This window comes from Tenacibaculum aiptasiae (assembly GCF_965221665.1).
Lineage (GTDB): Bacteria > Bacteroidota > Bacteroidia > Flavobacteriales > Flavobacteriaceae > Polaribacter > Polaribacter aiptasiae.
In genome coordinates, this window is sequence record NZ_CBDCSN010000003.1 from 115,344 (window position 1) to 173,014 (window position 57,671).

The 57,671-nt window shown below is 31.4% G+C and carries 56 protein-coding genes (2 of these 56 cut by a window edge); 21 read left to right on the forward strand and 35 right to left on the reverse strand.

The genetic code is table 11. The annotated features are described in order from the left end of the window. From ACOQN8_RS12245 to ACOQN8_RS12260, 4 genes are all read right to left on the reverse strand, one after another. Positions 1-470 carry the beginning of a serine hydrolase gene (locus ACOQN8_RS12245; RefSeq protein ID WP_420552894.1) on the reverse strand. 1,000 nt of this gene lie to the left of the window's left edge, so only the first 470 of its 1,470 coding nucleotides appear in the window; the start codon lies at positions 468-470; its stop codon lies beyond the left edge, outside the window. A 62-nt stretch (positions 471-532) separates the two neighbouring features. Then, positions 533-1,126: a hypothetical protein gene (locus tag ACOQN8_RS12250; protein WP_420552895.1), complete on the reverse strand. Its 594-nt coding sequence runs from the start codon at positions 1,124-1,126 to the stop codon at positions 533-535. A gap of 21 nt (positions 1,127-1,147) precedes the next feature. Continuing rightward, on the reverse strand, positions 1,148-2,368 hold the full coding sequence (locus ACOQN8_RS12255; RefSeq protein WP_420552896.1) for a POT-type proton-dependent oligopeptide transporter: 1,221 nt from the start codon (positions 2,366-2,368) through the stop codon (positions 1,148-1,150). Positions 2,369-2,555: 187 nt separating this feature from the next. Further along, positions 2,556-2,981: an Lrp/AsnC family transcriptional regulator gene (locus tag ACOQN8_RS12260; protein ID WP_420552897.1), complete on the reverse strand. Its 426-nt coding sequence runs from the start codon at positions 2,979-2,981 to the stop codon at positions 2,556-2,558. Positions 2,982-3,085: 104 nt separating this feature from the next. Here ACOQN8_RS12260 and ACOQN8_RS12265 point away from each other — a divergent pair, with 104 nt between their 5' ends. Continuing rightward, positions 3,086-4,015, forward strand: a complete 930-nt coding sequence (locus ACOQN8_RS12265) for a 2-hydroxyacid dehydrogenase (protein ID WP_420552898.1) — start codon at positions 3,086-3,088, stop codon at positions 4,013-4,015. Positions 4,016-4,018: 3 nt separating this feature from the next. Next, positions 4,019-4,426 (forward strand): VOC family protein, encoded by a 408-nt coding sequence (locus ACOQN8_RS12270; protein WP_420552899.1) that lies wholly within the window; start codon positions 4,019-4,021, stop codon positions 4,424-4,426. A 152-nt stretch (positions 4,427-4,578) separates the two neighbouring features. Here the strand turns inward: ACOQN8_RS12270 and ACOQN8_RS12275 are convergent, their stop codons facing one another. The 14 genes from ACOQN8_RS12275 to ACOQN8_RS12340 form a co-directional block, all read right to left on the reverse strand. Next, on the reverse strand, positions 4,579-5,550 hold the full coding sequence (locus tag ACOQN8_RS12275; protein WP_420552900.1) for a DUF4240 domain-containing protein: 972 nt from the start codon (positions 5,548-5,550) through the stop codon (positions 4,579-4,581). Between the two features lie 12 nt (positions 5,551-5,562). Continuing rightward, the gene (locus ACOQN8_RS12280) at positions 5,563-6,120 is read right to left on the reverse strand and encodes a hypothetical protein (RefSeq protein ID WP_420552901.1); all 558 of its coding nucleotides are present in this window, start codon (positions 6,118-6,120) and stop codon (positions 5,563-5,565) included. Between the two features lie 106 nt (positions 6,121-6,226). Continuing rightward, positions 6,227-6,487: a hypothetical protein gene (locus ACOQN8_RS12285; protein ID WP_420552902.1), complete on the reverse strand. Its 261-nt coding sequence runs from the start codon at positions 6,485-6,487 to the stop codon at positions 6,227-6,229. A gap of 3 nt (positions 6,488-6,490) precedes the next feature. Then, positions 6,491-7,045: a hypothetical protein gene (locus ACOQN8_RS12290; protein ID WP_420552903.1), complete on the reverse strand. Its 555-nt coding sequence runs from the start codon at positions 7,043-7,045 to the stop codon at positions 6,491-6,493. A 119-nt stretch (positions 7,046-7,164) separates the two neighbouring features. Beyond that, positions 7,165-9,066, reverse strand: coding sequence for a hypothetical protein (locus ACOQN8_RS12295; RefSeq protein WP_420552904.1), 1,902 nt, complete (start codon positions 9,064-9,066; stop codon positions 7,165-7,167). 402 nt (positions 9,067-9,468) lie between these two features. Then, positions 9,469-10,170, reverse strand: a complete 702-nt coding sequence (locus ACOQN8_RS12300; RefSeq protein WP_420552905.1) for a DNA-binding domain-containing protein — start codon at positions 10,168-10,170, stop codon at positions 9,469-9,471. A gap of 263 nt (positions 10,171-10,433) precedes the next feature. Beyond that, complete coding sequence (locus ACOQN8_RS12305; RefSeq protein ID WP_420552906.1) at positions 10,434-10,781, reverse strand: hypothetical protein; 348 nt, start codon at positions 10,779-10,781, stop codon at positions 10,434-10,436. A gap of 134 nt (positions 10,782-10,915) precedes the next feature. Next, a complete protein-coding gene (locus ACOQN8_RS12310; protein WP_420552907.1) occupies positions 10,916-11,854 on the reverse strand; it encodes a hypothetical protein in 939 nt (312 codons plus the stop codon). After that, positions 11,847-13,139, reverse strand: a complete 1,293-nt coding sequence (gene dcm / locus ACOQN8_RS12315) for a DNA (cytosine-5-)-methyltransferase (protein WP_420552908.1) — start codon at positions 13,137-13,139, stop codon at positions 11,847-11,849. The genes ACOQN8_RS12310 and dcm overlap by 8 nt, the downstream gene beginning before the upstream one ends. Beyond that, positions 13,132-13,437 carry a helix-turn-helix domain-containing protein gene (locus ACOQN8_RS12320; RefSeq protein ID WP_420552909.1) on the reverse strand — a complete coding sequence of 102 codons (306 nt, stop codon included), beginning with the start codon at positions 13,435-13,437 and terminating at the stop codon, positions 13,132-13,134. The genes dcm and ACOQN8_RS12320 overlap by 8 nt, the downstream gene beginning before the upstream one ends. Before the next feature lie 117 nt (positions 13,438-13,554). Next, positions 13,555-14,271 (reverse strand): hypothetical protein, encoded by a 717-nt coding sequence (locus tag ACOQN8_RS12325; protein ID WP_420552910.1) that lies wholly within the window; start codon positions 14,269-14,271, stop codon positions 13,555-13,557. Between the two features lie 55 nt (positions 14,272-14,326). Beyond that, positions 14,327-17,035, reverse strand: a complete 2,709-nt coding sequence (locus ACOQN8_RS12330; protein ID WP_420552911.1) for an ATP-dependent DNA helicase — start codon at positions 17,033-17,035, stop codon at positions 14,327-14,329. A gap of 189 nt (positions 17,036-17,224) precedes the next feature. After that, entirely contained in the window at positions 17,225-17,941 is a 717-nt protein-coding gene (locus ACOQN8_RS12335; protein ID WP_420552912.1) for a DUF3307 domain-containing protein, read from the reverse strand. Beyond that, positions 17,938-18,537 carry a SatD family protein gene (locus ACOQN8_RS12340; protein ID WP_420552913.1) on the reverse strand — a complete coding sequence of 200 codons (600 nt, stop codon included), beginning with the start codon at positions 18,535-18,537 and terminating at the stop codon, positions 17,938-17,940. The genes ACOQN8_RS12335 and ACOQN8_RS12340 overlap by 4 nt, the downstream gene beginning before the upstream one ends. 224 nt (positions 18,538-18,761) lie before the next feature. On the opposite strand from ACOQN8_RS12340, the gene ACOQN8_RS12345 reads away from it, so the two are divergent. The 4 genes from ACOQN8_RS12345 to ACOQN8_RS12360 are packed head-to-tail and all read left to right on the forward strand — an operon-like array spanning position 18,762 to position 22,068. After that, positions 18,762-19,529, forward strand: a complete 768-nt coding sequence (locus ACOQN8_RS12345) for a YwqG family protein (RefSeq protein WP_420552914.1) — start codon at positions 18,762-18,764, stop codon at positions 19,527-19,529. A 49-nt stretch (positions 19,530-19,578) separates the two neighbouring features. Continuing rightward, the gene (locus ACOQN8_RS12350) at positions 19,579-20,529 is read left to right on the forward strand and encodes a DUF2157 domain-containing protein (protein WP_420552915.1); all 951 of its coding nucleotides are present in this window, start codon (positions 19,579-19,581) and stop codon (positions 20,527-20,529) included. Further along, positions 20,517-21,593, forward strand: coding sequence for a DUF4401 domain-containing protein (locus tag ACOQN8_RS12355; protein WP_420552916.1), 1,077 nt, complete (start codon positions 20,517-20,519; stop codon positions 21,591-21,593). The genes ACOQN8_RS12350 and ACOQN8_RS12355 overlap by 13 nt, the downstream gene beginning before the upstream one ends. Then, entirely contained in the window at positions 21,580-22,068 is a 489-nt protein-coding gene (locus tag ACOQN8_RS12360; RefSeq protein ID WP_420552917.1) for a GDYXXLXY domain-containing protein, read from the forward strand. The genes ACOQN8_RS12355 and ACOQN8_RS12360 overlap by 14 nt, the downstream gene beginning before the upstream one ends. 75 nt (positions 22,069-22,143) lie before the next feature. On the opposite strand, the gene argH is transcribed toward ACOQN8_RS12360, so the two are convergent. The 9 genes from argH to ACOQN8_RS12405 all read right to left on the reverse strand — a co-directional run bounded on the left by argH (position 22,144) and on the right by ACOQN8_RS12405 (position 31,446). Then, positions 22,144-23,421 (reverse strand): argininosuccinate lyase, encoded by a 1,278-nt coding sequence (argH, locus tag ACOQN8_RS12365; protein WP_420552918.1) that lies wholly within the window; start codon positions 23,419-23,421, stop codon positions 22,144-22,146. A gap of 518 nt (positions 23,422-23,939) precedes the next feature. Beyond that, entirely contained in the window at positions 23,940-25,013 is a 1,074-nt protein-coding gene (locus ACOQN8_RS12370; RefSeq protein ID WP_420552919.1) for a M20 family metallo-hydrolase, read from the reverse strand. Further along, the gene (gene argB, locus ACOQN8_RS12375) at positions 25,010-25,789 is read right to left on the reverse strand and encodes an acetylglutamate kinase (RefSeq protein ID WP_420552920.1); all 780 of its coding nucleotides are present in this window, start codon (positions 25,787-25,789) and stop codon (positions 25,010-25,012) included. The genes ACOQN8_RS12370 and argB overlap by 4 nt, the downstream gene beginning before the upstream one ends. Then, entirely contained in the window at positions 25,786-26,727 is a 942-nt protein-coding gene (locus tag ACOQN8_RS12380; protein WP_420552921.1) for a Rossmann-fold NAD(P)-binding domain-containing protein, read from the reverse strand. Before ACOQN8_RS12380 ends, argB begins: the two co-directional genes overlap by 4 nt. Next, entirely contained in the window at positions 26,724-27,860 is a 1,137-nt protein-coding gene (locus tag ACOQN8_RS12385) for an aspartate aminotransferase family protein (RefSeq protein WP_420552922.1), read from the reverse strand. The genes ACOQN8_RS12380 and ACOQN8_RS12385 overlap by 4 nt, the downstream gene beginning before the upstream one ends. Next, the gene (proC, locus tag ACOQN8_RS12390; RefSeq protein WP_420552923.1) at positions 27,857-28,657 is read right to left on the reverse strand and encodes a pyrroline-5-carboxylate reductase; all 801 of its coding nucleotides are present in this window, start codon (positions 28,655-28,657) and stop codon (positions 27,857-27,859) included. The genes ACOQN8_RS12385 and proC overlap by 4 nt, the downstream gene beginning before the upstream one ends. A gap of 17 nt (positions 28,658-28,674) precedes the next feature. Next, a complete protein-coding gene (gene argC / locus ACOQN8_RS12395; RefSeq protein WP_420552924.1) occupies positions 28,675-29,652 on the reverse strand; it encodes an N-acetyl-gamma-glutamyl-phosphate reductase in 978 nt (325 codons plus the stop codon). A 4-nt stretch (positions 29,653-29,656) separates the two neighbouring features. Then, entirely contained in the window at positions 29,657-30,835 is a 1,179-nt protein-coding gene (locus ACOQN8_RS12400) for an argininosuccinate synthase (RefSeq protein ID WP_420552925.1), read from the reverse strand. After that, a complete protein-coding gene (locus ACOQN8_RS12405) occupies positions 30,832-31,446 on the reverse strand; it encodes a GNAT family N-acetyltransferase (RefSeq protein ID WP_235274054.1) in 615 nt (204 codons plus the stop codon). Before ACOQN8_RS12405 ends, ACOQN8_RS12400 begins: the two co-directional genes overlap by 4 nt. Before the next feature lie 812 nt (positions 31,447-32,258). Here ACOQN8_RS12405 and ACOQN8_RS12410 point away from each other — a divergent pair. The 7 genes from ACOQN8_RS12410 to ilvA are packed head-to-tail and all read left to right on the forward strand — an operon-like array spanning position 32,259 to position 40,719. Continuing rightward, entirely contained in the window at positions 32,259-33,146 is an 888-nt protein-coding gene (locus ACOQN8_RS12410) for a branched-chain amino acid transaminase (protein WP_420552926.1), read from the forward strand. A gap of 1 nt (position 33,147) precedes the next feature. Then, a complete protein-coding gene (ilvD, locus tag ACOQN8_RS12415) occupies positions 33,148-34,824 on the forward strand; it encodes a dihydroxy-acid dehydratase (protein ID WP_420552927.1) in 1,677 nt (558 codons plus the stop codon). Positions 34,825-34,835: 11 nt separating this feature from the next. Next, positions 34,836-36,569 (forward strand): biosynthetic-type acetolactate synthase large subunit, encoded by a 1,734-nt coding sequence (gene ilvB / locus ACOQN8_RS12420; protein WP_420552928.1) that lies wholly within the window; start codon positions 34,836-34,838, stop codon positions 36,567-36,569. 2 nt (positions 36,570-36,571) lie between these two features. Next, entirely contained in the window at positions 36,572-37,108 is a 537-nt protein-coding gene (gene ilvN / locus ACOQN8_RS12425; RefSeq protein WP_175578670.1) for an acetolactate synthase small subunit, read from the forward strand. Next, on the forward strand, positions 37,092-37,919 hold the full coding sequence (locus ACOQN8_RS12430) for a class I SAM-dependent methyltransferase (protein ID WP_420552929.1): 828 nt from the start codon (positions 37,092-37,094) through the stop codon (positions 37,917-37,919). Before ilvN ends, ACOQN8_RS12430 begins: the two co-directional genes overlap by 17 nt. A gap of 27 nt (positions 37,920-37,946) precedes the next feature. Continuing rightward, positions 37,947-39,452 carry a ketol-acid reductoisomerase gene (gene ilvC, locus ACOQN8_RS12435; protein WP_420552930.1) on the forward strand — a complete coding sequence of 502 codons (1,506 nt, stop codon included), beginning with the start codon at positions 37,947-37,949 and terminating at the stop codon, positions 39,450-39,452. 4 nt (positions 39,453-39,456) lie between these two features. Continuing rightward, entirely contained in the window at positions 39,457-40,719 is a 1,263-nt protein-coding gene (gene ilvA / locus ACOQN8_RS12440; protein ID WP_420552931.1) for a threonine ammonia-lyase, read from the forward strand. Here the strand turns inward: ilvA and ACOQN8_RS12445 are convergent. Both ACOQN8_RS12445 and ACOQN8_RS12450 read right to left on the reverse strand, forming a co-directional pair. Further along, positions 40,716-41,894: an aspartate aminotransferase family protein gene (locus tag ACOQN8_RS12445; RefSeq protein ID WP_420552932.1), complete on the reverse strand. Its 1,179-nt coding sequence runs from the start codon at positions 41,892-41,894 to the stop codon at positions 40,716-40,718. The two genes, ilvA and ACOQN8_RS12445, sit on opposite strands and share 4 nt — an antisense overlap. Positions 41,895-41,902: 8 nt before the next feature. Next, complete coding sequence (locus tag ACOQN8_RS12450) at positions 41,903-43,543, reverse strand: OstA-like protein (protein WP_420552933.1); 1,641 nt, start codon at positions 43,541-43,543, stop codon at positions 41,903-41,905. 138 nt (positions 43,544-43,681) lie between these two features. Here ACOQN8_RS12450 and ACOQN8_RS12455 point away from each other — a divergent pair, with 138 nt between their 5' ends. Beyond that, a complete protein-coding gene (locus tag ACOQN8_RS12455) occupies positions 43,682-45,118 on the forward strand; it encodes a pyridoxal phosphate-dependent decarboxylase family protein (RefSeq protein WP_420552934.1) in 1,437 nt (478 codons plus the stop codon). 24 nt (positions 45,119-45,142) lie between these two features. Here the strand turns inward: ACOQN8_RS12455 and ACOQN8_RS12460 are convergent, their stop codons facing one another. The 5 genes from ACOQN8_RS12460 to ACOQN8_RS12480 form a co-directional block, all read right to left on the reverse strand. Beyond that, positions 45,143-45,670 (reverse strand): DUF1572 family protein, encoded by a 528-nt coding sequence (locus tag ACOQN8_RS12460; RefSeq protein WP_420552935.1) that lies wholly within the window; start codon positions 45,668-45,670, stop codon positions 45,143-45,145. A 44-nt stretch (positions 45,671-45,714) separates the two neighbouring features. Next, a complete protein-coding gene (locus ACOQN8_RS12465) occupies positions 45,715-46,986 on the reverse strand; it encodes an adenylosuccinate synthase (protein ID WP_420552936.1) in 1,272 nt (423 codons plus the stop codon). A gap of 30 nt (positions 46,987-47,016) precedes the next feature. Continuing rightward, entirely contained in the window at positions 47,017-47,466 is a 450-nt protein-coding gene (locus ACOQN8_RS12470) for a Fur family transcriptional regulator (protein WP_235274041.1), read from the reverse strand. Positions 47,467-47,539: 73 nt separating this feature from the next. Then, positions 47,540-49,756, reverse strand: coding sequence for a RelA/SpoT family protein (locus ACOQN8_RS12475; RefSeq protein WP_150899201.1), 2,217 nt, complete (start codon positions 49,754-49,756; stop codon positions 47,540-47,542). Positions 49,757-50,139: 383 nt separating this feature from the next. Continuing rightward, entirely contained in the window at positions 50,140-51,138 is a 999-nt protein-coding gene (locus tag ACOQN8_RS12480; RefSeq protein ID WP_420552937.1) for a hypothetical protein, read from the reverse strand. A gap of 114 nt (positions 51,139-51,252) precedes the next feature. Between ACOQN8_RS12480 and ACOQN8_RS12485 the strand changes: the two genes are divergently transcribed. The 3 genes from ACOQN8_RS12485 to ACOQN8_RS12495 all read left to right on the forward strand — a co-directional run bounded on the left by ACOQN8_RS12485 (position 51,253) and on the right by ACOQN8_RS12495 (position 53,725). Further along, positions 51,253-51,813: an RNA polymerase sigma factor gene (locus ACOQN8_RS12485; protein ID WP_150899200.1), complete on the forward strand. Its 561-nt coding sequence runs from the start codon at positions 51,253-51,255 to the stop codon at positions 51,811-51,813. Then, entirely contained in the window at positions 51,788-52,603 is an 816-nt protein-coding gene (locus ACOQN8_RS12490; protein WP_420552938.1) for a hypothetical protein, read from the forward strand. Before ACOQN8_RS12485 ends, ACOQN8_RS12490 begins: the two co-directional genes overlap by 26 nt. Positions 52,604-52,669: 66 nt before the next feature. Next, positions 52,670-53,725, forward strand: coding sequence for a hypothetical protein (locus tag ACOQN8_RS12495; protein WP_420552939.1), 1,056 nt, complete (start codon positions 52,670-52,672; stop codon positions 53,723-53,725). 16 nt (positions 53,726-53,741) lie between these two features. Here the strand turns inward: ACOQN8_RS12495 and ACOQN8_RS12500 are convergent, their stop codons facing one another. Continuing rightward, positions 53,742-54,638, reverse strand: a complete 897-nt coding sequence (locus ACOQN8_RS12500) for a sterol desaturase family protein (protein WP_420552940.1) — start codon at positions 54,636-54,638, stop codon at positions 53,742-53,744. A 134-nt stretch (positions 54,639-54,772) separates the two neighbouring features. On the opposite strand from ACOQN8_RS12500, the gene rpsF reads away from it, so the two are divergent. From rpsF to ACOQN8_RS12520, 4 genes are all read left to right on the forward strand, one after another. After that, entirely contained in the window at positions 54,773-55,114 is a 342-nt protein-coding gene (gene rpsF / locus ACOQN8_RS12505) for a 30S ribosomal protein S6 (RefSeq protein WP_150899196.1), read from the forward strand. Positions 55,115-55,117: 3 nt separating this feature from the next. After that, complete coding sequence (rpsR, locus tag ACOQN8_RS12510; RefSeq protein ID WP_150899195.1) at positions 55,118-55,414, forward strand: 30S ribosomal protein S18; 297 nt, start codon at positions 55,118-55,120, stop codon at positions 55,412-55,414. A gap of 15 nt (positions 55,415-55,429) precedes the next feature. Further along, positions 55,430-55,879, forward strand: a complete 450-nt coding sequence (rplI, locus tag ACOQN8_RS12515) for a 50S ribosomal protein L9 (RefSeq protein ID WP_150899194.1) — start codon at positions 55,430-55,432, stop codon at positions 55,877-55,879. A gap of 102 nt (positions 55,880-55,981) precedes the next feature. Next, positions 55,982-57,671 carry the 5' portion of a TonB-dependent receptor gene (locus ACOQN8_RS12520; RefSeq protein WP_420552941.1) on the forward strand. It continues 1,538 nt past the right edge of the window, so 1,690 of the gene's 3,228 nt are visible here — the first part of the coding sequence; its start codon is at positions 55,982-55,984; the stop codon falls past the right edge of the window.

Sequence of the window (57,671 nt, forward strand, 5' to 3'; positions counted from 1 at the left end):
TTTTCGAAGAAGTCTTTTTGCGATATTTCAGTAAAATCGCGACCAATAGAATCTGTAAAACCAGCGGAATGAGCAAGTAATTGATGAATCGTAATGTTTTGTTTGTCGGCAGGAAGCTCTTTAAAATACTTGCTTAAAGGATCGTTAAGTTTTAATTTGCCTAACTCAGCAAGTTTTAAAATAGCAGTAGCAGTAAACTGTTTGGTGTTAGAACCAATATCAAAAATAGTATTCGGATTGTTAAGACTGTTGGTTTCTTTATTGGCAATACCATAACCCTTATTAATAATTGTTTTACCGTTTTTAACTACAGCAATAGCGCCAGAAAAACCATTTTTGGTTCCAGCAGTAAAATAGTTATCTATTCTCGAAAATAGGGTAGCAGTAGGAGTTGTTTCTTGCGCCTGTAACTGATGGAGGTTGCTTTGTAAAACACCAGCTAAAGCAAGGAAAAGGAATGTTTTTTTCATGATTAATTTCTAAGTTTTCTGTTTAGACGACTTGAAATTAAATCAGGTTACATGAGTTGTATTTATTTAAACTTCAAAGAATAAAAGCCTTCCATCATTAAGTCAGAATGTTTTTCCTTGTGGTTACTCATAAAGGTGATAATAACATCGGCGGTATTGTCTTTATGTAAATAGATGAATTGACCATATTTATATCCTTTTCCAAATTCTGAATTGAAATTTAAAAAACACGATCCTCCATCGTCTGCATTAAATTCTTTCTTTACAGCTTGTGGAGGAAAGCTACCTATGTTATACATCTGTCCACCTGTCATATTTAAAACATTCGCTTGAATTCTCCCTTTATAAATATTGTTAGGAGAAATCATCATTGAATTTTCATCCTTTAAAGATGCTTCATAGGCCTTCAATGCAGCTTTTAGTGGCCAAATAGTATATCTAATTTCCATAGAAGCATCCTTGTTAATTACGGCAAAAGAATATCCTAAATTAGGATTTTCTTTAACCTTAGTAACTTTATAACCAACGGGCATTTTAAAAACAAGTCCAGAAGAATCGCAAAACTCTTTGAATTGATCTAGCGTCAACTGTTCTTGAGCAATCGAACTTATAGTTATTACAATTAAAAGGTTAAAAAGGAAAAATGTTTTTTTCATAATTTGTGATGTTTTAAACTTTTATTGCTCAAGTTCATAAGTGTTTGATTTTTTATTCCATAATAAATATCCCATCAGCGCTAAGGCAATAATACTCATAGCAACGATGCTAAATTGTAACCCCAACATAGAGTTCTCTTCAAAATGATTCTCAAATAATCCAAATAATAGTGCTATAAGTCTTGTAGGAATAAACATAAGACTGATTAAAATAGCCAAATATTTAGGATTTGAATATTGTAAAAGTACTCCAAAAATTGTGAGAGCAATAAGTACTTCAGAAAGCGCTATAAAAAACATAGAAGCGATGTAAATGAATAAATGTTGTTCGGTTGGAATTTCTGGAATGAGTAATAAAATCCCGTATGATAAGACTCCAAAAATAAATCCAAGTAGTATTTTAAAGAATTGACTATTGTAAAAATAAGTCCAAATTATAGCAATAATTAAACAGCCTACGATAGTAAAATAACTATTTATAGCTGATAGAAAGGATACAGGAACAGTTAAAGAAGGTAACTTTCTAAACTGTACATGTAAATCAAAAATACGAGTACCAGCTATTTTATAGATTCCCCAAAACAAACCAACAAGAAGAAAAGCAATTGAAATAGTTAAAACTTTTTTACTTACAGAGAATAAGGTTTTTTTTAACCTTATGTGAACTTCTTCTTTAGAAAGAAGTACAGGTAAAATGGATAGCAACATTAAAATACCAGCAGTAATAAAACCAACATTAAAACCTATAGTCTCTCCTAAATATCCTATTAAGATAATACCGAAGAAAGCACCTAAGTTTATAATTAAATAATATAATGTAAAACCAGCATCTATAAGCTTAGGTTTGTTTAAATATAATTTTCCAAAATTGGAGGTAATATTAGGAGCAAAGAAACCACTTCCTAAAACGATAAGAAATAGGCCTAGATAAAGTCCAGTGAGAGAAGGAATACATAAAGAAAATGCTCCAACAGCATGGAGAATAGCTCCAATTATGATTGCTTTTTTATTTCCTAATAATAAGTCGCCTAATAGCGCTCCTATAATTTGACCAAACACCAATGAACCAGCAATCAAGCCATAGATATTTAAAGTTTCATAATTGCTCATTTTTAGAATGTCACCTGTCATGTATAAAACAATCAGGGCACGAAGTCCATAATAAGAGGCTCTTTCAAGCATTATTGATATAGCATAGTATAAGCTATCCTTAGTGTGTTTTTGGGTATAAAGTTTTTCCATGTAGTTCTTTTTCTTAGCGAAGTGCTAATATACCAAAAAGAAAAATATTTTTAAAAACTATAGATATTCAAAGGAGTTTAAATGACACTCTTATTTACCAAACTTCAATTTTCTATACTGATTTTGAATGGAATTGTTTTTTAAATAACTTAATAAAGTTAGAAGTATCGTCAAAGCTCAAATGTGTTTATATTTTTGAAAGTATTAAAAAGGTACTTGTATCTCCATATTGCATCAATTCATCTATAAGATTTTGCAAATGCAATTGATTTTTTAAAATAACTTTTAGATGAACATTTTGATTTCCTGTGATGCGAAAGGCTTCTTTTATTTCTTGTTTTGATTCTATGAAATTGAAAAGAAGTTTTAGGTTTCCATGAAATACTTTTACTAGAATAAACGCTTCGATATCATATCCTAATAGTTTATAATCGAGATCTAAACTATATTTTTTGATGATACCTTGCTCTTCCAATTTTATTATTCTCTCTCTTGTTGCAGATGGAGAAAGGTTTACTATTCTTCCTATTTCAGCAAAAGATTCTCTTGAGTTTTTTTGTAAACAAGAGATAATTTCCATGTCAATAGTTTCTAGATTAAAATCGTTTGCCATTTTGGTGAAAATAAATTTATTTTAATTCAAATATATAGCTTTATGATTGAATCAATTTCTTAGATGTTTAAAAGAAAGTTAATTTTGATGAAATAATTCAAAGTATGAGTATCGCTATAATTTTTAACAATAAAGGTCCTGGTATTTGGAAGCAGAAACTAAAGGAAACATTTATGAATACTACTGTTGAGGTTTATCCTGAAATTAAGGATAAAGAGAAAGTAGAATTTATTTTATGCTGGAAACCAGAAGTTGGAGTACTATCAGAATTTCCAAATTTAAAGGTAGTACAATCCGTTGGAGCATCTGTAGAACATATTTTAAAAACCCAAAAACTTGATGATTCTATTATTATATCACGAATAGTTGACAAGAATTTATCTATAGATATGTTTGAGTTTATATTATCTTCAATCTTAATGAAGATGAAGAACTTCAATAAATACTTTTATGATAAACAGCATGAGGTTTGGTCTCAAAAAAAATATCAATCTATTAATAACACTAGGGTAACTATTTTGGGCTTAGGGAAAATAGGTAGCTATGTTTCTGAAAGACTTGCAGATATAGGTTTTACTGTAAAGGGATGGTCTAATTCTCAAAAAAACATTAGAGGAGTTAGGAGTTATCATGGTAAAGAAGATTTCAAGAAGTCAGTTGAAGATTCTGATTTTCTTATTAATCTATTACCATTAACTTCTGAAACAGAAAATATTTTGAATACTGCATCATTAAGATTGCTAAATAAGGGAGCGTTTCTTATAAATGTAGGTAGAGGAGAGCACTTAGTAGAAAATGATTTAATCAATTTGTTAAACAACAAACATTTATCTGGGGCAATTTTAGATGTTTTTAGAGAAGAACCTTTACCAAAGCAGCATGTTTTTTGGAAGCATCCCAATATTACTATAACACCTCATGTAGCTTCTTTAACAAATGTAGATACCGCTATTGATTTAGTAGCGGAAAACTATAACAGGTTTCTTAGCAAAAAAGAATTATTACACATTGTTTCACTAAAAAAAGGATATTAAAATATGAACAGTTTCCATTATGCCTTTAAGGTTAAAGATATTTCGAGTACAATTAAGTTTTATAGCGGTGTATTAGGTTGTAGTTTAGGAAGACAAACTGACAAATGGGTAGATTTTGATTTTTTCGGACATCAATTATCGGCACATGTATCGAAAGAATTAATAGATTTAGATTATTGTGGTTTAGTAGATGGAGTAAGTGTTCCTATTCCTCATTTCGGATGTATTTTAGAATACGAAGAGTTTATGTTGGTAAAAAATAGATTAGAAATAAATGATATTGAATTTATAGTTAAACCGCAAACAAGGTATAAAGGTTTGAAAGGAGAACAACAAACTATGTTTGTTTTAGACTTTAGCAATAATCCTATAGAGTTCAAATGCTTTAAAGATAAAGATGAAGTTTTTTGATTCCTTACAGTTGAATTATATCAGTTTATTAGAAATACCAAATAAAAAAAGATACCTTTCTAATTCATAGAAAAGTATCTTTATGTGTTCTAAAGCATTGCTAGTAAATACTTACAGAAATATCGATTTTGCTTTTAAAATAATATCGGTTCCTAGATTCCAAACTTAGCCCATAGTTTAGAGTATCTATTTTTCAAATCATCAGAATCTTCATCCCATTCTTCTCCTGTTATATTAAAGTTTTCACTAATACCAATAGGCATTTCTTTTCCTGTTTTTTCTTCATAAACACTAGTAGCTATATAGCTTAATCCTTCCCAATCTCCATCATTTGTATCCTTGAGTTCTGTAAGAGATTCTATATTAATTATAGCATTTTCAAAAACCGATTTTCCTTGCCCAATTAACCAACCTCTAAAATCTGAAAAACAATCATCAGAGCAACCTCCATTTATAATATAAGCAGCAGCCCAAAAGTCCCAGTTATAAATGCTACCTCTTAAGGTTCTAAATTTATTATCAAACTCTAAAACTTCATTAGCTGTTAGTTTATGTAACTCTTTTTCAAGTTCAATTTGTTGTTGTTCGTAATCTCCTAGACTCTTGTTTTTAGTAGTTTCAATAATGTTCCAAAATTTATTCGTTTCCATAATGCTATCATAAGAAGAAATAACTGTTTCTACATTTGTGTTTTCAATCTTTTCAGAGATTATAGTTTGTTCAGTTGAAAAGCTTCTTGTACTACTATTCTGAAAATCAAAAAAAGCCTTATAACTACTAGAAAAACCAAAATGATGAATAGCCATTGAGTAGATAAAAATCATTACGATTAATGGAGTTTTATTAAGAATAGGAGCATTGATAGTAAAAAAGCTTACAGAGGCTATTAAAACGGCTATAGAAAATAATACTAATGAAATATTTTTAGCCCAGCTTTTCCCTTTATATACCATTATTAAAAGCCCAAGAGTTAAAGAGAACCGCACTAGTTGACTAATAAGTTTTTTGACTTCTATTTCTGGTCTTACTGAATGATAGAAATAGATAGTGTGGATTGAAATCAATAAAATACTTATTGAAATTAATATAGTTCTTTTTTTTCCTGTGTTGATTAAATGATTCATTTTGTATGTAGTTTATTCTTCGATAGCTACAATTCCGTATATTCCATTTTTATTTTCTGGATGTAATATTTTCATTGTTTGAAAATAATCTGACCTAAACCTATTTAAATCGGATAAACGATCGGTTATATAATGAACTCTAGTTCCATTAAAAGTAATTTGTAGAATTCCCAACTTTTTAAGGTTTTTTCTTTTTTGGTTTCGCTTTAAGAATTCTTCAAACTTCCATATAGTATCAGTTATGGGAATTGTTTTTTCATAATAAAGTTCCCATTTAGGGTTCTCTTCAAAAGTTTCTTCTCTGTATTCAGTTTTTATTTTTAAGGAGTCTGATTGTTTTGTGATTTCAATTCGTTCAAACCCTCTATATGTACAAATAGAATGATTAAACCAAATTTTGAGAGTATCTAATTCAGTCATTTTAGCCTTGAAATCAGTAATGTCTGTTGCTAGATTAATTTTAGGAGAGGCGGTTTCAACTTTCTTATCTGTTTCTATTTTACAAGAAATGATAATAAAAAAGAGAAGTGATAATTTAAGTAAATTATTAAAAACTGTATTAGTTAGCATTTTGTTCTTTTTCTTAGCGAAGTGCTAATATACCAAATAAAAAAAGATACCTTTCTAATTCATAGAAAAGTATCTTTATATGTTCTAAAGCATTGCTAGTAAATACTTACAGGAATATCGATTTAGCTTTTAAAATAATATCGGTTCCTAGATTCCAAATTTTAGCAAACTTTTGGTTGTCTTCACTAGCTTCGCCAATAATAGTATTTAGTTCCGCTAGTTGTTCGTTGGTAATAAAAGTTTCGTCAGAAAGTCCAAGGTGAGTAGGGAGTCCTAAATTAAAAGGATTGCTTTCCGCTGCTTGTACTTCTTTTTGAGCTTGTAATAAATCTTTTAAAGCTTTGACATATTTTTCTTGAGGTGTCATAATCTATTTTTTTACGCGGTTGAGAAGCTCTTGTGTTTGTTGGTTTATAAAATCGCTAGGAAAGGGAACGTTTTGTCCAACCAATTCTAAATAAAAAGCTCTTTGCGAAGCATTTAAATCAGTTAGCGATCGGGTCATTTCTAAATTAATAGCATTCAGCTTTACCAGTTTGTTCCAGTTGTCGCTGTCGGCATAGCCTTTGATTAATTCTTGCTTTATTTTACCAGCCATTTCCATTGCCTCGTTAAATTGCTGATTGATTTTAGCAAAGGCGTCTTTTTTTAGGACAGTAATATTGCCCTTACCAGAAGGATCATTCACCTGTAAAGTGATTTTTTTAATTTCCAATTCTTTTAAAAAAAGCAATCTATTACGACGTTCGTTGTACCAGTTTTCGGTCAATTCAACAACGGTTTGTTGGTGTCGCCTTTTTAAGAGCTGAATCCCTTCTTTTTCTTTTTGCATTGCCATGGCAAACTCTGGGGGGATAGAAGAACAACTACCCAATAGTGCAAAGAGTATGCTAAATGCTACTAGTTTGATACTTCTTGTTTTCATGATGTGTGTTAGTTTAGATAATAAATAGTATTCTTAACTAAGGGGAAACAAACCTACCATTTTATAAAAAAGGTTTTTTGAGAAAAACCGTACTTAAAGTACGGTTTTACCTTACTTTTTTAATTGTATGAAAAACGAATACTCTTAGCACTCCAAACTGGAATCGCTTTTCTGGTTTCGCCTCCATTTATTGTAAATAAAATAGGGTCAATCGTTTTTGAAAAAGAAGGAACTTCATAACTTCCTTTTGCCCACCCTTGTAAAAATAATTCTGTTTTAGTGTCGTATTTAACTAGGTCGGTAAAGCTAGTTGCAGCAGCGATACCAATAACTCCAGCTAAAAAAGTACATTTAGTTTTAAATTCTATATCGTTTAATAATTCTAATGAAGGAATAGGGTTAATTTTAGCCCTATAGTCTAAAGAACTAGGTGTAGCTGTTAAAACTAATTTATCTGCTTTGTGCAATGCGTTAAAGTCTATGGTAACGGTTTGCACTGGAAATTGAGCAGTTGCGGATCCATTAATTGTTTTACTATAATCGGTAAAACACAAAAATACATAACCTAAATCTTGTGGATGCAGTTGAATCTTAGAATTAAAGTTTAATCCTAAGTTACCAGACTGTGTTAGTGTTAGGCTATTTAAGTCATCTTTAAAAGAAATATTAGATATACTTAGGTTCATAAGACCATTTCCAGAGAATTTTGTTTTAGCCTTTCCTAAATTCATAAAGTTATTGGCTTCTCTAGCTACATTACAGGCTAAAACGCTGGCTTCATTTTCGGTTTGTCGTAAAATTCGAGCAGCTTCTTTACCAGCTTGCCAAGCAACTCTTTCTGTTTCTCTTTGTACTTTACAGGCTTCACGTGAGGCAACACAAAGTGGATCTTGAATAGTAATTCTAACAGGCCATGTACTAATTACTCGCGTACAATTCCAGCTACAATTACGGGCATTAAAAGATGGATAGCTAAAAGGTTTTCTTAATTGGTCGCAATCAATTTTTTGTTTAGGAACTTCTAATCTAGATGTAGCGTTAGATTCAGGTATGTCAACACTATGGGTTAATTTTATTTGCCCAGCCATAGCCTCGTTAAATAAAGATGCTATTTCAGATTTTGCAATATAGGCAACTAAATTATTACCATCTTCAATGGAATCAAATTGACGAAGCCATTGTTGATTGTACTTAGAAAAATAGCTTTCAAACTTTTTTCTCAATTCTCGTTTAGAGTAGGAGTGATCGTCCATACTATTCGGCTGTTCTTCTTGTGAAGGATTCCTATCCGAAGAAAATTCAAGGAGTACTCGTATTCCTTTTTCATCTATTAAAAAGGAAGTATCGCTAATTCTTCTATGAAGTGTATTGGTTGGACTGCTTACTATGGTTGTTTTAGGATCGTTAAAAAGCTCTTTCACATTCATTGTTAAATTAGCGTTTAAACCAGTATAAACTTGCATCGGTTCTTTAAACAATATTCTATTTACATTTTTTAAATAGTGTTTAAGTATAGGTCTAATCAGTTTTGCCTTAGCGCGATTACTAATCTTAGGTTTTTTCGATAAAAAACGAATCTTTTCTACTTGTAAACTATTAAAAGCACCGTAAATGTATAGACTGTCTTTTAAAGATGAGAGTCCAGCAATTCCCGACATTTTTCCTGTAATGTTTACATCCAGTGTTGTAAAGTCCATGGAAAAATCGGCATTCAGTATAATTGCTTGTTGGGCTAAAAGAACTGATGAATTTATTTCTTTTATTTTAAAGTCAGTATCACTAGCTTCCAAACCAGCTTTGTTTAATTCAGCGGGTAAAAATTCTTGTATCATTTTTGAGGATATAAAAACTCCAGCCGAAGGCTTAATGGTATTAACATTAATTGACGATTGATGAATAGCATGCACTTGTTGGTCTGTAGTAGAAAGTTGTGGAAGCTTTTTATTAATAATGTTTTCTAAAGGTTTACAGCTTATTATGAAACAAGCAAATAGGAGTACAGTGTAGATTTTTTCTTTCATAATTGATTTAATTAGATCGTAAAAAGCAGGGCACTATTTTTTACGAGTAGTTTAGGTTCAATAGTACATCCTTAGACCTTTGAGTTCAATACCTATATATAAGTGTTTTTTGTTTTAAAGAGTTGGAAATTAGTGTGCACACTTATAGTAATAAGCATCCTTTTTACCGAAGAAAAATTTTACTTCTAATGAAAATACTATTTTCACTAGGGTGGAAATAACATTTTAGTTATAGTGAAAAATATATTTTGCCTAGAAGCAAAATAAAATTTTGACCCTAATGAAAATAAATTTTTGCTTCTAGTGGAAATTTTAACATAGCGGGGATAAAAGTGCTTTTTTCTTTCAATTCCATAAAAAAGCCCAATAGCCAAAGAGCTATTGGGCTAGTGTAACCTATACTTAGGTTACCGTGATCGAAAAAGTAGTGTCAGTTATACGTAATTCCTTTAAATAGATATCGCTGCTACTCGTTGCTTGCGATTTTATTCGAATGCGATAGCTACCAGAGGCGAGGGTAGGAGTCTGAGCAATAATTTTATTGTGACTGTTTATTGCCAAATTCTCTACCTTAGTTTCGGTATTGTCTTCTGCAACAAAGTACAGCCCTATGTCGGCATGCTCTCCAGCAATTTTTAAGCGACTTCCTCTCAACTCAAAAATACCCTCTGGAGTCACAGAGGTATTTACAAGCTCTGAACTGATATCTTTTACATGGGTAATTTGTGTACTTGCCGGTGGAGCATCTACTTTTTTAAGGACAATGTTTTCTGCCAAATCCTTTATCAAACGACCACCGTTGAGGTTAATGTGTAGTTTGTGTTTGTCGTCTGTAAAACCATCTTCATCCGTGTCAAAAATACCTGATATAGAATAGCTGATATTGGCAATGGGTAAGGTAATATTATTACCATCGTTAATACATTGAATTACTTCTTCATAATAAGAGTTCAATACCGCAACAATGTCTGTTTTACTTACCAAGTTACGCTTGCGTAACATTTGGGTAATAAGCATGTCCTGATCTATAGTACGCTCTACTAATATGCGTGCTACATAGTTGTCTTCGTCTGTAAACTTGTTTTCTGATAAATAATACTTCATTTTCTAGAATTTTTAAATTAATAATTACATTTTTTTGGCTAATAACTAGCACAGTTGTATGTAAGGTTATTTAAAAATTGAATGTAGTACGAAGGGTAATTTTAGTAAGGGACATAGCAAATTAGCATGTACATACAATTTCTATAGCGGTACTAATGTAATGAAAAAAATGTATAAATGACTGATTTTGTACGGGTTTTTAACGTTTTTTTGACGGAATACCCCTAAAAAGAGCTTTTTTTAGTGTTTTTCTTTTAAAAGAATTATAGACTTCGTTCTTTTATTTTGGCTTTTATTTTATTGAGGATATTAGTTTCAAACTTGGTTTTAGCATCGCTGTTTTTCCACCACCAAAAGTATTCATTGGCTGCTATCCATCCTTCCGTACTATTTGCATCTTTATAACCTGCAAAAGCAAAAGTAGTATGAGTTTTATTTTTTTTCCTAGTCCAAGTATGTATGTGTTGTTGGTTGTCTTGGTATTGAAAATAGATGGAGTACCAATAACTACGTTTACCATCTGGATACCTCTCCGGTTGTGGAGCAATATCTTTATGTTCTGTTTTTACCTCTTGTATAATTGTAATTAAGGTATCTTCAGGAACTGCCAATAGGTAAGTTTCAGATTTGGCATAACTTCCTGATGATAGTGACCAAGCAAAATAGTAGAAGAGAAGCCCTATAAAACCAAGACTAATAATGGATATGAGTAGTTTCTTTTCAGAGTTTTTGATTTATAAGTTTTTTAATGTTTTAAATTCATTAATTTCATTTCAGAATCTTCATTTAAAACTGGAATATCTTTACTTAAATTATTTTTAAAAAGTTTGATACCAGTAGCTATTAAAACTCTCTCTATTAGTAATCTAGTTTGATTAGAGGTTTCTGGTGGGAGTTGTATTATAGAGTACTCATTCCAGTCATCAAATGAGTGATGCTTTTGACCATCAGGATATCTTTGAGATAAAGATTGTTTAGTTTCTCCAATATAAAACTCTTTTTTTTCTCTATTTAAAAGAAGATAAATATTATTTTCATTCATTTCTTTTTTAAGCTCATTCCTTGGCTTCCATTCACTTATTTGAATTCTTCTTAATATTTCATTGTCATCACTTAATAGGTAATCAGCAATTAAATAAGAACTTAATTCTTTAAAAATATTAGGAAAACCTTGAGATTCTTCTCTAACTTTAAAATATTCTTTTATACGTATGCTAGGCTTTTCTTTTTTCCATTCTACTTTTACTTGTAACTGTTCCTTAAAGCCTCCAATATCATATTCGGTGAATCTTTGGTTTTTATAATATTCATCACCAATATGATATTCTAAAGATCTAACGAAGCTTTTAGGATAATCTTTAGCAAGTTGTGTAGCAAAATCTTTATCCCATTTAATGCGATAAGAACTTTCTTTTCTTCTATTTTTTATGAAAGAAAGCCATAAAGTTACCTTGAAATTGTGCTTTACTCTACCTAAATCTTTTGGAGATTCGTAGTCAATATCAATAATCCATTTATAATTATCTTCATTATGCTTATTAATAATGCTTTGTCCCCAACTTTTAACATAGTAAGAAGGTAATGTGATTGTTAAATCGTTTATGAACATTGATTTATGAATATCTAAAGGGAAGAATTCAGGGGAAAGCCTTACAGGTTGTACTCGATTATTTCTTTTATCCATTATTTATTTTTTTATAAAGTTCTTTTCCAATTTTTTCAATAATCCCCACAACTAAGGCATTTCCCATAAAAAAAGCTCTTTTGGTGTTTGTAATGCCTTCAAGTTGCGTATGATTATCTGGAAACATATTTAAACGTTCTAATTCTATTGGAGTTAATCTCCTTAAACCTTTATCAGTTTCAACAACATGTTTAAATCTTGATGGAGATTTACCTCCTTCCCCAGTTATAATTGTTCTAGAAGCGTTATCTAAGGCATCAGGGTATATCATAGCTCCTTCGCTATAATTATATTCAAATCCATCTTGTGTTTTTCTTTTTTCTTTTTTTGCTCCTTTTAAGTACTCCCACATTTGTTTCTCTGTAGAAATAGTTTTCAAACTACCATCTTTATTAATTATAGTTTTTGTGGTTTTTAGTGACTTGTCTTCAATGAAAAACTCATTTGTTACTTCTCCGTTTTGTAAAACATCTTTTAAAACTGTATGTTTTCCACTATAATTGGCTCGAGATTTAGTAGTAAATATTTTTCCATTAATCATTAAGCCAGTGTTTTGAAAAGGAGAAAGTTTCCCTTCTTTATTAAATGCATTTGTAATTTCTACTAAATCTCCTTTTAATTCAAACTCTTGTATTGAATTAGTTTCTTGAACTGGAAAAGCAGTTGCTATAGTTCCTGTTTTAGTAATCCAATTAGAAGCTATCTCTTTTTTTAACTTTTTATATAAATTACTTGATTTATGGTAACCTAAAAAGAAAACTCTTCTTCTACGTTGTGGCATACCATACTCAGCTGCATTTATAACTCTCCATTCTACCGCATAACCAAGTTCATTTAAACTTTGAAGCATAACGGCAAAGTCTCTACCTCTTTGTTTGGCTGGAGATTTTAAAAGTCTATCTACATTCTCTAAAAATAAGTATTTAGGCTTTTTATCTTTCTTTTCCTCTAAAATTCTATGAATGGACCACCATAAAACCCCTTTTTTACCTTTCAACCCTTTTGAGTTGTGTAATGTTGTCGCAACAGAATAGTCTTGACAAGGAAATCCTCCAACCAGTAAATCGTGATTAGGAATTTCTTTTGTTGGGACACTAGCTATATCTTCATTTGAATGGTTTTCTTTTCCAAAACGAGCTTCATAAACTAAAGAAGCATGTTGCTTCTTTGTAGAAGGCTCCCATTGATTACTCCAAACGATATTATAATTACTTTTTTCTAAACCAAGTCGAAATCCTCCAACTCCCGCAAAAAGCTCAGCTACTTTTATAGATTTATTACCCATTTTCTTGATTTTTATAGTATTTAATTTTCTCTTCTGCTATTTTTAATATTTCAGACGAAGATTCTGTGTTTTTTAATTCTTGAGCTATTTTTTCAGAATACCAATTTATAATAAGTTCTTTCTCGGAAAGTTTATAGAAATTCGCTAATCTAATTAATTGCTCTTTAGTAGGTTTTCTCTCACTTTTTTCAAACTTACTAATCAGTGATTGGTCAATATCAACTTCTGCAGAGACCTTTCTAAGTATAAGGTCTTTTTGTTCTCTTGCTTTTCGTAATGTGTCCCCCAATGTTTTCATTTGGACAAAATGATTATAGACGTATTTTGTCCAAAACTACAAATAATAATTAGAAGATTTAGGAAGGAAGGTATAAAAGAAATTAAAGGAGGAAGTAAATAAATTTTCTTAATTAATTTATCTAGTTAAAAAGGTTGAAGATTCTCCCATTTCTATGCCCCAGTTGAATGATCTAGCAGCAAAGTAAGCTATAGGCATGGCACCACCAAGTTTAGAAGTTTTTTTTTCATCTAGTCTAATCATTCTGCAATGCCATCTATCACCACGGTTTGCTTCTTCACAAATAATTAAACCAATAAATACATGTATTAAAACTATTATTGGTATATCAATATTTTTATTTGATAATATTTGATATGATGAATTATTATTACTAGGAAAAAATTCTTCTGCTACAGAAATGGATGAATTAAAAACAGTATTTAGATTTGGAATATCTATATTGTTATATGTGATTTCGTTTGCTAAACTGGTAACATCAGGTATGTTTCCTAATATTGAAAATGAAATCTTTTCAAAAAAAGCAGATAAATTATAATTTCTTGGTGTTGCCCAATTAATAAGACTCTCAATAATGTTTTTGTGAGTAGGTGTTTTTAATTTAGTTCCTTTGGAATCAATTAAAGATAAAAGTAAATCATGTTGGTGAACTTTATGAGTGTCACATAAACCTGAAGTTCGCCTAACATTTATAGAATTACCACAGCCTTTAAATAGGCAATGACGGGATTTAGAGTTGAAATCTAGTTTATTAGGATTAGTTTTGTTTAGAGAACCTTGGTCAGATATAATTATAGTCCAATTAGCTATACTATGGTTAATTGTAGAAATCATTTTAAGGGAATTTTATTTTTAAATTATTAGTTAGGCTTAAATTTTTTTGATATAATTATAAGTTATGTTTTGATTTAATTAAGGAAAAATCCCTTGAATTAAATTTATGTTCCAAGCTGTTTAATACTTTATTTTCAGTTTCAGGAGTCCAATATATTTTCAGCTTTTCTTTTGCTCTTGTAATAGCAGTATAAAATATATTATGAGAAATTCTCTCTTCCACTTCATTAGTAATTACAATTTTGACCGAATTATATTCTAAACCTTGAGCTTTATGAATAGATACTGCATAAGCAACTTGAAAAGGTATAACGGTATTAGAAGAAGAATCATCATCTTCATCTGTACTATCAAATTTATCAACAGAAAAACGAATAGTAGATTTATTATCATAATTGTTTTCTAATAATTCGAAATCGTAACTGTAAGTTTCAAATTCATTAATAACTTTATTAATTTCTAAATCAAATTGAATTTTATCTTTATCTTTTTTTATTTTAACAATTCTTCCTTTTAAATTATTATAAAGTATAGGAGAGAACCTATCTGCTTCATTAAAAATTATAGGGTCATTAACTTTATATGTGTGCGTGCCCCATACTGTAGGGGGATTTGTATTACTACCCTGTAAGAAAGTATTGATGTTATTAATACCGTATAACCCATCATAATTCAAACAAAGAATGATTTCATCTTTTTCAGTATGTTCAAATATAGATTCATTTAAAGTTGTAGTATATTGATTTTTTGTCATGTGTTCAAGAATAGTTTCGTCTATATTCCTTACTCTATTCCATAAATCAATTAATTTGGGATTATTACTTCGGTATGGTTTAGTTAATTCAAAAACAGAAGTTTTAGGAACAAAAGATTTAGCTAAGTTAAACCAATTTCCAAAAAGTATAGATTCAATTTGAAATACATCTCCAACTAATATTAAAAGTCTAAATGTTATTTTATTTAAAACTTTTCGAAAGTCAGTATTACTAACCGTACTACATTCATCAATAATTAAAATATCACATTCTGTTTGATTACTCCATAGAAGTTTAGTTATTGTTTTAAATGTACAATTAGAGGCTTTTACTCTTCTTTCTAAATTGTTTACTGCGGGATTAGTGTTAGCTAAAAAAAGTTTATTATCAGAATTAAAAAAATTTGATATATGATTTATCATTGTTGTTTTTCCTGTTCCTGCTGCACCATAAATAAAAGCTACATTTGATTGTTCAAACATCTCTATTAAGGAATTTTTCTTTTCTTCACAATCTATAATATATCCTTCTGATTGTAACCACGAATCAACAGAGTTAGAATAATTTCCTATACCTTTAGTGGTTAGCTTTTTTAATTTATTAATTATGTAGACAACATCTTCTTCATAACCTTCTATATAAAAATGCTTTTTATAAGTACCAATTTTTCGTCTTTCATGTTTCCAATAAATAGAATCATTCCATTTTTCTTTTAATTTATTTATTTTTTCAAAGTTCTCTAATTCGTTTTTTGGAGTATATAGTTGTCCTTTTTGTAAAGTATTATTTTTAATCAATCTTGCTAGTAATTCATGTTTTCTATTTGAAATATCAACTGAGTTCAATAAATCAATTAACTTAGGATTATGATTTTTTAAAGAAGAGTTGAAAGGCATCTGATCAAAAGGAATACAACCAAATTCTAATCGTAAGTTAGATAAAAGAGGACATGAGTTTGAGTTGAATTGTTTTTTTATTATTTTATTATTTAAGCTATAAAGTAAGTATGTAATTATATTATAACCAGGACTTTGGTTTAAATTAAGTTTGCGACATTTTTCTAATAATTTAAATATATTTGATGACTTGGCTTTTTTAAGGACGTTTTTTTTAATTTGTTCATAGTATTCTTCTTTTAAGTTAGTTAATTCAACTAGGTTAATTCCATTAGTTAAATACTTCATTAATTCCAAATACTCTATTGTATTTCCTAAATTTTTGTGTTTTCCAAAAATGCTAGCAAAATTATTTAATTCACAGGGTCTTATAGAAACTTCCCAATTATCTATAATTTGAATTGGCATTTTTTTACCTAAAATTGTAATAAAATCTTTGCTTACAGACAATTTTACAGCATAGCTATGAGTTATTTCTTTTTTAGTAAATGCAATAATTCTATCAAATTTACTAACATAATCATGAGCTCTAGTAAAAGTAACTTCATAATAAATATTATCATTTATAAAAAAAGGTTTAACTTTCTGTATATAATATCTATCGTTATAAGTAACTTTTGTCCTAGTGGTTTGTAGTGAATTTATTTTTTTTGCAATTTTATCATAGTATTCTTTTAGGTTAGAATCAGTATTAATAGGGAAAGAATTTAAATTTCCAAGAACTTCAATATTATAATTTGATTTTAAATAAGATTTTATTTTTATCAAATATTCATAATATTTAAGCATTAGTCTTTCTGAGTTTTCTTCATCCAATGTATAGTGTGAAACAGTAATTTGTAAAAACCTATGAAAACTTTTAAGAAACTTAAGATCACCTCTAGCTTTTATGTATTCATTTGCTTTTTTTATATTTTCATATGTAATGTCAATATCAGAATCTTCACTATAAACTTTTAAAAATATTATTTCAACAAAATTTCTAAGTTGAGATAAAATATTTTGAGAAAGTATTCCTCTTTCATTGTCCTTAAATTTTTCTATATTTTTACAGATAGCTTTATCAATTGTATATATACGAGAGATTATTTCTTCAGTAGTTTGTTCTTGCATTTATAATAAATTAAGGGTATTTCATCGTTTTTGAAGTGTTAAACAAACCTAGCATTTAATAACAAAACAGCTTTACGGAAAACCCTACTTTAAGTAAGGTTTTTCCCTGTTTTTAAATAAGAATGCATAAAAAAAGCTCAATCCTATAATGAATTGAGCGGTATTGTTTTATGCTGTAGAAAGTAGTAATTATAAAAGCTTGCTGATGTATTGGTAGGTAAGACCTATAGAAATAGCCAAACCAAAACTAATTAGGGTTCCTATAAGGATGTATTCTGTTAGTTTTCGGTCTTTTGCTCTAGAAAGGTCGCCAAACCTAAAAACAGATTTCGCAGCGATTAACAAACCTATGGCACTCCATTGGTTTAATAAAATAAAGCCAAAAACAAACAAACGTTCTAAAATACCAATGTATTTTCCTGCGTTTTCTAAAGAGTCTTCCGACTTGTCTTCTTCCAGTACCCATTTACTCATTAAAATTTTCATGAGTATAGATGATACAAATGAAACCGTAAGTAGGGCTAGAATAAGTAAGAGAAACTTAGGTGCATACAACGTTGAAAAGTCAATGGTATAAGGAGTATTGGCATATACCACTAAGAAAATAACCAACAAGTGTAAGCATTGGTCGGCAGCAAATAACCAACTGTCGTTAAATTTACCTTCCAGTCGTAACTTTAATAAATCAATTCCTAAATGACTAATTACAATGGCTAGGATAGAAAGCCAATACGAGGTATCGAATCCTAAAATAACAATCAATGCTAATAAGTGTACCAATCCATGCAGGTAAAAATATTTAGATTTATAGGTCTTTTCTTTTTTAGCAGCTACCCAATGAGTAGGTTGTAGTACAAAATCTCCTACAACATGAGCAATTAATAATTTAAGTAGAAGGGTTATCATAATTGAGCAATTTGTTGAGTATAAAATTCATTCATGGTTAGTAGTTCGTCATAACCACCTCTTTTTAAGGCTTCGCTGATATTACTTTGCGATCTGTCAAGAAGTTTGGCCAAGTCTTTCTGATTCTTTTCAGGGTTTTCCAAGGCTACTTTAATAACCTTCGAAACTACGCTGCTCCAATTATCGGTAATTAAAAGCGAAAGTTTAAACATGGTGTTCAAGGTTTGGTCTAGTAAAGTATTTCCCGACTTTATACCTAAAGAATGTTTTTTTAAACCTTCAAAGCATTCACCAGAGTGGATATAGGCACTACCATTGGCCTCTGTTATTTTAGGCGAACTATAGGTTTCTTCGCCTATACCAATAGCAATTCTAACATCGTAGGTTTTGGTTTGCTTAATGGCAGACTTGATATGGATTGCAGCAAGCAAGGCTTTTTTAGGATCTAGGGCTAACTGAAAACTATCGCCTCTAAAAATTTCCCAACTTTTGGGTTCTTCTCCATAGTTGTTCAAGATATCTTTTAAAAGGTGAATCCAATCTTCTATGGTTCCTTGTCTAGAGTTTATAATGTCTCCTGTAAGTACAGCTTTCATTGGTTGTTTTTTTCAAATATATCTTTAATTAAGCAGATATACAAGAATATCTGCTGAAAAGCAGATAATTTAAGTTATCTGTTCTTAAGCCGATATTATAGCTCTAGAAGCATTAAAAGAGGAGTGTTTGCATGAATGCTTATAGAGATGTTTTTGTGTTCTAAGAGACCTTATTTACAAGAGAAGTCGATATATTTGTGTATTCAGTATAAAAAAATAGCTATATGATTCCAGACTTTTTAAAGAAATATGAATCGGACTTAAAAGAGTACGAAAGAGAGTTTATAAAAATAATTGCGAAACCTAGAAAAGAAAAAGATTTAGAAGATAATTTAGACTTAAAAGACAGTAAGTTCCTTGGATTTCCCTTTTTTCCAAAAGAAAAAGACTATCCGAAAGATAAGAATGGGAAACCAATGGTACTAGTGGCTCAGCTTAACTTTGCACAAATCCCTTCATTAAAGTTTTATCCAACAGATGGGATTCTTCAATTGTTTTTGTCGGCAACAGAATGGTATGTAGAAGATGCAGCGATTGTTTACCATACCAAAGAAGATTTAGAGAAAGAGCCTTTACAAGATTTTTCTTTCTTATCGGTTAAGGATTATGAAGAGATGCCTGTTTTTAAGCTACATCAATTATCGTTTGAAAAAGGAATTGATAGAGGAGGTTCTGAAGATTCACAATTTGATTATTTGTTTGGTGAAGATGGTTACTGGGACTTTTCAGAAAGTTTAACTGAGGAGCAAGAAGAAGAGTTTGGAGAATATTTTGACGCTACTGGACATAAAATAGGAGGCTATGCAGAGTTTACACAATCCGATCCAAGAGACTATGAGATAGGTAGTGCAGACGATGTTCAGCTATTACAAATAGATGTAGATGATCATATTATGTTTGGAGATAGTGGGCTAGGCCATATTTTTATAAACAAAGAAGCTTTGATTAATAAAGACTTTTCTAAAGCGTATTTTTATTGGGATTGTTGCTAAAAGTAGACTAAATTTGAAAGGATAGAGGGAAAACATTAAAAAAAATTGAATGAAAGATATTGATAGAGAAGATATTCAGATAATTGCCCAGCATAGCAATTGGTCTGAAAGAAGTATTCAAAAGATATTGAATACACAGGTGTATCACGATAAAACATCTTGGCAACAGTTTCTGAGATTGTTTTTTATGAGTTTGGGTGTTGGTTTTACTATTGCGGGAATTATTTTCTTCTTTGCCTATAACTGGGCAAGTATGCACAAGTTTTTTAAACTAGGTTTAATAGAAGGAGGAATTTTACTACTCACCCTAGTTTTAGTAGTGGCTAAAATACCGTTAGATATAAAGAAAATAATACTAACAGGAGTTTCTGTATTGGTAGGAGTGTTGTTTGCTGTATTTGGACAGATTTATCAAACGGGTGCCAATGCCTACGACTTTTTCTTAGGTTGGACTATGGCTATTGTTATTTGGGTTGTCATTTCAAACTTTGCTCCTTTATGGTTAGTGTTTATAACGCTCATCAACACAACGCTTATTTTATATGCTGAGCAAGTAGCTCAAGACTGGTCAGAAATTTTTGTCTTTGCTTTGCTGTTTTGTATCAATGCACTGTTTTTAATAGCATTCTTATTGGTAAAGAAAATAAATGAGCACATTAGTGTCCCTAGTTGGTTTACCAATGTATTAGCATTGGCAGTGGTATTCTTTAGCACCGTAGGGATTGCAACAGGAATTTTTGAAAGAAACTCGGAAGCTTTTTGGGTGTTATTACTATTAGCAACAGGGCTGTATGGAATAGGAGTTCGATATGGATTGAAGGAAAGAAGTGTTTTTTACCTTTCAATAATTGCGTTTAGCTGTATTATTGTTTGTTGTGCACTGCTTTTAAAAATAACAGATGGAGAAGGAATGTTTTTCTTCCTGAGTCTATTTGTTATTGCAAGTGTAAGTGTTGTGATTAAAACCTTAACAGATTTGAAAAAGAAATGGAAGAATTAGCGAATAAAAAGGAATTGTTAGAAAGTATTCGTTTGAGTGAAGACAAAGATTTTACCTATAACGAACAAGCGATTTTAGACAGTTATTTAAAAAAAGAAGAAAACAAATCGGGCTTAGCAATTAAGATACTTACCATTTTAGGAAGTTTTGTAGCAATGTTAGCATTTATAGCCTTTTTAGCAATAGCTGGCTTTTACAGTTCTGAAGCTGCTATGATATTTTTAGGAGGACTGTTTATAGTGCTTGCTGTTGTAACTAATGTAGTAAAGGATAATCTTATTTGGGATACCTTTAGTGTTACAATATATATAACAGGATTTGTAATGCTTGTTTTTGGTTTGTCTTTGGCAAAGATGAATGAAGATATGATATCCATACTCGTTGGCTTAATAGCTTTTAGTACTTTAGTAATTACACAAAATTATATCTTATCGTTTATAGCCATACTTACCGTAAATGGAAGCTTTTTGTCTTTATTGTTAAATACAGAGGTTTACGATTTTATCCATATATATGTTGGAGTGATGGCTTTAATGCTAAGCTATGTGTTTTTAAAAGAGGCAAGAATATTATCATCCACAAAAAAGCTAGCGAAACTATACAATCCACTTAGGATTGGCGTGGTTATTTCCTTTCTAATAGGTTTGAGTATGCTAGGGAAGAAAGGAGCAATAGCATTGAATGAAAATTACATTTGGATTTCCTCAGTATTATTTATCATCATAGGAATGTATATTGTACATGTGATTATCAAAGTACACGAAATAACACTAACTAAAACCAAGGCGATATTATATGTGTTAAGCTTTTTAATATTACTGTCAACTTTATTCTCACCAGCAATATCGGGAGCTATCATATTGTTGTTACTTAGCTTTTTGGTTAATTATAAAACAGGACTGGTTATAGGGATCGTAGCTTTAATCTATTTTGTTTCGCAATATTATTACGACTTGAGCTTTACTTTACTAACCAAGTCTATACTATTATTTGTATCAGGTGTGCTGTTTTTAGCATGCTATGTATTCACCACAAAAATGCTAGGAAATAATGAAGAAATATAAATGGATACTCATTCTTTTAAACCTTGCTATTTTATTAGTATTGTTTAATCGATCAATTTTTCAGAAAGAGGCCTTATTAGAAAACGGACAATTGGTTTTGTTTGAATTAGCCCCTGTAGATCCTCGTTCTTTAATGCAAGGAGATTATATGAGATTGAATTATGCGATTTCAAACAATGTAGATACTGACAGTATTACTAAAAGAGGATTCTGCGTAATAAAACTTACCGAAGATGGTATTGCAAAGAAAGTACGTATGCAAGAAGGTAAAGAACCAATAAACGAGGGAGAGTTTTTAATACGATATAACTTAAAGAAATGGGGAAGAGTAAGCATTGGTGCTGAATCTTACTTTTTTCAAGAAGGAGATGCTAAAAAGTATGAAAAAGCCAAGTATGGAGGAATCAAAGTAGATACACAAGGAAACAGTCTTTTGGTTGGTTTGTATGATGAAAACCGACAAAAAATAGAATAATTACCAGATGGTATATCTCCTTAAAAGCAGATAACTTCAATTATCTGCTTTTAAGACGATATTTTAAATTACTCGTTAACTGTTCTCCATTTTCTGACGTATCAATTCCAAACCTAAATTTCCTATACTACCTAAATGGCTGTGTTGTTTAGATCTGTCGGGAACATAGCTCCCTTGGTTTACCTCATTTCCTATTTTCTGATAAGCCTCTCGGAAAGGCATTCCGTTTTCTACCAATGTATTGATATTGTCTACCGTAAATAGATATTGGTATTTTTCTGAAGTCAAATCAATGTCTTTGATAACAATCTGCTCAATGGCATAGTTAAAGATGAACAGAATTTCTTTCATACTTTCCAAAGCCTGTAGCATGTTTTCTTTTAACAACTGATAGTCTCTATGATAGCCACTTGGTAAATTATTGGTGATTAAAAGCATTTCGGATTGCAAGGCTTGAATTTTATTACACTTACCACGGATGAGCTCAAAAACATCTGGATTCTTTTTATGTGGCATAATACTACTTCCAGTGGTAAGCGCTTCAGGAAAGGAAATAAAATCAAAATTCTGACTCATATACAAACAAATATCCATAGCAAAACGAGCTAGGGTATTGGCTAAGCTACCAACAGCCATGGCAACGGTACGTTCGCTTTTTCCTCTGCTCATTTGAGCGGCTACAACATTGTACTTTAAAGTAGCAAACTCAAGTTCTTGGGTGGTAAAAACTCTATCGATAGGGAAGGAGCTACCATAACCAGCTGCCGAGCCTAATGGATTTTGATCGACTACTTTTAATGCTGCATTTAAAAGATACACATCATCAATTAAAAGTTCAGCATAAGCAGAAAACCATAAGCCAAAAGAAGAAGGCATGGCTACTTGCAAATGCGTATAACCAGGTAGTAAAGCTTCTTTATGAGTATCAGCCAATTGGAGAAGGGTATCAAAAAAAGATTTAGTCAAATGGTTGATTTCCTGTAAACTCTCTTTATAATATAAATGCAGAGCGACTAACACCTGATCGTTTCTAGAACGAGCGGTATGTATTTTCTTTCCAACATCACCGTATTGTTGGGTGAGTTCAAATTCTATTTTAGAATGTACATCTTCAAAGTGTGCTTCAATGGTAAAAGACTTGTTGTTGATTTGCACAAGCAAGGACTCTAATCCCGAAAGCAATTGTTGAAGTTCATCAGCGGTTATGATGTTGATGCTATGTAACATTTTAGCATGTGCTATAGAAGCAAGTACATCGTATTTCGCAATATGCAGGTCAATTTCTCTGTCGTTACCGACGGTAAACAGTTCTATTTTATGGTCTATATTGGTTCCTTTATCCCAAAGTTTCATTTTTTTCAATTATCGGTTAACAATTATCAATTATCGGTTATCAGTTGTTGGTTATCAATACTCAACACTCATATCTAACTACTCAATCAAATATTTTCGTTTTTAATCTTTTTGTCTCACATCTCAATTCTCACTACTAATATCTCAATACTCATATCTAAAGTTTTAAGTCTTTAGTTGTTAGTTTTTAGTAAATATTGTTTTTACATTTCAAGTCCTCCCGTCTTTCGTCTAACATCTCAATTCTCACTACTAACATCTCACTACTCATGTCAAAAGTTTTTAGTCTTTAGTTGTTAGTTTTTAGTGAAAGTTGTTTTCACGTTTCGAGTCTTTCGTCTTCCCGTCTTTCGTCTTTAATCTTTTTATCTAAGTTTCAATTCTCACAACTAACATCTCACTACTCAATTAAGTCTTTCGTCTTTTATCTTTTGTCTCACATCTAACACCTCAATCAAGTCTTCCTGTCTTTAATCTTTTTGTCTAACTACTCAATACTAACATCTCAATTCTCACTACTAACACCTCAATACTCTCCCCAACAACTCCACATACAACTCAATTCCTTCTTCAATTTCATGGAGATAAATAAATTCATCAGCGGTATGGGAACGCTTACTATCTCCAGGTCCTAGTTTTAAAGAAGGACAACTCAATACAGATTGATCAGAAAGCGTAGGAGAGCCATAAGTAGTTCGACCTAAGGAAATTCCAGCTTGAACCAAATCGTGATGTATAGGAATGGAAGAAGAATTTAAATGCGTATTACGAGGAACAATACTATGGCAAGGCGCTTCTTTTTGAAGTAAATCGACAATTTCCTGATTCGTGTACTGGTCGTTTACACGAACATCAACCACTAAGGAAACTTCAGCAGGTACAGCATTGTGTTGCTTCCCAGCATTGATTTGAGTTACCGTCATTTTTACAGGGCCTAAGACCTCAGAAGTTTTTTCAAATTCATAGTCTTTAAACCATTGTAACACATCTATACAATTATAAATAGCATTGTTGGTGTTAGGATGAGCTGCATGACTCGGAGTTCCTTTAACCACAGCATCAAAAACAACCAAACCTTTTTCGGCAATGGCCAATTGCATTTGCGTAGGTTCGCCAACAATGGCTACAGCGATTTCCGGAATACTAGATAACATACTGTTTAATCCGTTAGCTCCGCTGCTTTCTTCTTCAGCTGAACCTACAAATACCAAGTTATAAGCTAAGCTTTCCTGTGCATAAAAATGAGTGAAAGTAGCCAATAAAGAAACCAAGCATCCACCAGCATCGTTGCTTCCTAAACCGTATAGTTTACCGTCTTCAACTAGTGCTTCAAACGGATTTTTGGTATAGCCTTTATTTGGTTTTACGGTATCGTGATGCGAGTTAAGTAATAAACTAGGCTTTTGTGCATCGAAATGTTGGTTTACTGCCCAAACATTGTGTTGGTTTCTTTGAAAAGGTATGTGATGGTTAACAAACCAATTTTCAAGCAAGGCAGCAGTAGCATCTTCTTCAGAAGAAAAAGAAGGAGTTTCAATTAGCTTTTTTAAAAGCTCAATGGCTTCAGTGGTTAATATATCTAGTGTTTTCATGAAGCTTGTATGGTAGTAAATTTAGAATTTTGTTTGTATAGCATGGCTGGTTTTCCAAGGTATACTTTATGTACTTGATGGTCTAAAGCATAGAAACAATTGTTTAGTTTAGGCAACATCCCATTGACTATTATTTGCTGTGATAGTAGGTCTTGGTAGGTTTCTTTAGTAAGATGTTCTATCACAGAATCGTCATTTTCTACATTGATTAGTACTCCGTTTTTTTCAAAACAGTAATAGAGTTCCGTTTGATACTGTTGTGCAAACCCTATGGCTAGCTCAGCAGCTATGGTATCGGCATTGGTATTTAATAATTGTCCTTCAGTAGAATGTGTAATGGCACAAAAAACAGGCGTAATATGCTGTGCTAATAAGCTTTCTAAAACAGTGGTGTTTACTTTAATCACATCGCCCACAAAACCATAATCAATCTCTTTTACTGGTCTTTTTACTGAAAGAATCGTATTTCCATCAGCTCCCGTAAAACCAAGAGCATTACAAGAATTCTTTTGGAGTGTTGTAACTATGTTCTTATTGATTTTTCCTGCATATACCATGGTAATTAGATCTAAGGTTTGGGTGTCGGTAATTCTTCTCCCATCAGTCATTTGTACCTTAATATTCATTTGTTCGGCAAGCTTGGTCGCTAGTTTACCGCCTCCATGTACCAGTATTTTTGGACCTTCTATAGTTGAAAAGTGATACAGAAAGTCGTCCAAGGCTTTTGGATCGTCAATAATATTGCCGCCTATTTTTATTATTTTAAGTGTTTTCATGAGGATAGGTTTTCTATAATTTTCTTCAATACTATCTGAGCTGCATAGGTTCTGTTATTGGCTTGTTGTATAACCACAGAAGCATCACTATCTAACACAGCATCTTCTACAACTACATTTCTTCTTACGGGCAAGCAGTGCATAAATTTGGCGTTGCCTAAAGTTTCTTTGTTAAGCATCCAACTGGAATCTTCCGAAAGTATTTTTCCGTATTCTGAATAACTACTCCAGTTCTTTACATAAACAAAATCAGCATCTTGTAGGGCTTTTTGTTGATTGTATTCAATGGGAATATCTTTAGTTATTTGAGTATCCAATTCATAACCTTCAGGATGTGTGATGGAAAAATCAATGTCTATTTCTGACATCATTTTTACAAAAGAATTGGCAACTGAATGAGGCAATGCTTTGGGGTGGGGTGCCCAAGACAATACTACTTTTGGTTTTTGTATGATTTTCAACTCTTCAATAGTAATGGCATCTGCCAAGGCCTGTAGTGGATGTGCAACCGCACTTTCCATATTAATTACAGGAACAGTGGCATACTTTAGAAAACTATTGAGGACTAAATCGCTGCTATCTTTTGCTTTATCTTTTAATGATGGGAAAGCCCTTACGGCAATAATATCGGCATACTGAGAAACTACTTGTGAAGCTTCTTTGATATGTTCAGCAGTATTGAAATTCATCATAGTTCCGTCTTCAAACTCAAGTTTCCAAGAGTCGTTTACGTTTAATACCATTACATCCATCCCTAAGTTCTTGGCTGCTTTTTCGGTACTTAATCGCGTTCTTAAACTTGCATTAAAAAATAGCATGACCAAGGTTTTATGCTTTCCAATGCTTGCATATTGATACGGGTTTTTCTTTAAAGCAATGGCTTCTTGAATGGTATTTGGAATACTTTCAAGGTCTTTTATGTTGGTGTATTTTTTCATGAATGTTTGTTTAACTCGGTTATCAGTCCTTCAAAAAAGAAATCGACCTGAGGCTCTTTCAAGGTTAATGGCGGAAGGATTCTTAATAAATTCGGATTCTTGGCACTTCCTGTAAATATGTGTTGCTTAAAGATGAGGTCTTTTCGTAAGTCAGCTATCGGAAAGTTGAATTCGAGCCCTAACATTAAGCCTCTTCCTTTTACTTTTTTTATTTGAGGAATTGTCGCTGCTTTTTGTTGAAAGTAAGCTGAAATATGCTTGGCATTGTCTAATAATTGTTCTTGCTCTAAAACAGTTAAGACACTTAACGAAGCTGCACAGGCTAAGTGATTACCACCAAAAGTAGTCCCTAGCAAACCATAAGATGCTTTAATACTTGGGTGAATTAAGATACCACCAACAGGAAATCCATTACCCATACCTTTAGCCATAGAAATAATATCGGGTTGAATTCCGTGTTTTTGAAAGGCAAAGAAATCACCAGTTCTTCCAAACCCCGATTGTACTTCGTCTGCAATCAATACAGTTTGGTACTTTTTACATAAGTTAGCCAAACCTTGATAAAACGTTGTAGAGCTTTCGTCCAAACCACCAACTCCTTGAATACATTCAATAATAACAGCACATATATCGCCTTTTTGCAATGCTTTTTCTACGGCCGTTAAATCGCCCAATTGGCAGAATTCAACTTCTTGCTGTGCATTGATAGGTGCTACAATCTTAGTGTTATCAGTAGCAGCAACAGCAGCTGAGGTTCTTCCGTGAAAAGAGTTTGAGAAAGAAAGAACTTTCTTTTTACCCGTATGAAAGGAAGCTAGCTTTAAGGCATTTTCATTAGCTTCGGCTCCCGAATTGCATAAGAACAATTGGTAATCCTTACAATTAGCTTGTTGTGTTAATTTCTTAGCCAAAGCTTCTTGCAATGGATTCTGAATAGAATTGCTATAAAACCCTAAATCGCTTAATTGTTTTCTAATGTTTTGTACATAAGTAGGATGGGAGTGCCCAATAGAAATAACAGCATGCCCTCCGTATAAGTCTAAATATTCGGTACCGTTTTTATCGTATACAAAAACATCTGCTGCCTTTATTGGGGTAATGTCAAACAAAGGATATACATTAAATAAACTCATAATTGTTCCGATTTTATAGTGTTAATTTTTTGGTAGGATGCCACCATTCCTTGGATAAGTGATGAACTTAATCCTTGGTGTTCCATTTCATTCAGTCCCTCAATAGTACAGCCTTTAGGAGTAGTTACTTTGTCTATTTCTTGCTCTGGATGATTACCATTGGTAATTAGTAAGCTAGAAGCTCCTTCGCAGGTATGCATGGCTAGTTCCTGTGCTTCATGGGCATCAAAACCTAGTTGAATAGCAGCTTGAGTAGTAGCTCTAATCATTCGCATCCAAAAAGCAATACCACTAGCACAAACTACCGTAGCTGCTTGCATTTGCGATTCAGGTATGATGATAGAAGTTCCTAGTTTGTTAAAAATAGTCTCCGCAGTACTTATTTTTTCTAATCCTTTAGAGTTTCCACATAAACAAGTCATCGATTTTCCTACGGCAATAGCTGTATTCGGCATAGCCCTGATGATGCTGTTCTCAGTTCCTATGATTTCTTCAATCTTAGCAATTGAAAAACCTGTAATTGTAGAAATAACCAGATGATGTGATTTTAATTCTGTTTGTATTTCGGCTAATATCTTCGTTATATGTGCTGGTTGTACAGCTAAAAGAATAATGTCTGAATTTTGAATTGCTTCTGTGTTGTTACTTGTTAAGAAGACATTGTCAATAGTCTCAAACTCTTTAAGAGCTGCTATGTTTCTTTTGGTTAAGAATAAACTACTAATTGCTTTTGTATTAATAAGTCCTTTTGCAATAGATTTACCTAAGTTTCCTGTACCTATAATTGCTATTTTCATATGTTTGTGTTTTGTTGTTAAAAGAAGTTTGCTTTTAGTTGTAATCCTTCAGATTCCTCAAAACCAAATAGCAAATTCATGTTTTGAATGGCTTGCCCTGAAGCTCCTTTTAATAGATTGTCAATAATGCTTGTAATCAAAAGTTTGTTGTTGTGTTTGTGTAAGTGAATCAAACATTTATTGGTATTTACTACTTGTTTTAAGTGTATTTGATTCTCTGAAACAAAAGTGAACGGAGCTTCTTTGTAATACTCCTGATACATAGCTTTTGCATCTTCCAAACTTCCTTCAAAATAGGTGTAAGCTGTAGCGAAAATTCCTCTTGAAAAGTCACCTCTGTTAGGCATGAATACGAGTTCATTATCAAAATTAGTTTGTAAGATTTTGATTGACTCAGTAATTTCTCCTAAATGTTGATGTGTAAAAGGTTTGTAATAGGAAAAGTTATTATCTCTCCAAGTAAAATGAGTAGTTGGAGATAAAGAAGTTCCAGCTCCTGTAGCTCCTGTTACTGCATTAATATGTACATCTTTACTAAGTAATCCTGATTTAGCTAATGGCAATAAAGCGAGTTGAATTGCTGTGGCAAAACAGCCTGGGTTTGCAATGTTTTTGGCCTTTTGAATGTTTTCTTTTTGTAATTCTGGTAAACCATAAACAAATTCTCTCTCTTGAAAAGCTTTGTCTTTAGTTAACCTGAAATCGTTTCCTAAATCAATGATTTTAGTCTTGTTAGAAAAGATATGATTATCTAAAAACTTCTTAGAATTTCCGTGTCCCAAGCATAAAAACAACACATCTACTTTTGGGTTGATGGTATCTGTAAATTCCATAGTTAAAGAGCCTTCTAAATCTTGATGAACAGCACTAATTTTATTCCCTGCATTGGATGTACTGTATACAAAGTTCAATGTAGCCTTTGGATGTTGTAGTAATAATCTAATTAGTTCACCTGCGGTATAACCTGCACCTCCTATAATTCCTACTTGTATCATGTTGTTAAGAATTTACTTGTTGATATATTTTATTCTGATTTCCTAAGATTTTGATAAATCCTTTGGCTTCGTCTGAAGTCCAGCTATTATTTTCCTCACCATAACTACCAAACTTTGGGTTCATCAAATCATGTTTAGAGCTAATACCATCTAATTGAAAATGATAAGGTTTTAAGGTTACGAATACATCGCCTGTTACTTTTTCTTGACTGCTACTTAAAAAAGCTTCAATGTTTCTCATTACAGGATCTAAATAATGTCCTTCGTGTAAATGCATTCCGTAAAAGCTAGCCATGTATTCCTTATGTTGTAACTGCCATTTGGTTAAGGTGTGCTTTTCTAACAAGTGATGTGCTTTAATAAGTATCAAAGCAGCCGCAGCTTCAAAACCAACACGCCCTTTAATTCCTACAATGGTATCACCTACATGAATATCTCTACCAATGGCATAAGAACTCGCAAGTTTGTTTAGTTTTTGTATGTTTTTTTCTGGAGTATCGTTAATGGAGTTTAAGCTTATAAATTCTCCTTTTTTAAAACCTAGTTTTATTGTTTCTTCTCCTGTTTTTTCTAATTGAGAAGGATAGGCCTGTTCTGGTAATGCTTTATGAGATGTTAAGGTTTCGTCGCCACCAACACTGGTTCCCCAAAGTCCTTTGTTTATTGAGTATTTAGCTTTTTCCCAAGAGAGTTCAATACCATTGTCTTTTAAATATTGAATTTCTTCCTGTCTCGATAATTGTTGTTCCCTAATTGGGGTTATGATTTTGATTTCTGGAGCAATGGTTTGAAAAATCATATCAAATCTTACTTGATCGTTTCCTGCGCCAGTACTACCATGTGCAATATATTCTGCTCCGATGCTTTTAGCATAATTAGCAATTTCAATTGCTTGAACTATTCTTTCTGCACTAACTGATAAAGGATAGGTGTTGTTTTTTAATACATTTCCAAAAATGAGATACTTCACTACTTTTTCATAAAAGGTAGAAATAGCATCAATATTTTGATAAGTTGAAACGCCCATTTTATAGGCATTGGTTTCAATAGTTTTGATTTCTTTTTGTGTAAAACCTCCTGTGTTTATGCTAATCGCATGTACTTCGTATCCAGCTTTAGATAAGCTAACAGCGCAATAAGAAGTATCTAATCCTCCGCTATATGCAATGACTAATTTTTTCATTTTTTATCTTTTTTTAAATAGATGCTTTCTTTAATTCTCTTTAATCTTTGAAACACCTTTTCTTTGATTTTTACCTTGTTATTATTTGTTGTTGATGGATTGTATAACATGCCCGTACACAAGCACATTTGTTGTTTTGTTCGCTGTAAAACATCGTAGTTTTTACAAGTCTGACAACCTTTCCAGAAGGAAGCATCATTGGTTAATTCTGAAAAAGTAACGGGTTTGTAGCCTAAGTCGCTATTTAGTTTCATAACAGCCAATCCCGTAGTAATAGAGAAGATTTTAGCGTTTGGAAACTTAGTTCTAGAGTGTTTAAAAACAGTTGCTTTAATTTTTTTAGCAAGTCCAATTCCTCTGTAATCTGGATGAACAATTAATCCAGAATTGGCTACAAACTTACCGTGACTCCATGCTTCGATATAGCAAAAGCCAGCAAACTTATCGCCATCTAAGGCAATAACAGCGTTGTTGTTTTCTAGTTTAGTAATGATGTATTCAGGTTTACGTTTGGCAATACCTGTACCTCTAACTTGAGCAGCTTCATCAATTGTTCGACAAATGATATCGGCATACTTTGCATGCGATTTATCAGCAATAACAATTTTCATTGTTCTTGATTTTAAATTAAAATGATTGTAAAATGGATTGTTTTTGAAAAGAAGAACCGGACTCACCTAGGTTCAATAACCGACTAACACCCTGACGGGCGACGGCGGAAAATAGGGCGTACAACAACTGGACTATTCGAAAGAATAGCTATAGGAAAAACCGATATGTAGTTGAAATTGTACAAGAAATAAAAAATAAAAATTACGTATATAGGGTATGGTTTGTTAGCTTTTAGCGGCGGCGGCGAAAGCGAACAAATGTACTGGGAACAGTACTACGTATTTTATTTTTTAAAGAATTCATGCCGCAAACATATAAAATAATTTTTACTTTTTTTTGAAATAAATTAGGATAATTAAAAATTTATTCTAAATATTTGTGACATCAAACAAATGAAAAAACAAATTTTAAATATCATTTCTATTATTGTCATTGTGATTATTTCACAAGGATAGAGGGAATGCGTTTAAATTATAATATAATAAATAAAAAGGCTTCCTAGATTTAGGAAGCCTTTTTTAGTTAACAAAAGATATGAGTAGAAACTTAAATATCGTAGTAGTCTTAATTATTGTCATTATTAGCTCACCACCGAGTTGATACAGATAATTATTGCTATACAATAAAGCCTGTGTCAATTTAGATGCAGGCTTTTTTTTGTACTGAATATTAGAGTTTTAAATATGTAACTAATTAAAAATCAATAAAATGAGTTTTAAATCCGTCAAGTAGATATCATTAAATCACAGAAAAATAAGAATTAACTAAAAAGACAATAAAATAATTTCGAACAGCAAAACAACTAAAAACAATGTATTACAAAGAGGATAGTATCATTTTTTATAACGGAAAATTTATCAAAGCATCGGAAGCTACAGAGAATCCATATAGCCAAAGTTTACATTATGGAAATGGCGTTTTTGAAGGAATAAGAGCTTATAATACTCCAAACGGTACAAGAATTTTTAAATCGGAAGCCCATTATAAACGCTTAAAATATGGAGCTGAAGTAATGAATATTCAGTTCAACTATACAGAAGAAGAGCTTACTAAAATAACATATGAATTGTTAGAAAGAAACGGATTGAAAGATGCATATATACGCCCGTTAATCACCACTGGAGCCGATATGAGTTTGGTAACTTCTAATGAAACGAATTTAATTATTCAGTGCTGGGAATGGGGAAAATATATGGGAGATAAGTTATTACGTGTTAAAACATCTTCATTTCAAAGACCAAATCCTAAAGCATGTTTTGTAGAGGCAAAGGTTACTGGACATTATATCAATTCTATTCTTTCAACAAATGAAGCTAAGCAAAATGGTTATGATGAAGCTTTGTTATTAGATATGAATGGAAATGTAGCAGAGTGTTCAGGTGCTAATATTTTTATGGAAAAAGACGGAAAGTTGTATACGCCACCACGTGGACATATTATGGCTGGAATTACAAGGTCTACGGTTATAGAATTGTGTAAAGAAGAAGGAATTTCTATTGAAGAAAAGCACTTTACACTAGAAGAATTGAAAAATGCAGATGCATGTTTTTTTACAGGAACCGCTGCTGAAGTAGTAGGATTAAAATCTCTAGATACTTATGAATTTCCTCTTGCATGGGAAAAATCACACGGATATCAATTAATGAAATTATATAAAGACGAAGTACTAGGCTTACGTCAAAAAAGAAAAGCGAGTTAGAATGGAATTGAATAAATTCAGTAAGCAAGTTACACAAGACGATACACAACCAGCAGCACAAGCAATGTTGCATGCCATTGGTTTGTCAAATTCAGATTTACAAAAGCCACTAATTGGAATTGCAAGTACTGGATATGAAGGGAATCCGTGTAATATGCATTTAAATGATTTAGCTAAGTTGGTAAAAGAAGGAACTCAAAATGCCGATTTAGTTGGACTAATTTTTAATACAATTGGAGTTTCTGATGGAATTTCTATGGGAACACCAGGAATGCGTTTTTCGCTACCATCAAGAGATGTTATTGCCGACTCTATGGAAACCGTAGTACAAGCTATGTCCTATGATGGCTTAGTAACTGTAGTAGGTTGCGATAAGAATATGCCAGGTGCTTTAATGGCAATGTTACGATTAAATCGACCTTCGGTTTTGGTGTACGGAGGAACTATAGCCTCTGGATGTCATGAAGGAAAAAAGTTAGATGTAGTTTCTGCATTTGAGGCTTGGGGAGAGAAAGTAGCAGGGAAGATAAACAACGAAGAATATCAAAATGTTATAGAGAAAGCATGTCCAGGAGCTGGTGCTTGTGGAGGAATGTATACTGCAAATACTATGGCTTCAGCAATTGAAGCTTTAGGAATGAGTTTACCGTATAATTCGTCAAATCCAGCCATTAGTAAAAACAAAGAAGATGAGTGTGTAAAGGCAGGAGAGGTCTTACGTGTTTTATTAGAAAAAGATATAAAACCATCTGATATTGTTACTAAAAAATCAATGGAAAATGCGATTCGCTTGGTAACAGTTATGGGAGGTTCAACCAATGCGGTATTACACTTTTTAGCAATAGCAAAAGCCGCAAATGTTGAGTTTACGCTGAAAGATTTTCAACGTATTTCAGATGAAACCCCATTCCTTGCAGATTTAAAACCTAGCGGAAAATACTTAATGGAAGATGTGCATCGGGTAGGAGGAATACCAGCGGTGCTTAAGTATTTATTGAAGAAAGGATTATTGCATGGTGATTGCTTAACCGTAACAGGAAAAACATTAGCCGAAAACTTGGAAAGTGTACCAGATTTAACAGAGAATCAAGATGTAATTAAGCCTTTAGATGCGCCTATAAAAGCAACGGGACATCTTAGAATGTTATATGGAAACCTAGCAAAAGATGGTTCAGTAGCAAAAATTACAGGAAAAGAAGGATTGTTTTTTACAGGAAAGGCAAAAGTATTTGAAGGAGAGTATGCTGCAAATGATGGAATTCGAGATGGAAAAGTTAGCAAAGGAGATGTTGTTGTTATTCGATATGAAGGTCCTAAAGGCGGACCTGGTATGCCAGAAATGTTAAAACCAACTGCAGCTATTATGGGAGCGGGGTTAGGAAAAGATGTTGCATTAATTACTGATGGACGTTTCTCTGGAGGAACACATGGTTTTGTTGTTGGACACATTACTCCAGAAGCACAAGAAGGAGGAGTAATTGCATTGGTAAAAGATGGAGATACCATTTCGATTAATGCAGAGAACAATTCAATTACTCTTGAAGTTTCAGAAGCAGAATTAGAAGAAAGAAAACAACAATGGAAAGCACCTGAATTGAAAGTAAACAGGGGTGTTTTATATAAATACGCTAAAACAGTTTCATCAGCATCTAAAGGATGTGTAACCGATGAATTTTAATACCTGAAGTTATGACCACAAAAACAAAAACACAATCTTTAACACAAACAAAACAGCAATTGCATATTTCAGGAGCAGAAGCTGTAGTAAGATGTTTATTAGAAGAAGGAGCAGATTTGATTTATGGATATCCGGGTGGGGCAATTATGCCTGTATATGATGAGTTGTTTAAGTATCAAGATAAAATACATCATGTACTTACACGTCATGAGCAAGGAGCAACACATGCTGCGCAAGGATATGCTAGAGCTACAGGAAAAGTTGGAGTAGCTATGGCTACTTCAGGCCCAGGGGCAACTAACTTGATAACAGGAATAGCCGATGCTCAAATAGACTCCACTCCAATGGTATGTATTACAGGACAGGTGGCAGAGCATTTATTAGGTTCGGATGCTTTTCAAGAAACAGATATTGTAGGTATTTCTACACCAGTCACTAAATGGAACTATCAAATAACAAAGGCATCAGAGATACCAGAAATATTTGCAAAAGCATTTTATATCGCTAAATCAGGGCGTCCAGGTCCTGTATTGATTGATATTACTAAGAATGCTCAATTTGATACATTCGATTTTGAATATGAAAAATGTACCAATGTTCGAAGTTATAAAGCACAACCCGAGGTAAGTTTAGAAGAAGTTAAGGAAGCTGCTACGTTGATTAATGCAGCTAAAAAACCTATGATTGTTTTCGGGCAAGGAGTTATTCTTGGAGAAGCAGAAAAAGAGTTTAAAACTTTTATTGAAAAAACAGGAATTCCATCGGCATGGACCATTTTAGGTTTATCAGCATTGCCAACAGAACACGAATTAAATGTTGGTATGGTTGGAATGCATGGAAATTATGCACCTAATAAATTAACCAATGAATGCGATTTATTAATTGCTGTAGGTATGCGATTTGACGATCGAGTTACAGGAAGTTTAGATACTTATGCTAAGCAGGCAAAGGTTATTCATTTTGAAATAGATCCAGCTGAAATTAACAAGAACGTTCAAGTTGATGTTGCAGTTTTAGGAGATGTAAAAGAGAGTTTAGCAGAAATATTACCATTTGTAAATAAAAACTCACATACAGAATGGTTGGAAGAATTTAATAAGCTAGAAGCTGTTGAATTTGACAAAGTGAAAAAAGACGACTTATTCCCAACTAAAGAAGGATTGACTATGGGAGAGGTTTTAAAAGAAATTAATAATGCTTCGGGAGGAGATGCTGTTATTGTTTCAGATGTAGGGCAACACCAGATGTTTGCGTGTCGTTATACAAAATTCAATAAAACTAAAAGTAATATTACTTCTGGAGGTTTGGGAACAATGGGATTTGCTTTACCAGCAGCTATTGGAGCAAAAATGGGGGTTCCGAATAGAGAAGTTGTTATGATTGCTGGCGATGGAGGTTACCAAATGACAATTCAAGAATTAGGTACCATTTTACAAACTAAAGCAGCTGTTAAAATAGTGGTTCTTAATAATGAATATTTAGGAATGGTACGTCAATGGCAACAATTGTTTTTTGACAAACGATATGCATCAACAGAAATGACAAACCCAGATTTTGTTGCTATTGCTGAAGGATATAGTATAAAAGCAAACAGAGTAACTAAAAGAGAAGACTTAGCTAAATCGGTTCAAGAAATGATGGAATCTAAAGAAGCGTATTTTTTAGAAGTATGTGTAGAAAAAGAAGATAATGTATTTCCAATGATACCAACAGGAGCCTCAGTTTCAGATATAAGATTAGAATAATTATGGAAAATAAGCAAACATTTACAGTTTCTGTATATACAGAAAATAACGTGGGATTATTGAATAGGATTTCAGGAATCTTTTTAAGAAGGCATATCAATATTGAAAGCATGAATATTTCTAAATCGGAAATAAAAAGTGTTTCAAGATTTACATTATTAGTCAAAGTAACCGAAGAGCAAATAAAGAAGATTATTGGTCAAATAGAAAAGCAAGTAGAGGTTATCAAGGCTTATTATCATACAGTTACAGATACGGTTTATCAAGAGTCTTGTTTGTTTAAGTTAAGCTCAGAATCTTTAATAGAAAACGATCATATTCAAACAATTATTAATAATAGTAAATCGAGAGTAATTAATATAAACAAAGATTTTTTTGTACTTGAAAAGTCAGGTACAAAAGAAGAAATAGAAGAATTATATCATGCATTAGACAAGCACGGAATTATGCAGTTTGTTCGATCAGGACGTATTGCAATAACAAAAGATGAAATGAGAATTTCTAAATTATTAGAATCAGGAATTGAGAAAAGATATTAAAATACACGATACAGCTTTTATGACTTCTATGTTTAGAGCAATGAATGAATCGTTAAGTAACGACTCATATTCTAAGCTATGGAACAATAGAAAGACAAAGGTGTGGGTGGACGATTATTTGAAAGAAGTTTCCAAAGAAGAAGTCCATACTCATTGTGTACGCAATAGATTTTTCTTAGAAAAGATTAAAGAACGATTATATGAAGTAGAAGTGCTCATTAATTTTGGAGCAGGCTTTAGTATGTATCCTTTTTTGTTAGACGAATCGATAATTCATATCGAAATTGATAAACCAGACATTGTTAATTATAAGCAAGCTCAAATTTTAAATTGGATTTCAAAAGATGAATTGCCTCAAAGAGATATTCATTTTATTGGAACAGATTTCAGTCAAAATTATGAGGAAGATTTATACACTAAAATAAAGACGATAAAGAAAGATAAGAAGTCTTTTATTTTAATAGAAGGAGTCTTGTTTTTTCTAGATATGAATCAAGCAAAAAGAATATTTGATTTTTTCGATAAGGTTCAAAACACAGGAGAATATATAGGAAGTGTTTCATTTAAACATACAATAAAAGAAACCAAGGTGTTTTCAAGATTGTTACAGTTTTTTAATGATAGAATTTTAAAAACATCGGAGGATGATTATTTAACAATAGATACTAGTTTTTATACAAAACAACCAAGGTATATTATAAAAGAGCATAAAGATTACTTTATGTATTCTAAAGAATTAAACAATAAAATAAACCAAAACGCAACAGATATTTTAAATGAAAACTTTTATCTGTTACAAAAAACAACATAAAAAGCGTAAGGCTAAAAACTATAAGTTATGGCAACAAATTATTTCAATACATTATCATTAGCAGGAAAATTAGAACAACTTGCAAAATGTAGATTTATGGAAGCATCAGAGTTTTCAGAAGGAGTTAAAGCATTAGAGGATAAAAAAGTAGTTATTATAGGTTGTGGGGCTCAAGGTTTAAACCAAGGATTAAATATGAGAGATTCAGGTTTAGATGTCTCTTATGCATTACGACCAGCAGCTATTGAAGAAAAGAGAGCTTCATATAAAAATGCTACTGAAAACAATTTTAATGTAGGTACGTTTGAAGAGCTAATTCCTAATGCTGATTTAGTATTGAATCTAACCCCAGATAAGCAACACACAAGAGTTGTAAAAACGGTAATGCCTTTAATGAAAAAAGGAGCAACGTTATCATATTCTCATGGGTTTAATATTGTTGAAGAAGGAATGGAAATTCGTGAAGATTTAACAGTAATTATGGTGGCACCAAAATGTCCAGGAACAGAAGTAAGAGAAGAGTATAAAAGAGGTTTTGGAGTCCCAACATTAATAGCTGTACATCCAGAAAACGATCCTGAAAATAAAGGATGGGCACAAGCAAAAGCATATGCAGTAGCAACAGGAGGAGATAAAGCTGGGGTTTTAGAGTCTTCTTTTGTGGCTGAAGTGAAATCGGATTTAATGGGAGAGCAAACTATTTTATGTGGAGTGTTACAAACCGCATCGATTTTATCTTTCGATAGAATATTGGAAGAAGGAGTTGAACCAACTTATGCGGCAAAACTAATTCAATATGGTTGGGAAACTATTACCGAAGCTTTAAAGCACGGAGGAATTACCAATATGATGAACCGTTTGTCTAATCCTGCAAAAATGAAAGCATTTGAACTTTCAGAAGAGTTGAAAGAAATATTAAAGCCATTGTTTGATAAGCATATGGATGATATTATGTCAGGACATTTTTCAAAAACAATGATGGAAGATTGGGCAAATGATGATGTAAATCTATTATCATGGAGAGCAGCAACAGGAGAAACTGCTTTTGAAAAGACAGAAGCAACTGAGGTTGCAGTAAGTGAGCAAGAGTATTTTGATCATGGTACTTTAATGGTTGCTTTTGTAAAAGCAGGAGTAGAGTTGGCTTTTGATACTATGGTTGCCTCAGGAATTAAAGAAGAATCGGCATACTACGAATCGTTACATGAGTTACCATTAATAGCAAATACAGTTGCAAGAAAGAAGTTATATGAAATGAATCGAATTATTTCTGATACTGCTGAGTATGGATGTTATTTATTTGATCATGCAGCAAAACCATTATTAGTTGATTTCATGAGTAAGGTTGATACTTCAGTAATAGGAAAATCATATGCAAATTCTAATGAAGTAGATAACTTAGAATTAATTAGAGTTAATGAATCTATCCAGAGTCATCCAATTGAAAAAGTAGGAAAAACATTAAGAGCGTCAATGACGGCAATGAAAGTAATCAGTCAAGAAGAAAAAAAGGAGGTAGTAGTTTTTCATTAAAAGTATGCAAGTAGAAACAAAATACAGACCAACGATAAAAGCTGTGGAAGAAGCGGTAGCTACATTAGAAGGTGTGGCTACTGTAACTCCATTGTTAAAAAACTTTATTTATTCTGAAAAGTATAAATCCTCTATTTATTTAAAACGAGAAGATTTACAGCAAGTACGATCGTATAAAATAAGAGGGGCTTATAATAAGATTAGTTCAATATCGGAAGAAGAGCGTCGTAATGGAATTATTTGTGCAAGTGCTGGAAATCATGCACAAGGAGTTGCTTATGCTTGTAAAAAGTTGAAAATCCATGGTACTATTGTAATGCCATCTCCAACACCCAAACAAAAAGTAGAACAAGTTAAAATGTTTGGTGGTGATTATGTTGATATTGAATTGACAGGAGATACTTTTGATGATGCTTATAAACTTGCAAAACATGTATGTGATACACTAGGGAAAACTTTTGTGCATCCATTTGATGATGAAAAAATTATTGAAGGACAAGCTACAGTTGGTTTAGAAATTATTAAACAGTTTGAAACTCCTATAGATTATGTGTTTGTTCCTGTAGGAGGAGGTGGATTGGCTTCTGGATTGTCGAGTGTTTTTAAACAATTATCACCAACAACCAAAATAATAGGAGTAGAACCAGAAGGAGCGCCTTCAATGAAAACATCTATTGTAGAGAATAAAAATATACGATTAGATAAAATAGATAAGTTTATAGATGGTGCAGCTGTACAACAAGTAGGGAATTTAACTTTAGATATTTGTAAAGAGAATTTATACGATATGATTACAGTTCCTGAAGGAAAAGTATGTCAAACTATTTTAGATTTATATAATAAAGAAGCTATTGTAGTAGAACCTGCTGGAGCTTTGACTATTTCTGCGTTAGATTTTTATGCTGAGGAAATTAAAGGTAAAAATGTAGTATGTGTAATTAGTGGTAGTAATAACGATATTACCAGAACAGCGGAGATTAAAGAGCGCGCTTTGTTATATAATAAACTGAAGCATTATTTTATTATCCAGTTTCCTCAACGAGCTGGTGCTTTAAAAGAATTTGTAATTGACGTTTTAGGTAAAAACGACGATATAACCTATTTCGAATATTCTAAAAAAACGAGTAGAGAAAATGGTCCTGCTGTTGTTGGAATTGAATTGGAAAAAAAATCAGATTTAGCTCCATTAATTAAACGAATGAAATCGCGTAATTTTTATGGGGAGTATTTAAATGATAAACCTAATTTGTTTGAATTTTTAGTTTAGAGTTTATTCAGTTCATTTAAAATAATATCACATCCTTCATTAATTTCTTCTTCAGATATAGTTAATGGAGGGGTGATTCTTATTGCAGAACCTTCAAAAAGTAACCAAAAAAGAATAACTCCTTTTTCTAAACAATTTAAAATAACTTTTGATGCATTTTCAGGAGAGTCAACTAATAAAGCTAACATTAGTCCTCTTCCTCTAATTTCCTTGATAGCTGGATGATTTTTAAACTTATTTCGAATTAACTCTTCTTTCCTTAAGGTTTCTTCGATAAGTTTAGTAGAAGTTATTTCTTCAACAGTAGCTAATCCAGCACTTGCAATAACAGGATGTCCACCAAAAGTAGTAATATGTCCTAGTTTAGGGTTTTCTTTTAAACAATTCATAATATCATATGAAGAAATAAAAGCGCCTATTGGCATTCCACCACCAAGACCTTTACCTGTAATAATTATATCAGGAGTAACATTGTAATTTTCAAATCCCCAAAATTTTCCTGTACGTCCAACCCCAGTTTGGATTTCATCTAAGATTAATAAAGCGCCAACCTCTTCACAGCGTTGCTTAACTTTAGTTAAATAATCGTTTTTAGGCTCAATAAAGCCGGCACCACCTTGAATAGTTTCTAAGATAACTCCAGCAGTGTGTTTAGTAATTTTATTTAAATCTAATTCATTATTAAATTCTATGAATTTAACTCCAGGAATTAGAGGACGAAAAGCTCTATTTTGTTGTTCGGCACCACAAACACTCATGGCTCCTTGAGTATTTCCGTGATACGCGTTTTTAGCCGAAATAATTTCGCTTTTTCCAGTAAACCTTTTGGCTAGTTTTAAAGCTCCTTCAGTAGCTTCAGTTCCAGAGTTAACAAGATAAATAGAAGATAAGTTTTCAGGTAATGTATTTGCCAAAGCTTTACATAATTCTAGCTGAGGTTTTTGTATAAATTCTCCATATACCATTACATGGGTATAAGAATCTAATTGATTTTTAATTGCTTGAGTAACTTTTGGATGACTATGTCCTAAGCTATTCGCAGAAACACCAGCAACAAAATCTAACATTTTTTTACCATTACTATCGTAAATATAACTTCCCTCTGCTTTAGAAATTTCAATTGCTAAAGGGTGTGGTGTAGTTTGTCCCTGATATTTTAAAAAATCATTTTTCATTAGACCTCTTATAATTGCGTGTTGGTTTTAAGGTCAAATTTTTTAACCTTACTCTTTTTCTTCTTAGTACTTTCTTTAATAAACTTTTGTTTAGCTTCTTTTACATTAGGATTATCTCGTTTGGGTATTCTTGATCTTTTTTCTTTCACAAAAATGTCTTCAACAGATTTAGGTTGCTCATCTGCACGCCAAATAAATCCTTTGAACTTTTTTTCCTTAGAAGGAAATTCAGAAGGAGGGAAGGTTTTTCCTTCAGATTTTTTGAAATATTTAGTTTGCTCTATTTCATTCTCTATTAGAGTAAATTCTATATCACTAGCAATTTCTTTCGTAATAGTTTCTAGCTTTTGAGTATCTTCATTTCTATTATGATATAAAGATTCAGCATTTCCTTTAACAAGCATTATTCTTAAAGCGTTATCCTTAAATTTTCCATAGATATTACGACCTTTAATTTGGTTGAAATCATCTTTTGATAACGAATCTTTTTGAACCATAAAAGCATTTTTTAAGACTTTTAAAGAGTCTAGCTTTTCAGTTTTTTTATTCATTAATATTTGAATACTATCTCCAGTAATTTGATTTTTACCAGACCATAAAATAGGATTTACAAACATTCTGGTTAGACCAGTTGTTTGACTTGTATGAATAGAATCGCATTTACCTTGTAAATCGGACTTAAATATTTTTACATTATTAAAAATACGTGCAATTCTTTTTTCAGGTTTTCCTGTTAATAATATTTTGTCACCAGCTACATACATAGAATCTTTATCTACAACTGTAATTGCTACAGGATTATCTATAATGAAAAGAGAATCCTTTTTTTCATATAGCTCAGCATAATTTCCTTTGGCCACCATGTTTTGAACTGTATCTATAACTTTTATTCGATTAGTTGCAGAAGCAAAGCCTTTACGTTTATCATAATATAAACTATCAGCTATTACAGTTCGTTCTTTTAAAAAGAGTTTAGCATTTTTTACAAAGTAGGAAATATCAGTATTTGTGTCGTAAAATCCTCTTTCAGAATAAATTTTTGTGCTGTCTTTTAAATTGGTAACAGTACTAGGCCCATATAAGTATGCTAAATTTGTATTTGTATAATAATCTAAATGATCAGATTCTAAATTATTATCAGGATTAACAACTGTTACTTTTGTTTTTGCTGTAAATTTTTTGTCTTGTAAAAAATAAGTTCCTCTTGTACTTTTTAAAGTATTTTTTTTATCACGAATAGTTCCTCCGCTAGGATAAAATAAAATTTGTTCTTTTCTATCGAAATAAAGTGTATCGGTACTTAACTTCATCTCTTTGTCATTAATTTCTACATGTCCCCATGATTTTGCCATTTTAGTATTTCCATTATATAAAGCAAAATCACTGTATTGAATAATACTATCTCCTTGTTCTATAACAACTTCTCCAACAGCTTTAAAGATATTTTCTTTTTGATAAAATAAAGCAAATTTAGATTCTAATGTAGCTCCTTCATGTTTCATTTTAACGTTTCCGATTAATACCTTGGCCCCAGGATATTTTTCATCATCGGAAATGGATTGATCAGTAGAAAGAATTTTAATAATCTTAGCTTGAGAATAACTTCCTATAGAGAATAATAAAAGAGTTAAAAGAAATAGTTTTTTCAAAATAACAAAATTTAGAGGACAAAAATAATGAAAAGAACGTGCCATATTTCTTAATGAATGAATAAAATTATTAAGTAAAAAGCAACAGTGTCGTTTTTTTAATGGTTAATTTTGCAAAAACAATATAAAAAGAACCTTATGAGCGCCCATTTTGATTTATCTCTAGAAGAAATGAAATCTTATGGATATAAAATTGTAGACCTAATTGCTGAGCATTGGGATACTTTAAATGATAAAAAACCTGTTACTTCTGCTACTCGTGAAGAAATGGATAATCTATTTTTACAAGAAGCACCTGATAAAGGAACAAATGCTAATGAAGTTTTAGATTTTGTGATGAATAATGTGATGACTTACAGTAATGTAATTTCGCACCCAAAATCATATTCTTTTGTTCCAGGACCAAGTAACTTTATTAGTACTATGGCCGATAGTTTAGCAACAGGGTTTAATGTGTTTTCTGGAGGATGGATTGTTTCTCCAGCTGCTGCTGAACTTGAAATAGTAACCATGAATTGGTTGTTAAAAATGTTTAATTTCCCTGTGAAAAAAGGAGGGGGGATTTTTACAAGTGGTGGTTCTATGGCAAATTTAACTGCTTTGGTTACTGCTCGTAGAATTAAATGTGGAGACGATTTTTCAAAAGCAGTAATTTATTTATCTGATCAAGCTCATTCATCTAATATAAAAGCAATTCGTGTTTTAGGGTTTAAAAAAGAACAAATACGAATTTTACCAACAGATATTGAGTTTAGAATTAGTATTAACAAACTTAAAAATGCAATAGCTAAAGATAGGTTAGAAGGTTTACAGCCTTTTTGTTTTATTGCTTCTGCAGGAACTACTAATACAGGAACTGTAGACCCTTTAGATGAGATAGCAGATATTTGCGAAGAAGAAAATTTATGGTTCCATATTGATGGAGCTTATGGAGGAGCAGCTATTTTATCTGAAAAAGGATCAAAAGCACTACGTGGAATAGAAAGAGCAGATTCTTTGACAGTTGATCCACATAAATGGTTTTATCAACCATATGAAATTGGATGTTTGTTGGTAAAAGATGCTTCTTGGTTGAGTAATACTTTTAGTGAAAAACCAGAATATTTAAGAGACATTGAAGGAAATGAATCTGAAATAAACTTTTATGATTACGGAGTTCAATTAACACGTAGATTTAGGGCTTTAAAGTTTTATATGTCGATAAAAACATATGGGCTAGATAAATTTAAAGAAGCAGTAACTTATAATATTCAATTAGCTGATGATGTAGAAAAACTTTTACGTAAGAGTCGTAACTGGGAAATTATTTCACCAGCAACATTAGCAGTAATTAATTTTAGATATAACCCAATAGGTTTAAATTTTTCAGAACCAGAAATTGACGCGTTGAATCAAGAAATATCTAGAAGGGTAATGGATTCTAAGGAAGCTCTTTTGGTAACTACTATTTTGAATAAACAAGTTGTATTACGAATGTGTTTAATAAATCCTAAAACAACAATGGATGATGTGAAAGAAACTTTGTTGTTGTGTAATAAGTTTGCAAAAGAGATTTTAGATAGCAATAAAAAATAAAAAAGGAGCTTAAAGCTCCTTTTTTTATGCATTTTTTTCAAATTCTTGTTTGAAAAATTCTTCTGATTTTCCTTTTGCTATGGATGCTGTTTGCCATTTTTCATTAAGAACCATCTTACCAATATAAGCTATCTGTCCAATATGATAGGGGTAGTGTGCTATTTGTCTTGTTATGCTTTCTATTAGTTTATGTTCTTTGTTTCTTATATAAATAGGATGGTTAAAATTAGTTTCATCTAAACTACTTAATGCAGAGAACAAACAATTCCATCCATTTTCCCATTTAATTATCAATTCTCGTTTGGATAAATTTTGAGGTTCAAATTCTTGATCTCTGTTTCTTGATTTTTTTTCACCATCAGAAGTAAAAAAGTCGGTCCAACGAGAAAGCATGTTTTCAGACATATGAACCATGATAGAGGCAATACTGTTACTTTCATTATTAAAAGTCCAATGTAAATCTTGTTCTTCTAACTGGTTTAATGTTTTATCAGCAACTTCCTTATAAGACTTAAATTGCTTTGTTATATTGTTTAAATATTCTTCTATCATTAGCAATGAATAAAAAAGGAGTTCTTTAAAGAACTCCTTTTTGTTTATCTATTAATTGTTTGTTTTCTATCAGGTCCTACAGAAACAATTTTTACCGGAACTCCAGTTTCTTTTTCAATAAAGGCAACATAGTCTAGTAAATTTTGAGGTAATTGATCTGCTGAAGTCATTTTAGTTAAATCATCTTCCCATCCTTTAAACTCAGTATAGTTTACAGATACGTTTTCAGGTTCTATATTATAAGGTAAGTGTTCTATTTTTTCTCCTTTATAATTGTATGATGTACATACTTTTAAAGTGTCAAATCCAGAAAGAACATCTCCTTTCATCATCATTAATTGAGTAACACCATTTACATCAACAGCATATTTTAAAGCTACTAAATCTAGCCACCCACAACGACGAGGGCGTCCTGTTGTTGCTCCAAATTCATGACCTACTTTGGCCATTGTAGCACCATCCTCATCGAATAATTCGGTAGGGAAAGGTCCAGAACCAACACGTGTTGTATAAGCTTTAAAAATTCCGAATACTTCACCAATTCTATTTGGAGCTACTCCTAAACCAGTACAAGCACCAGCAGCAGTAGTGTTAGAAGAAGTTACAAAAGGATAAGTTCCAAAATCAATATCTAATAATGAGCCTTGTGCTCCTTCTGCTAAAATAGTTTTACCTTCTTTAATAGCTTTGTTTAAAAACTCTTCAGAATCAATAAACTGTAATGTTTTTAGTTTTTGAATACCTAAGTCAAATTCAGCTTCTAATTCATCTAAGTCATAGTCAATTTGAACATCAAAATAATTAAGCATATTAATATGCTTTTGAGTTAATGCTCTATATTTTTCTTTCCAGTTGTCTAGTTCTAAATCTCCAACTCGCATACCGTTTCTACCAGTTTTGTCCATGTAAGTAGGACCAATTCCTTTTAAGGTAGAACCAATTTTAGCTTTTCCTTTTGAAGTTTCAGAAGCAGCGTCTAGTAGTCTATGCGTAGGTAAAATTAAATGTGCTTTTCTAGAAATTAATAGTTTAGAAGTATAATCAATGTTATGAACGTCTAAATTTTCTAGTTCTTTTTTAAAGATAACAGGGTCAATTACAACTCCGTTACCAACTACATTTAAAGCTGTTTCATGAAAAATTCCTGAAGGAATTGTATGTAAAACGTGTTTGTTTCCATCAAAAATTAAAGTATGACCAGCGTTTGGTCCTCCTTGAAAGCGTGCAATAATATCGTAGTTTTTTGTAAGAACGTCTACAATCTTACCTTTTCCCTCGTCTCCCCATTGTAGTCCGAGTAATAAATCTACTGCCATTTAGTGTGTTGTTAAGTGTGTTTGTTGTTGTTATTTTGTGTTTCTTTTTGTTCCGTAGAAATAAAGTGAATGGTTGTGGATATCGATATCAAAAACATCTTCAATTGTTTTTTTGATAATTTGAATTCTAGGGTCGCAAAATTCTTTTACTTCTCCAGAATCTGTAAGTATTACATGGTCATGGTTTTTATCAAAATAACTTTTTTCATAACGAGCCATAGATTGCCCGTCAAATTGATGCTTACGTACCAATCCACAGTCTAATAATAAATCCATTGTGTTATAAAGAGTTGCTCTACTTACACGATAGTTTTTGTTTTTCATTTTGATATATAAAGATTCAATATCAAAATGTTCATCAGCATCATATATTTCTTGCAAAATAGCATAACGTTCAGGTGTTTTACGATGCTTATTTTCTTCTAAGAAAGAAGTGAAAACTTTTTTTACAATTTCTTGATTTTCTGCTGAATTACTCATTTAGTTTAAAATTTACGAAAAGACAAATTTACAGTTATTTCTTGATAAAAAAACAAGGATGTTAAAATGATATTTACAAAGTATTAACACGCTCTACTTTTTGAACACCATCTACCTTTTTCATATTGTCTATTAGTTTGGTTAATTGTGATTTATTTTTTACACTCAACGATAGCTTTCCTTCAAATACACCATCGTCTCCAGAAATATTAATTGTATGAATAAATACATCCATACTGTTTGAAATGATTCTGGTAATATTATTTACGATTCCTTTGTTATCAATACCTGATAAATGTAAAATTGCTGTAAACTCTTGCTTGGTAGAATCAATCCATTTTGCAGACATAATTCTGTAAGCATAGTTTGACTGTAAAGAAATAGCATTAGGGCAATCGTTTTTATGAATTTTGATTCCTTCATTAATGGTTACAAAACCAAAAACTTTATCACCAGGGATAGGAGAACAACATTTAGCAATTGTATAATCTAAAGTTTGTTCTTCTTTACCGAAAACTAAAGCGTCAAATTTGTTAGTAACTTCTTCTTTTTCTGAAATGTTTTTAGAAGGGTTACGGCGGAAAGTATTTTTAATGAAGCCCATGATAAGCCCACTTCTTTGCGCAACAAATTCTTTTAATTGAGTATTATCTATGGCTCCGTTACCAACTCTGAAAAATAAATCGAAACTAGTTTTTAACCCAAAATAACCGGCTAGCTCGTGAATAACTTTTTCACTGGAACCAATTTTTAAATGGCGAAGCTTTCTAAGTAATATAGCTTTTCCTTCTTCGGCTATTTTCTTTTCTTCGGCTTTTAAGGCAGATTTTATCTTAGTACGAGCTCTTGCTGTTAAAACAAAATCTAACCAACGAACATTAGGCTTGTTGTTACTAGCAGTAAGTACTTCTACCTGATCACCACTTTTAAGCTCGTAACTTAATGGAACTAATTTCCCATTTACTTTTGCTCCTCTACATTTTAAACCCACATCGGTGTGTACAGAAAAAGCAAAATCTAAAGCAGAGGCTCCTTTTGGAAGCGATTTTAAATCTCCTTTAGGTGTAAATACGTATATTTCTTTTGCGTATAAGTTTAGTTTAAAATCTTCAACAAAATCTACTGCATCTAAACTTTGATTTTCTAAAGTCTCTTTTAAACGGTTTAACCATCCTTCAAGACCGTTTTCTTTTACAGCTCCTTGTTTGTATTTAAAGTGGGCAGCATATCCTTTTTCAGCAATTTCATCCATTCTTTCAGAACGAACTTGTACTTCAACCCATTTAGCTTCTGGACCAATAACGGTAATATGTAAAGCTTCATACCCTGTTGATTTTGGTTGAGAAATCCAATCTCGCAAACGAGCAGGGTTGGGTTTAAAGAAGTCTGTTACAATAGAGTATATTTTCCAAGCATCAAATTTTTCATCACCAGAACTAGGTTCGTAAATAATTCTAATAGCAAATTTATCATACACTTCATCAAAAGTTACATTTTGCTTTCGCATTTTTCTTCGAATAGAAAAAATTGATTTAAAACGTCCTTTAATGTCATATTTAAAACCTTCTTTATCTAGGGCTTCTTTTAAAATACCTGTAAAAGTATCTATATACTTCTGTTGTTCTTCTTTACTATCTTTAATTTTGTTTAAAATATCCTTGTATACATCTGGTTCAGTATATTTTAAACCTAGGTCTTCTAACTCCGTTTTGATGTTATATAGACCTAATCTATGTGCTAATGGAGCATAAATATATAGAGTTTCAGAAGCAATCTTTACTTGCTTATGAGCTGGCATTGCGTCCATGGTTTGCATGTTGTGCAATCTGTCGGCAATCTTAATCAAAATGACTCTTACATCATCGTGTAAGGTAAGTAGCATTTTTCTAAAATTCTCAGCTTGTATAGAATAATCTTGCTCTTTCTTTAAATTAGATATTTTGGTAAGTCCACTAACTATTCGCGCAATGTTTTCGCCAAACAAGCGCTCCATGTCGTTAATTGTATAATGTGTATCTTCAACTACATCATGAAGTAAAGCTGCAGCAATAGAAGTTGCACCAAGCCCAATTTCATCAGCCACAATTTTAGCTACAGCAATAGGGTGATAAATATAAGGTTCACCAGTTTTTCTACGTTGCTCAGAATGTGCTTCAACAGCTATATCAAAAGCTTTACGTATTAATTTTTTATCTTCATCAGATAAAGTTTGATAGGTTCCTTTTAATAAATCTTTGTACCTGTTAGCTATTTCTTTGTTTTCTTCTTCTATCGTTGCATTATAACTCATACACTTAAAACTCTTTTGAATGAATATGTTTCAAAATAAAAGTAGTATAAACAAACATACTGAGCAAGTTTTAGGAGGAAATGTTTAAAGCTAATTAAACCTTGATTATTTATAAGTTTAGAATAAATAAGTAAAGAGTTTTATGTTTGAAAGGTTAAATGATTGAAAAAGAGTTGGTAAAAGAGTGGAAAAAGGATAGAGCTTATGAATAACAAGTGTTTTTCCTATACATCGTTTTAATATAAAGGCATACATTTGTATTATAATTCAGTGGTATAAAACTTTGCTATATATAAAGTACCCCTGGATATCATTCAAGTGTGATATATGAATCTCCTACTTTATTTAAAGTCGGAGATTCTTTATTTACAAAAAACAGGTGTTTATTTTAAGGCAGGATATTCTTTTGTTATATTTAAAAAGTATTGTTTTACACCTAGACTATCAGTTAAGGTTAAAGTATCCTTTTTTATAGAATAATTGAATTTACTTTCAAGTTCTATTATATTCATTTCTTTATTATAGTGCTCAATCAGTTTTTTTCTGTAAGATTTAATACTGTCTTTATGCAAATTCATTTTATTTAAACTGTCCTGAACTTTAAATGCTCCTACCTCAGTAGAATGTTTAATTTTATAGCTAAAAGATTTTAAACTATCATTTAAAGAGTAGCTACCATAATATATTTTTCTATCAAAGTCTTTAATTTTAATACTACTTCTTTTGTCAAAGTATATTTTAAACAGTTCTTGTGAAGGTTTGTTTTCTATAACTTTCCAAACGCCAACCAACTCGTTTGTTTTGTCATATTTTTTAGCAAGATCATTTATATAATCATATCTAATGTAAAGTAATATAGGAAGTATTAAAAAAGGTAGCCAGTAATATTTGGTAAATATTTTAGGTAGATTATCCAATGAGTTTTCTTTATTACTAGGGATTTTAAAGAAATAGTTTTTAAAGCCTTGCCAATCTGAAATTAACAAGAACAATCCCATAACTGTTAGTGTAATAGCCATAACCATAGCACCAAAAGCTATTTCATAAAAAATATTTACTAGTAGAATATTTACCATAAAAGATAAAAGTAAAATAACACCAATACGTTCTGTTCTTCTAAATAGTATTAATATTCCAGCTAAGATTTGGCTACCAGCAATTATTAACCCATATGTTCTTGAGTATCCATAGTAGTACCAAGTAAGCATAAAACCATTATAATCGCTTACATTATAATCAGCACCCCAAACTGGTCCAAAACTGAATTGTGTTTTTAAAATTTTAGCAAAGGCATATGAGAATAAGTAATAGGCTAAATAATATTTACAAAGTAATCTTAGTAAAAATAAACTAATAGGTTTGATGTTTTTCGGTAGTTTCATAGTTCCTTTTTTTTGAAAATTTAAAACAAAAAAACAAAAAATATATAAACGAGCAACCATTTTTAAAAATCTGTAGTCTATATATTTGTAAGGACGCAAAATCGAGAATTTGAATTGAAAATTATTCATTTACATAATCAGCAAACAGAACTGATAAAAAAAGCAAGTAAAGACGATAGAGAAGCGCAACAAGCTTTATTTGAACAGTTTTCGCCTAAAATGTTAGGTGTGTGTAGGCAATATGTAAAAGATATACATCATGCAGAAGATTTGATGTTACAAGGTTTTTTTAAGGTTTTTACCAATTTAAATAAGTTTAAAAATAAAGGGAGTTTTGAAGGTTGGATTCGTAGAATAATGGTAAATACTTGTCTTACTTATTTAAGGAAAAAAAATCCAATTCAGTTAGCAGAAGAAGATTTTGTATTTAATGATGCAGCAACGGAAAGTTTAGAAAATACTTCAGTTGAAGATATTCAAAAATTAATAGATCAATTACCAGAAGGATATAAGTTAGTTTTTAATTTATATGCAATAGAAGGATATAAACATTCTGAGATATCAAAAAAACTGAATATTTCAGAAGGGACATCAAAATCTCAATTATTTAAAGCACGTAAATATTTGCAGGAGAGTTATATAAAAATGAATGAAATTAAAGATGCAAGCAAATAATATAGATAAAAATATAAAAGATAAACTGAAAAACAGAGAATTGAAACCATCTGCTTCAGCTTGGGAACGTCTAAGTATTCAGTTAGATCAAGAAAAGGCTCGAAAAAAGAAGAAGAGAATTCAACTTTTAAGTTATGCAGCTAGTGTTATTTTATTAGTTAGTATTGGTATACTATATCTAGGAACTAAAAGTGATAATCAGCATATTATTCCTATTAATGAAACTATTGTAGAAACTCCTTTAGATACTTTCAAAATAAATGAAGTAAACATCAAAGAAGAAGTAGTAGATGAAAAAGCAATAGCAAATCTTGTAGATGAAGATTTAAAAAAGAAAGAAGTTTCTAAAAAAGTTAAAAAAGAGAGCATAAAAAAAAGCCGTGTTTTAAAAGAGAATTTCATTGCTAATACTGTTATAGAGAAAGAACTGAAAGAAGTAAAAACTTTGCCTAATATTGATAAATCTATAACAAAAGAAAGGGAAAAGAGTACGCCTCAACAAAAAGTTAAATCGCGAATAAAAATAAATAGTGATTATTTGTTATATGCAGTAACCCACTCGCCAGAAGAAGTTAAAGAGTATTATGCAAAGTATGAAATAAATAGGGAAGATGTTTTAGATGTAATACAAGACGAATTAATTAAATCTAATCTAAAAATAAATCCAGAAACTATTCTAGCAGAAGTCGAGCTTAGCATACAAGAGTCTGATTTTAAGCAAGACTTCATGAGTAAATTAAAATTAAAATTATCTGATGTAATTGTAGCAATTGCAGATAGAAATAAATAAAAGCGCTTATTAATTATCGATAATTAAACTTCCAAGTTAATACCTGTTTAATTTAAAAATGAAAAAATGAAAAGAATACTACTATTAGTGTTGTTTGTAACAACTATTGCCCATTCTCAAGAGAAAAATTTTGAAGATGAAGTAAGTAAAATTGCAAAAAAAATAGAGAAAATAACAAAGCAAGAAAAAGATAGCTTAAAACTAAAAGTAAAGTCAATTAATGACAAATTAGAGAAGAAAATAATAACTCAAGAAGATGCTAAAAAATTAAAAAAAGAAGCAGCAGAGTTACATGCAACTCGTATTGAAACTAGGGTAAGTGTACAAGAACGTAAGTTACAACAACTAGTACAAGATAAAACCAATGGAAGAATAGCTAGTAATTCTGAAGAAGATGAAAGTTTTGTTTTTAGAGTAGGGGGAGCAAAATTTAAGTTTTTAGGAGAAACAGAAAGAAGAAAGAAAAAGAAGCGAGATAAAAGAACTACCACACAGTTTGTTTTTGCTTTGGGAGTAAATAATGTGTTAACTAATAATGAATTTAATTCTTTAAACGATTCTAATTATAAGTTTTGGCAATCACATTTTTATGAATTAGGTTTTACTTGGAAAACACGTTTTTCTAAGGATCCATCAAAATTATATTTCAAATATGGAATTTCATTCTTATGGAATAATCTGAGAGCAAAAAACAATCAATATCATGTAGTTAATGGAGATCAGACTGTTTTAAATACGCATATTAATAATCTTTCAGAAAGTAGATTAAGGCATGTACAAATGACTTTTCCAATGCATATAGAACTTGATTTATCTAAGAATAAGACCAATTCTGATAAAGAAGTTATAGACAATACACATGATTCATTTCAATTTGGAATAGGAGGCTTTTTCGGATTCAAATTAGGAACACGCCAATATTTAGAATATAGAAATGCTCAAGGTGTAAAAGTAGAAGAAGTACAAAAAGCAGGTTTTAATACCAATGTTATAAATTATGGATTAAGTGCCTATGCATCTTATAAAGGCTGTGGTTTATATGCTAAGTACGATTTAAACCCATTATTTAAGGGAACTAGTACAAGAAATATTTCATTAGGAGTTCGATTTGATATTAATTAATAAAAAAGGAGATGTTTTAAACATCTCCTTTTTTATTCTTTTCCCATTCTTGTCGTAAATGATAGGAAAGCTTCCCACTTCCGTCGTGTTTCCATCCAGGAGGTTTAAAAAGGTATAAAACTTTTTTACTAAAGCTTGTTTTACTCGTAAAAACATCTCTTAACATATAATACCATTCAATAAAGGCAACTTTAATAGGATTATGAGTATTAATATTACTAACCAAACCATAAACAGGTTTTTCAACTTCTGGTTCAAAAGTTCCTAAGAGTTTATCCCATATGATAAATATGCCTGCATGATTTCTATCTAAATATTGAGGATTTGTAGCATGATGTACTCTATGATGACTTGGTGTGTTGAAAATTGCTTCAAACCATTTAGGTAGCTTATTAATCAATTCAGTATGAATCCAGTATTGATATAACAAACTAATGCTCATTTGCATTAAAATCATTACAGGGTGAAAACCCAATAGAGGTAAAGGTGCCCAGAAAATAAAAGTATAAAAACTTCCAGACCAAGTTTGTCGCAAGGCAGTACTTAAGTTATATTTTGTAGAAGAGTGATGAACTACATGACTAGCCCAAAATAAACGACTTTCATGAGCAATTCTATGATTCCAATAATAAATAAAATCTTCAGCAAAAAGCAATATAAACCAAGCCCACCACGTAAAAGGAATAGTAAATACACGATACTTATACAAAAAGGTAAAGAATCCTAATATTAATGCTTTGGTAAATAAACCAATAAAAACATTTCCTAATCCCATAGTAATAGATGTCATAGCATCTTTAAACTCATAATCTTCTAGCTTTACTTTTACAGTTAAAATTACTTCTATAATGATAGTAAGGATAAAAAAAGGAATGGCATAATGGATTAAATTAGGAAGATCAGGTATTTGCATAGAAATGAAGAGTTTTTGTTACTTAACAAACATACTAAAAATGAAGCGTTTAATTAAAGAGTAATTTTGCTTTTTTATTAGAAGGAAAAGAAGTATATTTGCAGGCTTAAAAATAAATTTTAAACAATTTAATTATGAATCATTACGAAACTGTTTTCATTTTGAATCCCGTTTTATCTGAAACTCAGATAAAGGAGACAGTAAAAAAGTTTGAGGACTATTTACTTTCTAAAGGTGCAGAGATGATTTCTAAAGAAGATTGGGGATTGAAAAAATTAGCATACCCAATTGAAAAGAAAAAAAGTGGTTTTTACCATTTATTCGACTACAAAGTAGCAGGTGAAGCAATCGCTCCTTTTGAATTAGAATTCAGAAGAGATGATAGCGTTATGCGTTATTTAACTGTAAAGTTAGACAAGCATGCTGCAGCGTGGGCTGAGAAGAGAAGAGAACGTGTTAAATCTGCAAAAAAGTAAGAAATGGCATCAATAGATCAACAAGCAAAAGGAAGCAAGCAAGGAGAAGTACGTTACTTAACTCCACTTGATATTGATACAAAAAAAGAAGCAAAGTACTGTCGTTTTAAAAAGAACGGTATTAAGTATATCGATTACAAAGACGCTGACTTCTTAATGTATTTAGTAAACGAGCAAGGTAAAATTTTACCAAGACGTTTAACAGGAACATCATTAAAATATCAACGTAAAGTTGCACAAGCTATCAAAAGAGCTCGTCACTTAGCATTAATGCCATACGTTGGTGATTTATTAAAATAATAAAGAAGCAGAAACATGGAATTGATATTAAAACAAGACGTAGAAAATTTAGGTTTTAAAGATGATGTTGTAACTGTTAAGAATGGTTATGGTCGTAACTACCTAATTCCTCAAGGATATGCTGTTTTAGCTACTTCTTCAGCTAAAAAAGTATTAGCTGAAAACTTAAAGCAACGTGCTTTTAAAGAAGCTAAATTAATTGAAGATGCTACTAAATTAGCTGATACTGTTAAAGGTTATGAGTTAAAAATAGCTTCTAAAGTTGGTGCTGGAGATAAATTATTCGGATCAGTAAATAACATTGATGTTGCTGAAGCTTTAGCTAAAGCTGGTACTGAGATCGATAAGAAGTTTATCAAAGTTACTGGAGGAAACGTAAAAAGATTAGGAAAATACAACGCTGCTGTACGTTTACACAGAACTGTTGTAGCTGACATCGTGTTTGAAGTAGTTGCTGAAAAGTAATTTATTGTTAAATACATGTTAATAAAGTATGAATCCGCTCTGTTGAGCGGATTTTTTTATTGTGTAAATTTGAGAGATAACTTAATGAAAATTAGTACTATTATGAAGAAATTGATTTTATTTTCTTTTATTTTACTAAGTGTATCTGTTTTTTCTCAGGTAACAACATCTAAAATAAAGGGGACAGTAACCGATAACCAAGGGGAACCGTTATTCGGGGCAAACATTGTAATACTTCATGTACCGACGGGTACCGTATCTGGAGCAGTAGCTCAAGATAATGGAAGATATACAATACCAAACTTAAGGGTAGGAGGACCATATAAAGTTACGTTTAGCTATGTGGGCTTCAAATCGCAAGAAGTAAATAATGTATTTCTAACTTTAGGTAAAACAACCAATATTGATGGTAAATTATCAGAAGACGGAGAGCAGTTAGATGAAGTTGTTATATCAGCTTCTAAAAGTAAAATATTTAATAATGATCGAACAGGAGCGCAAACTAGTGTAAGCTCTGTTCAATTAAAAACATTACCAACAATATCGCGTTCAGCTTCTGATTTTACGCGATTAGAACCGACAGCAAGTGGTAATTCTTTTGGGGGAAGAAATGACCAGTTTAATAATTTTTCTTTAGATGGTTCTATTTTTAATAATCCATTCGGATTAGATGCAGCAACACCAGGAGGGCAAACAGATTCGCAGCCAGTTTCATTAGATGCAATAGAGCAAATTTCTGTATCTACTGCACCATATGATGTAACATTATCAGGGTTTACTGGAGCATCTGTAAATGCAGTAACTAAAAGTGGTACGAATGAATTTAAAGGGACAGTTTATGGTTTTTATAGAAATGAAGACATGACTGGAGGTGAAATTAAAGGACAGTCGGTGGTAAAACCTAAATTAAATCAAGCGCAATATGGAGTAAGTTTAGGAGGTCCAATTATCAAAAATAAATTATTCTTTTTCGCAAATTTTGAAAAAGATGATCGTACGGATTTAGGAACTGCTGGATGGACGCCAAACACTGGAAGTGGAGGAATTAGTGAATCAAGAGTTTTAGAATCAGATTTACAATTAGTTCAAAATATTTTATCCCAAGTTGTGGTAGGGCAAGATGCAAATGGAGCAGATGTATTTTATAATACAGGAGCTTACAAAGGCTTTACATATGATTCTAAATCAACAAAAGGTATTTTTAAATTAGATTGGAATATAAATAAGAAACATCGTTTAGCTTTTATTTATAACTTCTTAAGAGCTAAAAAAGAAAAACCAGCTCATCCTACCGCACTAGGCTTTAGAGGGCCAAGTGCAACTACTTTACAGTTTGAAAATGCAGGATATGAAATCAATAATAATATAAACTCTTTCTTAGTAGAATTAAATTCATCTTTTAATGATGAAACAACAAATAAACTACAAATAGGATATACACATTTTGATGATTTTAGAAATGCATTATCTTCACCAGCACCATCGATAAGTATTTTAGATGATACAGGAAGTTCAAATTATATTATTGCAGGACACGAACCGTTCTCAATTCACAATAAATTAGATCAAAAAGTATTTCAATTGACTAATAATATGAATTTCTTTAAAGGAGACCATACATTTACTGTAGGTTTTTCTTTTGAAAAGTTTCAATTTGATAATTCATTCAATTTAGGTGTTTATGGTGCACAAGGAGTATTTTTTCCAACAGGAAGCATATCTGACTTTAGAAATACTGTAGGAAACCCAACAGCAGAAGCGGCATTAGTTGCAAATTTTCAAGCACAATTTA

Excerpts from the sequence above, each read along its gene's own strand:
- ACOQN8_RS12275 (WP_420552900.1), bottom strand. The coding sequence starts at position 5,550 with ATGAATCATTTAATCAACACAGGAAAAAAAAGAACTATATTAATTTCA.
- argC (WP_420552924.1), bottom strand. The coding sequence starts at position 29,652 with ATGATACAAGTAGGAATTATAGGAGGTGCAGGTTATACCGCAGGTGAA.
- rplI (WP_150899194.1), top strand. The coding sequence starts at position 55,430 with ATGGAATTGATATTAAAACAAGACGTAGAAAATTTAGGTTTTAAAGAT.
- ilvD (WP_420552927.1), top strand. The coding sequence starts at position 33,148 with ATGGAATTGAATAAATTCAGTAAGCAAGTTACACAAGACGATACACAA.
- ACOQN8_RS12385 (WP_420552922.1), bottom strand. The coding sequence starts at position 27,860 with ATGAGTTTATTTAATGTATATCCTTTGTTTGACATTACCCCAATAAAG.
- ACOQN8_RS12255 (WP_420552896.1), bottom strand. The coding sequence starts at position 2,368 with ATGGAAAAACTTTATACCCAAAAACACACTAAGGATAGCTTATACTAT.
- ilvN (WP_175578670.1), top strand. The coding sequence starts at position 36,572 with ATGGAAAATAAGCAAACATTTACAGTTTCTGTATATACAGAAAATAAC.
- ACOQN8_RS12300 (WP_420552905.1), bottom strand. The coding sequence starts at position 10,170 with ATGAAGTATTATTTATCAGAAAACAAGTTTACAGACGAAGACAACTAT.
- dcm (WP_420552908.1), bottom strand. The coding sequence starts at position 13,139 with ATGGGTAATAAATCTATAAAAGTAGCTGAGCTTTTTGCGGGAGTTGGA.
- ACOQN8_RS12455 (WP_420552934.1), top strand. The coding sequence starts at position 43,682 with ATGAGCGCCCATTTTGATTTATCTCTAGAAGAAATGAAATCTTATGGA.
- ACOQN8_RS12320 (WP_420552909.1), bottom strand. The coding sequence starts at position 13,437 with ATGAAAACATTGGGGGACACATTACGAAAAGCAAGAGAACAAAAAGAC.
- ACOQN8_RS12340 (WP_420552913.1), bottom strand. The coding sequence starts at position 18,537 with ATGAAAGCTGTACTTACAGGAGACATTATAAACTCTAGACAAGGAACC.
- ACOQN8_RS12405 (WP_235274054.1), bottom strand. The coding sequence starts at position 31,446 with ATGAAAATTGTTATTGCTGATAAATCGCATGCAAAGTATGCCGATATC.
- ACOQN8_RS12380 (WP_420552921.1), bottom strand. The coding sequence starts at position 26,727 with ATGAAAAAATACACCAACATAAAAGACCTTGAAAGTATTCCAAATACC.
- ilvB (WP_420552928.1), top strand. The coding sequence starts at position 34,836 with ATGACCACAAAAACAAAAACACAATCTTTAACACAAACAAAACAGCAA.
- ACOQN8_RS12260 (WP_420552897.1), bottom strand. The coding sequence starts at position 2,981 with ATGGCAAACGATTTTAATCTAGAAACTATTGACATGGAAATTATCTCT.
- ACOQN8_RS12370 (WP_420552919.1), bottom strand. The coding sequence starts at position 25,013 with ATGAAAACACTAGATATATTAACCACTGAAGCCATTGAGCTTTTAAAA.
- ACOQN8_RS12470 (WP_235274041.1), bottom strand. The coding sequence starts at position 47,466 with ATGAGTAATTCAGCAGAAAATCAAGAAATTGTAAAAAAAGTTTTCACT.
- proC (WP_420552923.1), bottom strand. The coding sequence starts at position 28,657 with ATGAAAATAGCAATTATAGGTACAGGAAACTTAGGTAAATCTATTGCA.
- ACOQN8_RS12250 (WP_420552895.1), bottom strand. The coding sequence starts at position 1,126 with ATGAAAAAAACATTTTTCCTTTTTAACCTTTTAATTGTAATAACTATA.
- ACOQN8_RS12500 (WP_420552940.1), bottom strand. The coding sequence starts at position 54,638 with ATGCAAATACCTGATCTTCCTAATTTAATCCATTATGCCATTCCTTTT.
- ACOQN8_RS12495 (WP_420552939.1), top strand. The coding sequence starts at position 52,670 with ATGAAAAGAATACTACTATTAGTGTTGTTTGTAACAACTATTGCCCAT.
- ACOQN8_RS12285 (WP_420552902.1), bottom strand. The coding sequence starts at position 6,487 with ATGACACCTCAAGAAAAATATGTCAAAGCTTTAAAAGATTTATTACAA.
- ilvA (WP_420552931.1), top strand. The coding sequence starts at position 39,457 with ATGCAAGTAGAAACAAAATACAGACCAACGATAAAAGCTGTGGAAGAA.
- ACOQN8_RS12325 (WP_420552910.1), bottom strand. The coding sequence starts at position 14,271 with ATGATTTCTACAATTAACCATAGTATAGCTAATTGGACTATAATTATA.
- ACOQN8_RS12290 (WP_420552903.1), bottom strand. The coding sequence starts at position 7,045 with ATGAAAACAAGAAGTATCAAACTAGTAGCATTTAGCATACTCTTTGCA.
- ACOQN8_RS12330 (WP_420552911.1), bottom strand. The coding sequence starts at position 17,035 with ATGCAAGAACAAACTACTGAAGAAATAATCTCTCGTATATATACAATT.
- ACOQN8_RS12410 (WP_420552926.1), top strand. The coding sequence starts at position 32,259 with ATGTATTACAAAGAGGATAGTATCATTTTTTATAACGGAAAATTTATC.
- rpsF (WP_150899196.1), top strand. The coding sequence starts at position 54,773 with ATGAATCATTACGAAACTGTTTTCATTTTGAATCCCGTTTTATCTGAA.
- ACOQN8_RS12475 (WP_150899201.1), bottom strand. The coding sequence starts at position 49,756 with ATGAGTTATAATGCAACGATAGAAGAAGAAAACAAAGAAATAGCTAAC.
- ACOQN8_RS12265 (WP_420552898.1), top strand. The coding sequence starts at position 3,086 with ATGAGTATCGCTATAATTTTTAACAATAAAGGTCCTGGTATTTGGAAG.
- ACOQN8_RS12490 (WP_420552938.1), top strand. The coding sequence starts at position 51,788 with ATGAAATTAAAGATGCAAGCAAATAATATAGATAAAAATATAAAAGAT.
- ACOQN8_RS12310 (WP_420552907.1), bottom strand. The coding sequence starts at position 11,854 with ATGGATAAAAGAAATAATCGAGTACAACCTGTAAGGCTTTCCCCTGAA.
- argB (WP_420552920.1), bottom strand. The coding sequence starts at position 25,789 with ATGAAAACACTTAAAATAATAAAAATAGGCGGCAATATTATTGACGAT.
- ilvC (WP_420552930.1), top strand. The coding sequence starts at position 37,947 with ATGGCAACAAATTATTTCAATACATTATCATTAGCAGGAAAATTAGAA.
- ACOQN8_RS12280 (WP_420552901.1), bottom strand. The coding sequence starts at position 6,120 with ATGCTAACTAATACAGTTTTTAATAATTTACTTAAATTATCACTTCTC.
- ACOQN8_RS12350 (WP_420552915.1), top strand. The coding sequence starts at position 19,579 with ATGAAAGATATTGATAGAGAAGATATTCAGATAATTGCCCAGCATAGC.
- ACOQN8_RS12270 (WP_420552899.1), top strand. The coding sequence starts at position 4,019 with ATGAACAGTTTCCATTATGCCTTTAAGGTTAAAGATATTTCGAGTACA.
- ACOQN8_RS12345 (WP_420552914.1), top strand. The coding sequence starts at position 18,762 with ATGATTCCAGACTTTTTAAAGAAATATGAATCGGACTTAAAAGAGTAC.
- ACOQN8_RS12445 (WP_420552932.1), bottom strand. The coding sequence starts at position 41,894 with ATGAAAAATGATTTTTTAAAATATCAGGGACAAACTACACCACACCCT.
- rpsR (WP_150899195.1), top strand. The coding sequence starts at position 55,118 with ATGGCATCAATAGATCAACAAGCAAAAGGAAGCAAGCAAGGAGAAGTA.
- ACOQN8_RS12335 (WP_420552912.1), bottom strand. The coding sequence starts at position 17,941 with ATGATAACCCTTCTACTTAAATTATTAATTGCTCATGTTGTAGGAGAT.
- ACOQN8_RS12480 (WP_420552937.1), bottom strand. The coding sequence starts at position 51,138 with ATGAAACTACCGAAAAACATCAAACCTATTAGTTTATTTTTACTAAGA.
- argH (WP_420552918.1), bottom strand. The coding sequence starts at position 23,421 with ATGAAACTTTGGGATAAAGGAACCAATATAGACCATAAAATAGAACTG.
- ACOQN8_RS12355 (WP_420552916.1), top strand. The coding sequence starts at position 20,517 with ATGGAAGAATTAGCGAATAAAAAGGAATTGTTAGAAAGTATTCGTTTG.
- ACOQN8_RS12465 (WP_420552936.1), bottom strand. The coding sequence starts at position 46,986 with ATGGCAGTAGATTTATTACTCGGACTACAATGGGGAGACGAGGGAAAA.
- ACOQN8_RS12360 (WP_420552917.1), top strand. The coding sequence starts at position 21,580 with ATGAAGAAATATAAATGGATACTCATTCTTTTAAACCTTGCTATTTTA.
- ACOQN8_RS12460 (WP_420552935.1), bottom strand. The coding sequence starts at position 45,670 with ATGATAGAAGAATATTTAAACAATATAACAAAGCAATTTAAGTCTTAT.
- ACOQN8_RS12400 (WP_420552925.1), bottom strand. The coding sequence starts at position 30,835 with ATGAAAAAATTAGTCATTGCATATAGCGGAGGATTAGATACTTCTTAT.
- ACOQN8_RS12295 (WP_420552904.1), bottom strand. The coding sequence starts at position 9,066 with ATGAAAGAAAAAATCTACACTGTACTCCTATTTGCTTGTTTCATAATA.